The sequence below is a fragment of the Magnetospirillum fulvum genome, assembly GCF_900108475.1.
Lineage (GTDB): Bacteria > Pseudomonadota > Alphaproteobacteria > Rhodospirillales > Magnetospirillaceae > Phaeospirillum > Phaeospirillum fulvum_A.
In genome coordinates, this window is record NZ_FNWO01000006.1 from 1 (window position 1) to 57671 (window position 57671).

The following is a 57671-nucleotide window of genomic DNA, read 5'->3' on the forward strand; positions in this document are numbered from 1 at the left end:
TTCGGCGCACACCGGGTCGCGCAAATCGACTTGCGCGACCCGGTGGATTAGGATGCCCTAACTGTCACCCATGTCCCCGAACACCTGTTACCCATCTCTCCGGTCTAAACACCCGTGAGGAGAGAGCGGGGCTTTTGTCTCGTAACGATCGGTCGATCAGACCTGAGGCAGTTCGCTCGATCCCATCAGATAGGCGTCGACGGCACGCGCCGCCTGACGGCCTTCGCGGATCGCCCACACCACCAGGCTCTGGCCGCGGCGGATGTCACCGGCGGCGAACACCTTGGGGTTCGAGGTGCGATAGGCGACGGTGTCGGCCTTGACGTTGCCGCGCTGGTCCTTGTCCAGCCCCAGACCGTCGATCAGGCCTTGATGGATCGGATGGACGAAACCCATCGCCAGCAGGACCAGATCGGCTTCGAGGTGGAACTCGGTGCCGGGGATCGGCTGGAACTTCGCATCGACCTCGGTGCAATCCAGCCCGGAGAGACGGCCATCGGTCCCGGTGAAGCGGACGGTGGCAACCGACCAGCGACGGTCGCAGCCCTCGTCATGCGACGACGAGGTCCGCAGCTTGTTCGGCCATTTCGGCCAGGTCACCGCCTTGTTTTCCTTCTCGGGCGGACGGGGCATGATCTCGATCTGGGTGACCGAGGCCGCGCCCTGGCGGTTCGAGGTGCCGACGCAATCGGCACCGGTATCGCCGCCGCCGATCACCACCACCTTCTTGCCGGTGGCGAGGATATCGGCCACACCGACCGGTTCGCCGCTGTTGCGGCGGTTCTGCTGGGTCAGGAATTCCATCGCGAAATGGACCCCGCCCAGGTCGCGGCCGGGCACCGGCAGATTGCGCGGGCTTTCCGAGCCGCCGGTCAGCACGACGGCGTCGAAGCCATCGAGCAGGGCCTGGGGCGAGACGTCGCGGCCGACCTGAGTGTTGGCGCGGATTTCGACGCCCTCGGCCTGCATCTGCTGGACGCGACGGTCGATCACCGCCTTGTCGAGCTTGAAGTCGGGGATGCCATAACGGAGCAGACCGCCGACCTTGGCGTTCTTTTCAAACAGAACGACGTCGTGACCGGCCCGGGCCAACTGCTGCGCCGCTGCCAGACCGGCGGGACCGGCACCGACCACGGCGACTTTCTTGCCCGAGCGCTTCTGCGCGACCTCGGGAACGATCCAGCCCTCGGCCCAGCCGCGCTCGACGATCGCATGCTCGATCGTCTTGATCGCCACCGGCTCGTCGGTGAGGTTCAAGGTGCACGACGCCTCGCACGGCGCCGGGCAGATCCGGCCGGTGAATTCCGGGAAGTTGTTGGTGGAGTGGAGAACCTCCAACGCGTCCTTCCAGCGGTTGCGGTAAACCAGATCGTTCCAGTCCGGAATGATATTGTTGACCGGGCAGCCCTGATGGCAGAACGGCACGCCGCAATCCATGCAGCGGGCGCCCTGCCGGGTCAGTTCGTCCTGATCCAGCGGCACGGTGAATTCGTGGTAGTTCCGCACGCGCTCGGCCACCGGCTGATAGCTGGGGGTCTTGCGCTCGAATTCCTTAAATCCCGTCGGCTTTCCCATCTCAGCGTCCCCCCGCCACGGCCAATTTCTTCTCCTGGACCTTTTGCATTTCGAGCAAGGCGTTCCGGTAATCGACCGGCATCACCTTGACGAACTTGGGCATGAAAGCCTCCCAATTCTGCAAAATGTCCTGGGCGCGGGCGCTGCCGGTCGCCGTCACATGGTTCTGCAACAAAGCCTGGATACGGGCGGCATCGTCACGGGTCATGTCGCGCATCAGATCGACCAGCCCATGGCCTTCGAGATCGCCGCACTGGCCCTCGATCCGGCAATTGACGTCTTCCTCGGCGGTGACCGGCTCAAGCTCGACCATCGCCAGATTGCACCGCTTGGCGAAATCGCCGGTCTCGTCCAGCACATAGGCGACACCGCCCGACATGCCGGCGGCGAAGTTGCGGCCGGTGGCTCCGATCACGACGACGCAGCCGCCGGTCATGTATTCGCAGCCATGGTCGCCGACGCCTTCGACCACCGCGATCGCGCCGGAATTGCGAACGGCAAAGCGTTCGCCCGCGACGCCGCGCAGATAGGCCTCACCCTCGATCGCACCGTACAGGACGGTGTTGCCGACGATGATGTTGTCCTCGGCGACGATCGTCGAGACCTTGGGCGGGAAGATCGCGATCTTGCCGCCCGACAGGCCCTTGCCGACGTAATCGTTGGCCTCGCCTTCCAGCCGCAGCGACACGCCCTTGGCCAGGAACGCGCCGAAGCTCTGACCGGCGGTGCCGGACAGGTTGATGCTGAGCGGAGCGGCGGCGGGCAGACCGGCATGGCCAAAGCGCTTGGCCACCTCGCCCGACAGCATCGCGCCGACGCTGCGGTTGTAATTGTGCACCGGCTTTTCGATCGTGACCGGGCCCTGGCCCGCCAGAGCCGGTTCGGCCGCCGCGATCAGCTCGCGGTCGAGCACGGTGACGATGTCGTGCTCCTGGGTCTCGACATGGCGGGTGGCGATGCCGGGACCAGCCTGAACCTGATGGAACAGCTTGGCGAAATCGAGGCCCTTGGCCTTCCAATGGTCGATCGCGGCGCGGGTGTCGAGCAGATCGGAGCGACCGGTCAGCTCTTCCAGCTTGCGAACGCCCAGGCTGGCCATCAACTCGCGCACTTCCTCGGCAACGAAGAAGAAGTAATTGATGACGTGCTCGGGCTGGCCAACGAACCGCTTGCGCAGTTCGGGGTCCTGGGTGGCGACGCCGACCGGACAGGTGTTGAGATGGCACTTGCGCATCATGATGCAGCCCGCCGCGATCAGCGGGGCGGTGGCGAAGCCGAATTCGTCGGCGCCCAGCAGGGCGGCGATGACGACGTCGCGACCGGTCCGCAGGCCGCCGTCGCACTGGACCGAGACGCGGCCGCGCAGGCGGTTGAGCACCAGGGTCTGATGGGTCTCGGCCAAACCGATTTCCCACGGGCTGCCCGCATGCTTGATCGAGGTCAGCGGCGACGCGCCGGTGCCGCCGTCGAAGCCGGAAATGGTGATGTGGTCGGCCTTGGCCTTGGCCACACCGGCGGCGACGGTGCCGACGCCGATTTCCGAAACCAGCTTGACCGAAATCCGCGCGCCGGGATTGACGTTCTTCAGGTCGAAGATCAGCTGGGCCAGATCCTCGATCGAATAGATGTCATGGTGCGGCGGCGGGCTGATCAGGCCGACGCCGGGAGTCGAGTGACGCACCTTGGCGATGATCTTGTTGACCTTGTGGCCGGGCAACTGCCCGCCCTCGCCGGGCTTGGCGCCCTGGGCCATCTTGATCTGGATGTCGTCGGCGTTGGCGAGATATTCGGCGGAGACGCCGAACCGGCCCGAGGCGACCTGCTTGATCGACGAGCGCATCGAATCGCCGTTGGCGAGCGGCAGGAAGCGTTCCGGCTCCTCACCGCCCTCGCCGGTGTTCGACTTGCCGCCGATCCGGTTCATCGCGATCGCCAGCGTGGTGTGCGCCTCGTAAGAGATCGAGCCGAACGACATCGCCCCGGTGGCGAAGCGCTTGACGATCTCCTTGGCGGACTCGACCTCGTCGAGCGGCACCGGAGCGCCCGCGGGCTTCAGGTCGAACAGGCCGCGCAGATGGAGCAGGCGACGGCTCTGGTCATTGACGATATCGCTGAACTGGCGGAAGCTCTCGGCCGAATTCGCCCGCACCGCGTGCTGCATCGCCCCGATCGTCTCGCTGGTCCAGACGTGGTCTTCACCGCGCAAGCGCACGGCATATTCGCCGCCGACATCAAGCGCGTTGCGATAGATCGGCGCGTCGGAATAGGCCTCGCGGTGACGATGGATCGTCTCCTCGGCGACCTCGGCCAGACCGATGCCGCCGATGCGGCTGGCGGTACCGGCGAAGTACTTCGCGACGAATTCATCGGACAGGCCGATCGCGTCGAAGATCTGACCGCCGCAATAGGATTGATAGGTCGAGATGCCCATCTTCGCCATCACCTTGAGGATGGCCTTGTCGAGCGCCTTGATATAGCGCTTCTGCACCTCATAGGCGCTGACCGGCTCGGCCAGGGTCGGGCGCATCGCCTCCAGCGTCTCGAACGCCAGATAGGGATTGATCGCCTCGGCACCATACCCGGCCAGCACGCACATGTGATGGATTTCGCGGGCTTCGCCGGTTTCCAGCACCAGACCGGCGCGGGTGCGCAGACCCTCGCGGATCAGGAAGTGGTGCACCGCCGAGACCGACAGCAGCGACGGCATCGCCACCCGGTCGGGGCCGATGGCGCGGTCGGACAGCACCAGGATGTTATAGCCTTCCTCGACCAGGGCCTTGGCCTTGGCGCACAGCGCGTCAAGCGCGGGCTCCAGTCCGGCAGCACCGGTTTCGGCGGCCCAGGTGGTGTCGAGGGTCACGCTGCGGAAGCCCGAACCGGGCAACGCCTCGATCCGGCGGATCTTGTCCATGTCCTCGTTGCTGAGGATCGGCTGACGCACCTCAAGCCGCTTGCCCTGCGCGCCGGCATCGCCGAGACCGAGCAGGTTCGGACGGGGGCCGATCAGCGACACCAGGCTCATCACCGATTCCTCGCGGATCGAATCGATCGGCGGATTGGTGACCTGGGCGAAACATTGCTTGAAGTAGTTGAACAGCAGCTTCGACTTCGACGACAGCACCGCGATCGGGGTGTCGGTGCCCATCGAGCCGACCGCTTCCTGGCCGGTGGTGGCCATCGGCTGCAACAGGAACTTGGTGTCTTCCTGGGTGTAGCCGAACGCCTGCTGGCGATCGAGCAGGGTCTCGGGCGACGCGGGGATCGGCTCGACCGGAATGTCGAGGTCTTCCAGCACGATCTGCGACCGCTCCAGCCACTCGGCATAGGGCTTCTCGGAAGCAAGCTGGGCCTTGATCTCGGAATCGTCGATGATCCGGCCCTGTTCGAGGTCGATCAGCAGCATCTTGCCGGGCTGGAGACGCCATTTGCGGCTGATCGATTCCTCGGGGATCGGCAGAACGCCCATCTCCGACGCCATCAGCAGCTTGTCGTCCTTGGTCACGATATAGCGGGCCGGACGCAGGCCGTTGCGGTCGAGCGTCGCGCCGATCTGGCGTCCGTCGGTGAAGCACACCGCCGCCGGACCGTCCCACGGCTCCATCAGCGCGGCATGGTATTCGTAGAAAGCGCGGCGCTTCTCGTCCATCAGCGGGTTGCCCGACCACGCCTCGGGAACCAGCATCATCATCGCGTGGGCGAGCGGATAGCCGCCCATCACCAGCAATTCCAACGCATTGTCGAAGCAGGCGGAATCCGACTGGCCCTCGGGGATCAGCGGCCACAGCTTGGCCAGATCGTCGCCCAGGATGGTTGACGACATCGTCTGACGCCGCGCGTTCATCCAGTTGAGATTGCCGCGCAGGGTGTTGATTTCGCCGTTATGGCTGATCATCCGGAACGGATGGGCCAGACGCCAGCTGGGGAAGGTGTTGGTCGAGAAGCGCTGATGGACCATCGCCAGGGCGCTGACCATCCGCTCGTCGAGCAGGTCCTTGTAGAAGGCGCCGACCTGATCGGCCAGCAGCATTCCCTTATAGATCAGGGTGCGGGTCGATAGCGACGGGATATAGAAGTCGCGCTCGGAGCCGTGGGGGGCGTTGTTGAACACCAGCTTGCGGATCACGAACAGCTTGCGTTCCAGCGCGGTCTGGTCGGCGATGCCCGGACCCATGCCGATGAACACCATCCGGACCACCGGAACGGTCGGCAGCACGGATTCGCCCAGCAGCGAGGAATCGGTCGGCACGTCGCGCCAGCCAAGCAGAACCTGGCCCTCTTCCTTGATCTTGCTCTCGAAATGAGCTTCGCAGGCATGACGCAGCGCTTCGTCCTGGGGCAGGAAGACGCAGCCGGCGCCATAGGCACCTTCGGGCGGGAGAGTGATTCCCAGCGTGGCCGCCTCGGCGCGCAAAAAGGCGTCGGGCAACTGGATCAGGATGCCGGCACCGTCGCCGGCCTTGGGGTCGGCGCCAACCGCGCCGCGATGAGTGAGATTCACCAGAATCTCAAGCCCGTCGCGGATAATATCGTGCGACTTGCGGTTTTTGATGTCGGCAATGAAGCCGACGCCGCAGGCGTCGTGTTCGTGGCGCGGGTCGTACAGCCCCTGGGCCTCAGGCAATCCGCTCATCTTTACTTCACTTCCTTATTCCCCACCGCACGAACCTAAGGGGTGCGTCGGCGTTATCCACCACAGCGTCGGCCGCGCGGGCACGACCGTTCCTTACCCCGCGCGCGTCCTCGCGACCGGGCAAAGTGGACTACATAAGCCATTCCGTCGGCTTCGCCAAGTGTCGGCTGTGGGGGGGGACTTTTTCCCGTCGTGACGGGGAGCGCCGGAACAAAAAACGGCCGGGCAGAACGCCCGGCCGCCGGTCGGGGGGACCTCGCTCGAAACGGTTCAGATCACCTGACGCAACTCGGTCATAAACGCGCCGACGGCACTGCCCAACGTCTCGGACTGGCGCGACAATTGTCCGGCGGCGACCAGGACATTGGCGGCGGCATGACCGGTTTCCTCGGCTCCTTGCGACAATCGGTGGACATTGGCGCTGACCTCGGTGGTCCCCTGCGCGGCCCGTTCGACGTTAAGCGCGATCTCGCGGGTCGAGGCCCCCTGCTGCTCGACGGCGGCGGCGATGATCGCGGCATATTCGCCGACTTTGCCGATAGTCGCGGCAATCGAGCGGATCGCTTCGGCGGAATTGACCGTCGCCGCCTGCACCGCGGCGATTTGCGAGCCGATCTCGCTGGTGGCGCGAGAAGTTTGGGTCGCCAGTACCTTGACCTCGCCCGCGACGACGGCAAAGCCCTTGCCCGCCTCGCCCGCCCGGGCCGCCTCGATCGTCGCGTTCAGGGCCAGCAGGTTGGTCTGCGCCGCAATATCGGTGATCAGACTGACCACCTCGCCGATCCGGGTCGAGGCCTCCGACAGCCCCATCACCAGATCGTTGGTCCGCCCGGCCTGAGCCACGGCGTCGGACGAGATCGTCGAGGATTGGGTCACCTGGGTGTTGATTTCCCGGACCGCAGTCGCCAGTTCGTCGGCGGCGGCGGCGACGGTCTGGACGTTGCTCGACGCCTCTTCAGCGGCGGCGGCGACAGCGGCGGCGGTCGAACAGGTGGAGGCGGCGGTCTGCTCCATCCCCTCGGCGGTGGCGTGCAGTTCGGCGGCGGCGGCGGCGGTCAACCGCACCACCTCGCCCACCGTGTCTTCGAACTTGCGGGTCACCGCCCCGAAATTGTGGACTTTCTGCTCGATCGCGGCGGTGGCGGAATTGATCATCCGCGCCCCCACCAGAAAATTTCCCAGCATGCCGCGTTCGATGATGCGGCGGTAATAGCTGCCCCGGCTGACCGATCCCATCGACGCGGTCGCCTCGCGGACGAAGGAATCGGTGCGGTCGATCAGTTCGTTGATCGAATCCTTCAACTCGCCGACGATTCCGGCTTCGTCGATTCCGACCAGACGGGCCTCGAAATCGCCCCGCGCAACCGCCTTGACCGTCATCGCCGAGGCCAGCAGCACCAGCCGGACCCGCCGCAGCATCAACAGGGTCGCCACCGACAATCCGAAGGTCAGAATCGAGATCGACAGCGTCACCCCGGACAAGTCGTCCATCAGCCATCCCTCGATCACGATCGCGAAGGCAGCCGCCATTGTCGCCATCGCGGCGGCGCGGGCCTTGTAGAGAGAGGACCGGCGACTAGAGAGAGAAGATAAACTGGTCATAGCCGACCCCCTTTTTCTGAAGCATCTCGCGGAGATAATCTTCGGCGGCTTTGATTCCGCTTTCGGGATCGGGAGCTTGCCGCTCCAACTCGTTCAGCGTTTGGTAAAGCGGCATGATCGCCCCGGTCAGCACACTCCGCTCGGGAACGCGGCGGTTAGAGTGGAAGCCGACGATCCGCTGATCGGTATCGAAGCTGGGCGTGACATGGGCAAAAACCCAGTAATGATTGCCTAATCTTGTTCGGTTGATGACATAGGCAAACATTTCTTTGCCGGACGTCAGCCTGTTCCACATCTTCCGGAACATACTGTGGGGCATATCGGGATGGCGGATCATGTTATGGGGCTTGCCCAACACGTCCTTTTCCCGAAATTCGCTCACTTCAAGGAATGTCTTGTTGGCATAAGTGATCACACCAAGCGGGTTCGTCTTGGTAACGATCACCTGCCCCTCGTCAAAAAAATTCTCTTTTCCCGTAAGGCGGATCGTATTGGGCATGGGAAGATCCTTCCTCGGCTGCTCAGTCGCGGGATCGGATTGCCACGTATCTGTTCGCTCCGGCATCCACCGACATTCCCGTTTCCCCCGAAACCGTCGGCGAGACAAGACCAAAGGCACAAGCCGATAGTGCACCATAACGCAGCCTTTCGGCCATAGGGCGAACACCCTACTAGTCATCGTTTTTTTGTATCTTGTGTTAACATCCATTTACACGACGCGAATCACGTCTCTGAATTATAATTTAATATTAAAGAATACAGTCTTAATTTTGCTCCAGAGACAGAATTCGCCCAGTTAATCTGCGACAAAGACTAGCATTCGCAAGAGCAGCGCCGCGCCATAGAAATAATATCTTTAAGGGTGGATTGGCGGAGCCCTGGCCACACCGATCGCGCATTATTGAAGGAACGCTACGGTTCGCCACTATTCCGCCAGGGCGGCTTCCCACCCCAGGCCGGGCGAGGGATCGAACTGGGCCGGACAGTGCAAGGCGTCGGACAGGCGGCGACGATAATCCTGGCGAGGAATCTCGATCGCACCGAACTGGCTCAGATGAGCGGTGACAAACTGGGTGTCGAGCAGACGGAACCCGCCCGCTTTCAGCCGCGCCACCAGATGAACCAGAGCCACTTTCGAAGCGTCGGTGCGGCGCGAGAACATGCTTTCGCCAAAGAATGCCCCTCCCAACGCCAGCCCGTACAGCCCGCCGACCAGCGCCTCGCCCTGCCACGCCTCGACCGAATGGGCCAGCCCGCGTTCGTGCAGATCGACGAACAGGCGGATGATCGAATCGTTGATCCAGGTTTCGGGCCGGTCGGAAGTGGCCTCGCCGCACGCGCGCATCACCGCCTCGAACGCGCTGTCGCAGCGGATCTCGACCTCCCCGCGCCGCAGCGTCCGGCGCAGGCGGTGGGAGACGCGAAACCCGTCCAACGGCAAGATACCGCGCAATTCGGGATCGACCCAGTACAACCGGGGGTCGGTGCGGCTGCGCGCCATCGGGAAGATACCGGCGGCATAGGCGTGCAGCAGCAGGTCGGCGGTCAACGCCCGCATCGCCCCTCCCCCGGCCCGGCGGCATTGCAAGCAGTTGCCCACCCCCGCCGCATCGTCCATATTTCAGGCATCCATCCCTCCTGCACAAACAATGATCGGAACTGCACGCCATGGGGGCCGAGTACAACCCGATTTTGGCCGTCGATAGCTATAAAGCCAGCCATAAATGGCAATATCCCGACGGCACCGCGCATGTGTCTTCCTATATCGAGGCCCGCACCGACAAAAGCGGGCTGGAGGTTCCGGGAACGCTGGTCTTCGGGTTGCTGCCCCATTTACGGCGACTGGCCGACACTCCGGTCACCGAGGCGGCGATCGCCCAGGCCAAGACGCTGTTCTCCGCCCATGGCGTCCCGTTCTTCGAAGAGGGCTGGCGGCGCATCCTCGACCGTCATCACGGCCGCCTGCCGATTGAAATCCGCGCCGTCGCCGAAGGCAGTGTGGTGCCGTTCTCGAATGCGCTGGTCCAGGTCGTCAACACCGACCCCGAAGCGTTCTGGCTGACATCCTATCTCGAAACCGGGCTGCAACGGGCCTTGTGGTATCCCTCGACGGTGGCGACGGTCTCTTGGGCGGTCAAGCGGATCTTGCTCGAATTCTGGCGCACCACCTCGGACGCGCCGGTCGAAAGCCTTGATTTCAAGCTGCACGATTTCGGCGCGCGCGGGGCGTCGTCGGCCGAATCCGCCGCGCTGGGGGGCATGGCCCATCTGGTCAATTTCAAGGGCACCGACACCGTCGAGGCGCTGCTGGCCGCCGCCGAATATTACGGCGAGCCGATGGCCGGGTTCTCGATTCCCGCCGCCGAACACTCGACCATCACCTGTTGGGGCCGCGACGGCGAGGCCGACGCCTATGCCAACATGCTGCGCCAGTTCGGCGGGCCGGGCCGTCTTGTCGCGGTGGTGTCGGATTCCTATGACGTCTTCCACGCGGTCGAAGCCCTGTGGGGCGGCAAGCTGCGCCAGCAGGTGCTCGACATGGGCGGAACCCTGGTGATCCGCCCGGATTCCGGCGACCCGGTCGAAGTCGTCGCGCTGGTGCTGAAGCTGGCGGCCAAAGCCTTCGGCACCGAACGCAATGCCAAGGGCTATGAGGTGTTGAACCCGGCGGTGCGGGTGATCCAGGGCGACGGCATCACCCCCCGCACCATCCGCGCCATTCTGGAGCGGATGAAGGCCGACCGCTTCGCCATCGACAATATCGCGTTCGGAATGGGCGGCGCCCTGCTGCAAAAGGTCGATCGCGACACCTTTTCCTGGGCGATGAAGGCGTCGGCGGTCGAGGGCGGCGGACTCTGGCGCGACGTCTACAAAGACCCGGTCACCGACCAGAGCAAGGGATCGAAGCGCGGACGCCTTGCCCTCACCCGCGACGCAAGCGGGGTCTGGCGCACCGTCCCGGTTGAAACCTGCCCCGAGGCCGACAATCTGCTGCGGCCGGTGTTCCGCGACGGGGAGATTCTGTCCACCCCCCGCTTCGGTGAAATCCGCGCCCGCGCCGAGGCCGCCTTGCGAGAGCCGTAACTAGTCTCCCGTGAAAAAGTCCCTCGCTGTCGCTCGGTGTACTTTTTCCCGTTGGATTAAAAGGAGAAAAATGGGCTAGGGGCGGCCCAGCGCCCATTTTTCGTGTTGTCTGTTTCACCAGCCTCCGAAGCCGTGGGCGTCGCCCATCGGCCTCGGAGGGAACCAAATCCATCCCCGCGCGGAAAGCTTGATTGAGCACGGGGATTCTTTTTGAACCGGGGAAAAGTACACTGAGGCCAAAGGCCGAAGGACTTTTTCACGACCGACTAACTACCCCGCCAGCGGACGAGTCGCGGCCGCCAGCCACGCGGCGGCGGGGCCGTCAAGCAGCGGCCCGATCTCGTCTTGGACCCGGGCGTGATAGGCGTTAAGCCACGCCGTCTCGACCGGATCGAGCAAAGCGGCCTCGATCAGGGCGCGGTCGATCGGCACCAGGGTCAGCGTCTCGAAGCCGAGCAGCGGACGCTCGGTCTCGGGCGCGACCGGCAGGGCGACGACCTGAAGCAGAGTCTCGATCCGGATACCATAGGCCCCGGCCTTGTAATAGCCCGGCTCGTTCGACAGGATCATTCCCGGCTGGAGGGCAACGCTGTTGCCAGCCTTGGAAATCCGCTGCGGCCCCTCATGCACCGACAGATAGCTGCCGACGCCGTGACCGGTGCCGTGATCGTAATCGAGCCCCTCGCTCCACAGCGGCAGCCGCGCCAGCACGTCGAGTTGGCTGCCAGAGGTGCCGACGGGAAAACGGGCGCGGGCAATGGCGATATGGCCCTTCAGCACCAGGGTAAAGCGCCGCCGCTCCTCGGCCCCGACCGGACCGATCGCGACGGTGCGGGTGATGTCGGTGGTGCCGTCGAGATATTGCCCGCCGGAATCGACCAGATAGAGGTCGCCCGCCGCCAGCACCCGGTTGGTCGCAGGCGACGAGCGGTAATGGACGATCGCCCCGTTCGGCCCCGCGCCGGAGATGGTATCGAACGACAATCCGCGATAAAGCGCTCCTTCGGCGCGGAAGCGCTCCAATTGCGCGGCGGCGCTCAGTTCATCGACGCGGCCAGAGGGCGCTTCCGCGTCCAGCCAGCAGAGGAAGCGGACCATCGCCACCGCGTCGCGGCGGTGCGCCGCCCGCGCCCCCTCGCTTTCCGCCGCGTTCTTACAGGCTTTGGGCAATTGACAGAGGTCGGGGCCGCGCTCGATCTGCGCCCCGGCCAGACTGAGCCGCTCGACGACATAAAACGACGCGGCGGCGGCATCGATCCGCACCCGCCGCGCCTCGGCCCCCAATTGGTGCAACGCCGCGTCCAGCGCCTCGGGCGGGGCGGGTCTGACCGCCGGACCAAGATGCTCGGCCAGACCGGGAATGGTCAGCTTGGCCGGGTCGATGAACAGATCGACCGTCGCATCGGCATGCAGGATCGCGAAAGACAGCGGCACCGGACAATAGGCGACGTCGCCGCCGCGGATATTGAGCAACCAGGCGATCGAATCCGGCGCGGTCAGAACCAAGGCGTCGCCGCCCTCGGCGCGCAGGGTGGCGGCGATTTCGGCCCGCTTGTCCTCGGAACTGCGCCCGGCCAGCGCCAGCGGATGAGTCTCGACCGGCACCCGAGGCGGTGCGGGCCGGTCCGTCACCCACACCGCGTCGAGCGGATTGTCGGCACAGGCGACCAGTTCGGCGCCGACACGGGCGCAGGCGCGCCGCAACGGCTCGACCTGATCGGCGGTGTGAAGGCGGGGATCGAAGCCCAGCCGGTCGTCTTCGGCCAGCACCCGGACCAGCCAGCGCGGCGGCGGCATATCGAGCAGATGCAGCGGCTCGAACAGGGTCTGGTCGATCTCGGCGCGGACCTGGAGGGTATAACGCCCGTCGCAAAACACCGCCGCCTTGTCGCGCAGCACCACGGCCAGACCGGCCGAGCCGGTAAAGCCGGTCAGCCAGGCCAGACGCTGCGCCGACGGCGGCACATATTCGCCGAGATATTCGTCGGCGCGCGGCACGATAAAGCCGGTCAGGCCGCGCCGAGCCAGTTCGGCCCGCAACATTGCCAGCCGCTCGCTCCGCGCCGCCGCCGCAACGGCGGGCATGTCCACGACGGCGGCGGTCACACCAGGATGTCGAGATAGGTGCCGCGCGCGGCGTTGTTGTCGAGGCTGTCGAGCGGGGTGTCGGCCGACAGCATCCGTCGCCCGCGCGGTCCGTCGGGAGTTGCACCGCCCGGATTGCCGCCCAGCATCGTAGTAGATGTCTGAGACGTGGTGCGGGGGCGACGGTTGACGACCTCGCGCACCCCTGCGACCGAGCCGCCCAGGCCGGAAAAAATGTCGCTCGGAGTTTTCTCGACCATTGACCGCCCGACTCTAGAAAGACGCTTAACGGTTTACGGTAGCACAAAACCCCGGCCGGACAAAGCCGACCGGGGCAGCGTCTGCGGGCGTCGAGTCAGTTCCGACCGGGCAGCATCCGCCGCAAGGTGGCGTCTTTCTGAACGAAATGATGCTTCAACGCCGCGCCGACATGGGCCAGCAGCACCAGCGCCAGAATCCAGCCGAACGATTGGTGGGTGAACTCGAACAATTCATGCAGGGCCGGATCCTTCCCGATCAACATGGGCAGTTCGAAGCCGAGGACGGTGACGGCATGGCCGCCGCTTTGCGACATCAAGATCCCGCCCAGCGGAATCGCCAGGATCAGGGCGTACAGGGCGGCGTGAACCAGCGACGAGACCAGCCGCTCGGCCGCTCGCGTGCCGGGCAGCGACCGGGGCGGCTGGTGGGTGAAGCGCCAGGCGAGACGGCCGACCGCCAGCACCAGAATCAGCACGCCCAGAACCTTGTGCAGCCCGATCAGTTCGCTGCGCGGCGGTCCGTCCAGCATCGCCGCGATGACGTGACCGGCCCCCCACAGCGCGACGATGACCAGGGCCATCCCCCAATGGAACAGGGTCGTGACCGTATCGTAACGGTCGGTCGATTGTCTGGACATGTTCCTCAACTCTCCGGCTGCGCAGATTGTCGGATCAGCCTATCAGCGGTCCCGGTCGAGGGCAATCGCCCGGCGGCCTGAGGCGCACAGCATCGCCGCCGCCGTCTGCGGCTCTTCGTTCGCGTTGACTTTGCCGTCCCAACGCCTAACCTCTGGAACAGGATATGGCTGATGGGGAGGACAGCGAGGCGATGCGATGCGTTCGGACAAGCGTCCTCGTCTCGGCGGCCGCGCTGCTGGCCTTGTCCGCCTGCGTCGATTCGTTTCGCAACCAGCCGCCGCCGCCCGGATCGTGGCCCGCCCCGCCCGCCGCCGCCGCCGTCACGCCACCGCCCCCCGCCCCGCCCGCCTTCACCCTCGACATTCCGGTCGGGATCGCGGGCGATACCGAGGCAGAGCGGTTCCAGGCCCTGCGCGGACTGGTCGATGCCGGGATCGTCGCCCCGGCCGAAGCCGACCCCCGCCGCGCCGCCAATCTTGGCGCACTGCTGCCGTTCGACCAGCCGCCTCCCGCCGCCGGGCTCGACCAACCGTTGCCGCTGGCCGACCTGACCAACCGGGTGGCACAACTGAGCGGGCCGACGGCCCCACCGAACCAGGCGGCGGAGCGCGATCTGCTGCTCGACCGGCTGTTGCCGCTTGCCCCCCGCCAGCGCGCCGCCCCCGCTCGCCGCGATGCCGAAGCGGCGCGACTGGGCCGGGCCAGGATCGAGACCCTGGCTGCGGCCGGACTGGTCAGTCCTGACGAAAAAGAGCGCGAAATCAAGGCGATCGACCAAGTCGATCAGGCCTTGGCGATGGCCCCGCCCCCCGCGCCGCCGCCGCCCGCCTCCACCCGCAAGAAAAAGTCGCCCCGGGCCAAACCGGCTGCGGTCGAAACCGGCCAGAAGGTAGGGGATATCCCCGGCGGCGCCATTCCCGCTAGCGGCAAAGGGCCGGTCGGAGTACACCTTTTGTCAATGGCCTCGCCCACCACCACCGACAAGGCGGTCGAGGCCCTGAAGAAAGAGAATCCGGAACTGGCGTCACTGTCCTTCAAGGCGGTGAAGACCGTGATTCCCGATCTCGGAACGACCTACCGGCTGCTGGCCGGGCCGCTTGCGCCCGCCGAGGCCGAAACTTTGTGCCGCACCCTCAGGACCAGGGGACAGTCCTGCGCGGTCAGCGGATTCGAGGATCGTTAATGCGCTGTTCCCGGCAGGGGCCGGGAATATCAGGGAGAGGAACCATGACGGACTACAAGGCTCAGGTGCGTGAAGATTACGAAGCGGTCAATGGAACCGTCGACCGTCTCTATGCCGACGTCTTCCATATCAAGACCGCCGACGGCCGCTCGGTCGTCTATCACGCCAGCAAGAATATCGACCGTCTGCGCCTGGGCCAGTCGGTTTGCGTGATTTCCCACAAGGGCTCGGAAAACGCCGCCCTGGTGTTGAACCGCAACACCCGCAAGACCCTGCGGATCGAGTGCGCGATGACCGGAACCGCGATGTCGAAATACGTCGCCGGTCTGATCCTCTATGCGCTGGGCGCGGTGGTGTTCTTCTCCGGCCTGCTCGAACCGGCGCTGGCGACCAAGCTTGGTCTTGGCCTGTTCGCGATCGGCCTGGGCGTGATCGTGTTCACCCCGATCCGCGACGACAACGCCTATGCCGACGCGTTCAACGCCTTCGTCGATGAGCAGTGGAAAGCCGCTCCGACCGGCGCGGGTGCCGGCTTCCTGACCGGTTCGGCGTTCCGCTAATCCGGTTAAGCACCGCCCTTTGCGGCCCCTGGGTCCGAATGTCGCCGCGACCACGGCGACATCCGGGCTTAGGGGGCCGGACGGACGAAGACCGGGCTGACCGGCCCGGTGACGTCGAGAAACAATCGAACCGACGCTCCGACCCGCACTCCGTCCGGCAGGAATTCCCGCCGGGCACGGACGGTCAGCGATAGTTTCTCGCTGTCGTACCCCGTCTCCCGTGAAAAAGTCCCTCGCTGTCGCTCGGTGTACTTTTTCCCGTTGGATTAAAAGGAGAAAAATGGGCTAGGGGCGGCCCAGCGCCCATTTTTCGTGTTGTCTGTTTCACCAGCCTCCGAAGCCGTGGGCGTCGCCCATCGGCCTCGGAGGGAACCAAATCCATCCCCGCGCGGAAAGCTTGATTGAGCACGGGGATTCGTTTTGAACCGGGGAAAAGTACACTGAGGCCAAAGGCCGAAGGACTTTTTCACGACCGACTACCCCGATTTACACATCTCCCTCTGTTTTTTGTCGCGGTCGTCTCATATCTTTCGTATGAGCAAATCCTCTCTGGCGCAGGAACTCCCCCATGACCGAGACGACCCAGCAGCACCCCCTATCCGCCAATGATCTGGTTCTGATCGCCGACGACGAGGCGTTTTCCCGCTTCATAACGATCGAGTTGTTCGATCTGCTGGGAAAGCCCAAGATCATGACCGCCCGCGACGGAACCGAGGCTCTGGCCGCGCTGAACGGCGAGCGGGCCGCCGCGATCCGGATCGTGGTGCTCGATTTCAACATGCCCGGTGCCAACGGCATCGAGGTGTTGAAGGAGATTCGCAGCGGCAGGCTGGCCGTCCCTTACGACACAATCGTGATGATGATCACCAGCATCGAGAATCTGGTTCTGGTGACGGCGGCGGTCGCGCTCGACGTCGATGTGTTCCTGACCAAGCCGACTTCGCTCGCCACCCTGCGCGGCCATCTGATCGACGTGCTGGGCGGTGAGCGCGACTGCGCCGCGCCCGAGCATTACGCCGCGCTCGACATGAACTGGCTGTCGGCGAAGGGAATGGCCGAAACCGATTTCACTGGGGCAGAGGGAATCACCCTCGACGATCTGGCCGAGGGGATGGTGATCGCGGGCGACCTGCTCGACCCCTTTGGCGGGTTGCTGGTCGCGGCCGGAACCCGGGTGACGGCCCGCTTGCTGCGTCTACTCCACGGGCTGGAGGCGGCCGGGCTAAAGCTCAACGGGCTGAAGGCGGTCCGTTCCCCCGCCTGATCTCAGCGCGACCGCGACCGCTCGTCCGCCCCGACGATCGACGGCGCGGCCGGAACCATCTCGACGCCGAGTTCTTCCAGCCGCTCGATCAGATGCCGGGTCAATTGAGTGCCTTCCCGCAACAATGTCGCGCCGTCCGCCGCGATCAGGTCGGCGGCGAGGACGGTTCCGGGCAGAACCCGGCGCAGCTTTGTCATCGGGATCTGGCGGACGGGCGGGGCATGGGCCGGAGCCGCCGGATCAAGCCGTTCGGCCGCCGCCAGCATTCCGGCAACGTCAATCGCGGCGTAATGCTCGACCGGCTTGATCGCGCGGGTGGCATCCTTCGACAGGAACTGGAACAGACGGGTGGCCAGCTTTTCCTTGCCGAACGGCTTGGACATAAAGGAATCCGCATCCAACGCCAGCGCCACCGCCGTCAGGGCGAAACTGGTCGAGACGGTGGCGACGACGAAATAGGTGTCGTGCGGCAACGGCAACCGTCCCTGGCGCAAATCCCCCAGCAGGCGGAGCCCGTTTTCGTCGGGCATGTAATGATCGGAGATCACCAGACTGAGGGCGGGATCGGCCTCCATCGCCGCCCGCGCCTCGGCGCCCGAACCGGCGAAGACGACATGAAGCGCGCCCAGCGATTCGAACAGCCTGGCAATCACCTTGCGCGAAAAGGGTTCGTCATCGACGACCAGGATACGGAACGAGGGGGAGGCTCCTCCGGTCATCGGTGGGGGTCATCCTTGCGGCCCAGACATCGCGACGGCGCTCTCGGTTCCGAGGCGACCGCCTCGCAGAACGAAGCGGCCAAGCACCGGCTTTGTTCCGATTGTTACACTGAATGCGGGCGGGAGTCCCGTCAAAATCGAGACACGCCCTCGCCCCGGCGGCCTCGTTTGTCTCCGGCGTCTCCCGGCGCGGTGACGCAGCACTTTTGACGCATTACAAAAATATCATCCCCCCGCCACCCTGCGGTAATCCGTCGGCTGTCATGGTTGTTCTCGACCAGACAGGTATGACCACCGATTAAAAGGCGAGCTTGAACTCCCCGCCCCGAGATCGGACCGATCGAAGTCACAAGCCCCGCACGCCACACCCTCGTGCGGGGCTTTTACTTGTCCCGCCCCTCTGGCGGCCCACCCCCGGACATGCCCCCTAAAGACACAAAGCGTCCGGGTCGGCCCGCATCAACCGCTTGTTCATCTTGCCGATGCTGGTCTTGGCCAAGGTCTTGACGAAGCGGACATGCAGCAGCAGGCCATAGCGCGAGACCCCGGCCGCCTCGATGGCATGGGCCGAAAAATTGCGCAGGGCGTGCTCGGTGATCCTCCCGACATGCTCGGGCTTCAAGATCACCAGCGCGACCGGGCGCTCGCCCCATTTCTCGTCGGGAACGCCGATCACCGCCACCTCGTGCACCGCTTCGTGTTTCGCGATGATGTCTTCCAATTGCAAGGACGAGGTCCACTCGCCCCCGGTCTTGATGACGTCCTTGATCCGGTCGGTGACCTTCAGATAGCCCTGGGGATTGATATTCCCGATATCGGCCGTATGCAGATAGCCCCCGGCCCACAGATCCTCGGACGCACTCTGCGACCCGACATATCCCTGGGTCAGCCACGGCGAGCGCACCACGATTTCCCCGGTCGATCGCCCGTTATGCTCGACGTCGCGCATTGCGTCATCGACGATCCGCAGATCGACCAGCGGCAGCGGACGCCCGGTCTTGGCGCGGATCACCGACTGTTCCTCCTGGGGCCGCTCGAGCATCGGGCTCTCAAGGTGGGCAATGGACAAGACAGGACAGGTTTCCGACATCCCGTAACCGGTAAAGATATCGATCCCCCGCTTTTGCGCCGCGGTCGCCATCGCCTCGGGCAGGGCCGAGCCGCCGATCAGCACTTTCCAACCGGAAAAGTCGGTCCGGCTGGCCAGCGGATGGGTCAGGATCATGTGCAGGATGGTCGGCACGCAATGGGAGAAGCTGACCTTCTCCTCGGCGATCAGGCGACAGATCACCTCGGGCTGGTAACGGCCGGGATACACCTGCTTCAACCCCATCATCGTCGCCAGATAGGGAAATCCCCAGGCGTGGACATGGAACATCGGGGTGATCGGCATATAGACATCTTCGCGGTGGACGTGTCCCTGCCGCGTCGCCCCGCCCAAAGCCGCCGCACAGCCCAGCGTGTGGAGGACGAGTTGACGGTGGCTGAAATAAACCCCCTTGGGGTCGCCCGTCGTTCCGGTGGTGTAGAAGGTCGTCGCCTGGGCGTTCTCGTCGAAATCGGGAAAGTTGTAATCCGGCGACGATGCCGCCATCAGCGCCTCGTACTCGCCGACCGTGGAAATCGGCGCGACGGGAGACGCACCGTCGTCGGCGATCATCACCACCGCTTTAACCGTTTTAAGACGAGAGCCGATTTCCGCCAGAATTGGGAAAAACTCGCTGTTGACGATCAGAATATCGGCGCGGGCGTGGTTCAGGGTATAGAGGATCTGATCCGGACTGAGGCGGACATTGACGGTCTGGAGAATGGCTCCCATCATCGGGACCGCGAAGAAGGCTTCGAGATAGCGATGGCTGTCCCAATCCATCATCGCCACGGTCTGTCCCGCCTGTACATCAAGACCCGCGAGCAGATTGGCCAACTGGCCAATGCGGTCCTTCAAGGTTCGGTAGGTGTAGCGAATCCGCCCCTGATAGGTGATCTCCTGCTCCGGTGCCGTCAGCAGCGGGGTGAGCAGAAGTTGCTTGATCAACAACGGATACTGGTACGCGGAAGGCGTCGAACTGACAACCCGGACGGACATGAAACACTCCCTAGCCCGGAAAATTCACACGAAGGCCGGGGATTGTAGCTCAAGCCGACGGACCGACATAGGACAGGCTTGCCGGGACAATCTCCCGCCGTCAGGGGGCCAGCCGCCCCCGGTCAAGCCGCACCCGCCGGGTGGCGATCCGGTCCAGAAACGCGGTGTCGTGGGAAATGACGACCATCGCTTGCGGCAGTCCCGCCAGGATGTCGGTCAGCAGACTCTCGGTCGCCTCGTCGAGCGCGTTGGTCGGCTCGTCCAGCAGCAGAACGTCGGGGCGCATCGCCAGCACCGTCGCCAGCGCCACCAGACGCTTTTGCCCTCCCGACAGCGTGTGGGTGATCCGCGTCTCGAAGCCGGTCAGCCCCAGCATCGCCAGCGTTTCGGCAACGATGGCGCGGGCTTCGGCCGGGCGTTTGCCGAGATTGAGCGGGCCGAAAGCGACATCCTCCGCCACTGTCGGGCAGAATAATTGGTCGTCGCTGTCCTGGAACAGAATCCCGGCCCGCGCCCGCACCTCCTTGAAATCCTTTTCGCCGCGCCGGATCGCGCCAAAGGCTTCGATCGTGCCGCCGGTCGGCGTCAACAGCCCGACCATCAGGTGAAACAAGGTGGTCTTGCCCGCCCCGTTCGGCCCGGCCAGGGCGACTTTCTCGCCGGGATCGAGCCGGAAGCACAGTTCGTCCAGCACCGGACAGCCCGGATTATAGGAAAAGCTGAGGCCCTCCAGCCGAAACAGCGGCCCCATCAACTGACCTCGACCATCACCAACAGGGACATCCCGACCAGGGCCAGCCCGGCGAACACTCCGTCGGGCCGCCGGAACCGGGAGGGCTCATCCAGGACGGGAAAAGAGCCGTCGAAGCCCCGGCAGCGCATCGCGGCGACGATTCGTTCCGACCGTTCGACGCTGCGGACCATCAGCATCCCGACCAGATAGCCGAGGCTGCGCCAGGTGTGGCGATCACTGCGCAGGGTAAAGGCGCGCGCCCGCATCGCCGTGCGCAAGCGGCGGAACTCGTGGTGGAGAACGTCGAGATAGCGCAGGGTGAACAGATAAATCTGCACCAGTTTCTCCGGCACCCCCAATCGCCGCAGCGCCTGACCGAAAGCGACGGGGTCCATCGAACCGAGCAGCGCCAGCATCATCAGCACCACGGCGTTGGCCTTGAGCAGGATCGCCAGCGACAGCCGGAGGCCCGCCTGCGAGGCCTCGATCCCGAACAGGGCGAAGGCGGTCTCGCCCGGCACGGTGAACGGCAACGAGGCCAGCGCCAGCACCATGAACCCATCAAGCGCCAGCAAACGGCGCAGGGTGGCGATGGGGTCAAGCCGGGCCAGCACGGCGGTCAGCAGCGCCAGCGTCACGGCCATCCCCAGGGTGGGCAGGCTGTCCTGTCCCACCACCACCAGGGCGAACAGAGCGGCGGCAATCGTCCGGCTGCGCGGATCGAGCGTGGCGAGCAGACCACCACCGGGAGAGCGGCCAGGGATCACCGCGCCACCCCGGTCCGGCGCTGGGTCAGGCCATAGGCCAGTCCGCCCAATCCGACGATATAGCCGATCCCGCCCAGGACATCGTGCCACCAGATCTTGTCCTGATAGGACTCGATCTGTTCACGCAAGGGGCGGATCTGACGGGCCACGCCCTGCTCGATCATCGCGCGCAAATCGTCGGGATCGACGGCAGCGGGCCGCGACAGCGAGCCGACCGGCGGCGGAGAAGCCGGGAGGGCCGCAGACCCGGCCTCCGCCCCGGGCAGGCGTTCAGGCAACTCGGCGGCGGTGACGACAAAGGTGGCGGCGTGGCCGTCGTCTCCGGCAACCGAGATCACATGATCGGTCCGCCGCGTCGCCTCGAACCGAAACGCGCCGCCCTCGTCGGTCGTCCCGGAAAATACCGGGGTTCCGGCCGGGTCGGCGACCGCGACCCGAACCCCCGCCGCCCGGTTGCCGCCATTGAAATAGGCATAGCCGGAAATCGTCGTTCCCTCCGCCGTGGCGAACACCTTCATCTTGTGCGCCAGCGCCGGAACCGTCCCCAACGTCAACGCCAGGGCGGCCAGGATGAGAATAGACCCGAACCGTCGCCTCATTTCACCGCTCCCGCCGCGACAAGACCGTCGGAACGGTCAAGGATGCCCGGTTTAACCCGCAAGACCAGACCGATCGCGGCGGCGGTGAACACCGCCTCGACGATCATCACCGGAAGGTGGCTGACGACGATCAGCGTCGCGGCGGGACGGAACTCCGCCCCGCTGAAGGCCAGCGACAGCGCCACCGCCAGCGCGGTCAACAGAACCCCCAACGCGCCGCACACCCCGGCGGCAAGCGCCGGAATGCGGGGATGGTGGCCCCAGCGCCGCCGCACCGTCTCGAACAGCAGACCGCACAGCACCGCCGGTACCGCCATCGTCATCACGTTGACCCCCAGCACCACCACCCCGCCAAAGCCGAACAGGACCGCCTGAAGCAGCAGGGCGACGAGAATGGCCGGAAACGCGGCCCACCCCAGCGCCACCCCGGTCAAGCCGTTCAGGATCAGATGGACGCTGGACGGCCCCACCGGGACATGAACCAGCGAGGCGACGAAAAACACGGCGGACAGGATCGACACCTGGGGAATACGCTCGGGCTCCAGACGTTTGAGCGCATAGGCGCAGCCCGCGAGTGTCACCGCCGCGCCGACGGCGAGAACGGGACCGGAAAGCACACCGTCCGGAATATGGGCCATCGAACCGCACCTCCAGAAATCCGCAAGGGAACGGCCCTTACTTCATATCGACAGCCTTCACCCAGATCAGACCGCCGACCTCGACCTTGGCCGGTTTGCCGTCCGGTCCCTTGATCGGCTTGTCGCCCTCGGTCAGGGCGGCGAAGCCCCACCACCCGGCGCGCGGCATCGCATAGCTGAACTCGCCCTGCGCGTTGGCCTTGACGATTTGAGTGACGAAAGGATCGGACGGAGCCTTGACCGAGCCGTCATTGACCCATTCCACTTCGATTTCGGCGAAGGGAACCGGCTTGCCGTTCTTGCGCACGATGCCGCGGAACTGGTTGCCGGTCCACAGACCGTAGGGCCGCACCAGGGGTTCGATTTCGACCGGCAGGCCGACCAGCCGGTCCCATCCCTCGCCCGACCCGAAATCGACCACCACCTTGGACAGGTGGACGATGTATTTCTGTTCCGCCGGTTCCCAATACGGAGCGGGCTCGACATAGAAGATGTAATCGCCCGGCGCCTTGATCTGGTAGGAGGCTTCGAACGCCGTCTTACCCTCGATCGGCTTCTTGACCAGGGCCGCCTTCAGATCGGTCTTCTTGCCGTCCGCCAGCACCCCGAACTGAACCGGCTGCCCCATCTCCATCACCGGGCCGCCCTCGAAGGGGTGGGTGAAGACCAGTCCGACCGTCACGGTGCGGTCGCCCTGCTCCGGCACGATATCGACCGAGGGAATGATTTCCTGAAAATGCGCCCGCGCCAGGGAGGGGGCGACGACCAGGGACGCCAGAAGGGCGACGGAAGCCGCGATGGATCGTGAATAACAAGACATCGGTGACGTCTCCTTCAATCGGAGGGCGAGGCCTGTAATACGAATTTTAGAAATTTCATACGAAGTCTCGCGCGCCGTCAAGCGACAAGCCGATATCCGACCTCAGCGCGGGCATTGGGCGATGATCGCCGCCACCAGGACATCGGGCGTGATCGGCTTGACCACCCGATCGACCATCCCGGCGGCGAGGCAGCGGACCCGTTCCTCGTCCATCGCATGGGCGGTCAGCCCGATCACCGGCAAACCCGGCGCGAAGCGGGAGATTTCCCGGGCCAGACCGTACCCGTCGAGGTCCGGCATCTGGACGTCGGTCAGCACCAGATCGAACGCTCCGGCCCCCACTTGGCGGAGATGGTCGAGGGCAAGGCGGCCGTTCTCGAAGCAGGTCAGCTCCGCCCCCTCGGTGTGCAGCATGTCGTCGAGGACAAGACGGTTGACCTCGTTATCCTCGGCCCCCAACACCCGCAGCCCGGACAGGCGGGACCGCGGCTCGGCCGCCGCGCGATACCGCTGGGACGGTTCGGCCAACAGCCGCCGCAGATGGCGCGGGCGGAACGGCCGCTCGATCACCGATGCCCCCGGCGGGATCGCCGCCACGCCCTCGCTGTCTCCGGGCTGGACCAGCACCGCCACCCGCTCGCCCTGGTCGATCCGGGTCACCACCGCGCGGGCCACAGCGGGATCGGCAAGCACCGCCCGGTCGAGCAGCACCAGATCGGCGGTTTGGTCGGACCAGGACAGATCCACCGCGACCGGACGGCAGCGCGGCAAGGCGCGCCGGGCCAACGCCACCTCGGCGATATCAAGGCCGATCAGGGCGATTTCGCCCACCGGCCAGGGCGGGGCCGGTTCGGCCCCGACCAGCGGCAGGGAGACGGTGAAGGTGCTGCCCCGTCCCAACGTGCTCGCGACGGCGATCTCGCCGCCCATCATGGCGGCAAGATTGCGCGAGATCGACAGGCCGAGCCCGGTACCGCCAAAGCGGCGGGTGGTCGAGCCGTCGGCCTGTTCGAACGGCTGGAACAGACGCTCCGCCACCTCGGGAGCGATGCCGATCCCGGTGTCGCTGACGCGGAGGACCAGCCGGTTTGACTGGCGGGAGACGCCCACCGTCACCATCCCCCCGGCATGGGTGAATTTGATCGCATTGCTGAGCAGGTTGATCAGAACCTGACGCAACCGGTTGGGATCGCCCAGACAGCGCAGGGGAAGGTCCGGGTCTTCGCGGACCTCGACCCGCAGCCCCTTGTCCCATGCCCGCAACGCCAGCATGTCGAGAGCGCGATCGACGATTTCGCCGATCTCCATCGGAATGGTCTCGATCACCATCTTGCCGGATTCGATCTTGGAGAAATCGAGGATGTCGTCGATCACCTCCTGGAGGCCGTGACCGGCATCGATGATGCGGGTGAACTTCTCCCGCCCGCCCGCTTCGCCGCAATCGCGCGCGCCGATCTGGGCAAGGCCGAGAATGGCACTTAAGGGAGTGCGGATTTCGTGGCTCATATTGGCGAGAAACTCGCGGCGCAGGCTGGCCAGACGCTCGGCCTCGGCCAACGCCCTTTCGCGCGCCGCGTCGGCCGCCTTGCGCACGGATATGTCGTTGAAGCTGACCACCGCGCCGACGATACGGCCGTCGCGCACCATCGGATGGGTCGAGAAGCTGACCGGAAGCGGCTGCCCGTTGGCGGCCCAGAAATATTCGTCGTCGAAACGGTGCACGATTCCGGCGCGCAAGGTCTCGAACAGCGGGCAGGCCTCACGAGGGAAGGGCCGCCCGTCGGGATAACTGTGATGCAGCATCTCAAGGCTGGTCCGGCCGATCAGTTGCTCGGGGCGCCAGCCGAGGATGGTGCCGACCCCCGGATTGACGAAGGTGATCCGCCCCTCGACATCGACGCCGTAAATCCCGTCGGCGGTCGATTCGAGAATCAGGCGCAAGCGCGCCTCGGCGCTTTCCAGATCGGCGGTGCGTTCGGCGACCAGCGCCTCCAGCCCCTTGCGGTACCGCTCCAACTCGTCCTCGATCGCCCTCCGCGCCGTGATGTCCAGGCAGAAAGCGACAAAGCGGTTCGAGGCAATCCGCACCGCCGACAGCGACACCCACACCACCGCCGCCGATGCGGCGACAAGACGGTACTCGCCACTGATCCGCCCCGCCTCGCCGGACAGGATCACGAAATCGTCGGTTAAGCGCTCGCGGTCCTCGGGCGAGACGACGGCCGAGACATGGCGGGCGCAGATTTCAGCCCGGCTCCATCCCAACATCGCCTCGGCGGCGGGATTGACGTCGATAAAGCGCCCGTCGCAATCCGCGACGAAAATCCCCAGGGGAGATTCCTCGACATAGGTGCGGAAATGTTCCTCGCTTTTGCGCAGCGCGATCTCGGTCCGGTAGCGCTGGGTGATGTCGCGGCCGATCCCCAGCACCCCGATCACCATGCCGTCGGAGCCGAACATCGGGGTCTTGATCGTCTCCAGCAGGATGGAGCGGCCGGAATCGGCCATCGCGATCCATTCCTCGTTGACGGTCGGCTCGCCCGCCTCGATCGCCATGCGGTCGTGGGCACGGAAGAAATCGGCCCGGTCGGCGGCGACAAGATCGTGGTCGCCATGGCCGACGATCTCGGCCTCGGGGCGGCCGGTAAAGCGCTGGAACGCCCGATTGCAACTGAGATAGATGCCGTTGACGTCCTTGAGCCAGACCAGATCGGGAATCGTATTGATCAGGGTGAACAGCAGCCCGCGCTCGCTCTCCAGTTCGCCGCTGACCCGCTTCTGCTCGCTGATATCGAGATAGCTGGCGACGAACCCGGTCAGACGACCGTCAAGGTCGTGAATCCCCGCCACGGTGACGAACACCGGAATCTCGATCCCGCCCCGGGCGACGCAAAGCCCTTCGCCCGACCATTGCCCTTCGGCGAAAACCGTGCCGACGATGGCGCGGTGCCGAGACAGGCTTTGTTCGTCGTCACGGTCGAACTGGCGAACCGACAGACCGATGACGTCGGCCAGATCGTATCCGGTCAGCTTCAGGAAGGCGGGATTGGCAAAGACGATGCGGTCCTCGGTGTCGGTCATCACCACCGCCTGCGCCGCCTGACGCAGCGCCTCGGCCATCCGGTGGCGCTGTTCCTCGGCCGCCTTGCGCCGCGAGATATCCTCGACGACGGAAACGAAATAATCGGGTCCGCCCTCGGGTTTCGACACCAACGCCACGGTCAGGTTGATCCAGATCGTGTGGCCCTGCTTGTGGATGTAGCGCTTCTCCAGCGAATAGGACTGAATCTCCCCCGACAGCATCCGACGGACACCATCGACATCGGCGTCAAGGTCGTCGGGATGGGTGATGTCCTGGAAACTGCGTCGCATCAGTTCGTCGGCATCATAGCCGACGATCTCGCACAGCTTTCGATTGACGCGCAGCCATCGTCCGTCCGGTGACACCAGGGCGATCCCCATCGCCGCCTGCTCGAAGGTCGCCTCGAACCGTTTTTCTCCTTCCTCCAATCGTTCGGCGCTGCGGAGATTTTCCTGTGTCCGCAACCGCGCCAACCGGAGATAGAGAGTGTTGTTCTCCAACAGCAGGACAAACAGGGCGAACCCTTCCCCCAACAGCCCGAACAGGCGGCCCAGATACCACCCCAGGTCGAAGCGGGCGTGGTTGAGCACGGCGGACAGGGCGCTGTCGAAAATCCACACGCACAACAGCACCATCAGCCACAGATCGAGATGGGTGTGCGGACGCAGGTACCACAGCAGGCCCAGGGCCAGCAGGCTTATCGCCCAACTCAGCACCGCGACGACGAGTTTCGCCGGAGCGTCGCGATGTCCCGTCATGATCCCTGGCAAAAGCTCGTGGCCCGCCGTGGTCAGCAGGGTCAGCACCCCCACCAGAGCCAGGATGACGGCCACCATCGAGGCCAAGGCCATCCCCAGCGGCCACCGGCAGGGACGGTCCCGCGACAGGGCATAGCCGACGACAAACAAAGCGAAGCCGCCATGCCACAGGAAGTAGACCCAGGCGGTGGTTTGCGGCCCGGCTCCCAACAAACCGGTGGGGGTGAACAGGCCGGGAAAGCTGATGGCGTGGACCGAGGCCATCGCCGCGCTGAACAGGAAGCCGCCAGCGAGAACCAGCAGGCCCCAACTCCGCAACATCCGGTATTGGAACAGAAGAAGAAAAACGATAATCAGACTGAGGGTGATGAACGCCGATTCGTAGATCGGCAGGAACGCCCACATCTCGGCGAGTTGAACCTGGGCGAACGGCGCGGCCAGCAGGAACACCCCGAAGGCCAGGACCGCCACGACGTGGGCGAAGCGCCGCTGCCCCGCTGTCGGGGCGACCGTCGAAACGAGAGGGAGCGGCGGAAAGACCGCAAAGTCCGGCATGCGGGGATCCCTCGTCAGATGATTACCGCCAGTTCCCCCAATTTTCCACCCCGTGGCGCAGGAAGAAAATGTTGCACCGTTGCTGTCGTCTGTGCCGGAGAGGTTGCGGACAAAAAGAGTCGGCCCGTCACCACCATTCCGGGCCTAACCAAGACACACCGAACTCTCTCGACGTGCGCCCATACCGTAATGGTCGAATGATATAGGATGAAACAATTTTTCGAAAGCCATAAGTCTTTTGGTTATGATGGATCTCGGGGTATCCTGCCTTAAGGCAGACATGACACCCCTCGGATCGGGCACCCCAGCCGTCGCAATCCCGGGCGGTCGCCGTCCCTTCCCGCCACGCGACAATATCGCTATCGTGAAAACAATCGGATGAGATGGAAAGGATACCTTGGCCCTGCCCGGATGCATCGGCTCTACCCAGATGGCGGAGGGTGTCTTGCTGATCCATTCCCGCGACGAAGCTTGGCGATTGATTGGCGACAGCGAAGGCCCGGCGCGATGATGCCACGTCGGACCCTGTTGGGACTGGCGGCGCTCTGTCTCGGGGCGGCGGCGGTCTTTGCCCTGGTCCGCACGGACTCGCCCCTCTCCCGCTTCCGCGCGGGCGAGCCGTTCCGCATCGGCTACGCCGTCGAGCCGCCCTATGCCTTCCTGCTGGCCGACGGCACGGTCACCGGCGAGGCCCCGGAAATCGCCCTTCGCATCGCCCGCCAGATCGGCATCCCGACCATCGAATGGCGTCAGATGGAGTTCGGCGAACTGCTCGACGCCCTGGAAGCGCGGCAGATCGACGTGATCGCCGCCGGAATGTTCGTCACCCCCGAACGACAGCGCCGCGCCTTGTTCTCGCTGCCGACCATTCATGTCCGTCCCGGCCTGCTGGTGGCGCGCGGCAATCCGAAGGACATCGCCTCCTACCATCAAGTGGCGGAGCGGAACGATTTGCGGGTCGCCGTGCTGTCGGATGCGGTCGAGGAACAGATCATGCGCCGCCTCGGCGTGCCCGAAATCCGGTTGCTGCGGGTGCCCGACGCCCTGTCGGGACGCCGGGTGGTCGAAACCGGCTTGGCCGATGCGCTGTTGCTGTCCGAGCCGACGGTCCGCTGGATGGCGCGGACCGAACAGCTTGGCCACACCGACATGTTGGTCGCCCTGACCGATTCGTCCGATATTTACGGCGCCACCGCCTTCGCTTTTCATCTTGACGCCGGATCGGTGCGGGAAGCGTGGAACGCGGCGCTGCGGCTTTATCTCGGCAGCCCGGACCACCGCGCCCTGCTCGCCGGGCTGGGATTGTCCAACGAGCGTCCGCCAGATCCGGATTCGCCGCGATGAGCCAGTCCTCGCCTCCCGCGCCGCCGCCACCACCGTTTCCCCCGCCGCAATTCCATCGTTGGATCGGGATGGTGGTGCTGCTGGGAGCGGTGGTGATCGGGCTGTTGTCCTGGCTGCATTTCGAGCAGACCAGCTCGCGGAACGAAGCGGCGCGGCGGGTCGGTGAGTTGCGTCAGGCCCGGCTCGACCTCGCTCGCGGCTTCGTCCAGGCCACCCTCGATTCCGGCGGCGACGCCCCCTACAGCCGCGAAGCCGGAATTGCCCTGCTGCTCCAGGCGGTGACCTCGTTCGAGCGGGCGTTGCGGGTCCAAGGAGACGCCGACCCGACCGATGTCGAGGCGTTCCGCGCCAGCGTCGAGGATTTTCGCGAGCAACTGGAAATCTGGCGACGACGGCCAACCACCGGCGGTCGCGACGTGGTGTCGCTTCGGGTCGCCTTTGCCGATCTGGAGCGTCGGGCGGCTCGGGTCGATGTAAAAGGGCAACACGATATCGAGGTGCTGGGAACCACTGCCGACCGGGTCTTTGCCTGGAGTCTTGCCGGGTCGCTGCTGGCGCTCGGGCTGATCGTCGCGATCGTGCAATCGCTGGCCCGCCGCGATGCCCGCGCCTTTGCCGAGCGGGCCCGGCTTGACGAAAGCCGCCGCGCCAGCGAGCGGCGCTATCTGCGCCTGTTCGATCAGGCTCCGGTGGCTCTCGCCTACGTCACCGCCGAAGGGGTGATCCGCGACCGCAACGCCCGCTTCACCGCCACCTTCGGCTATGGCGAGGACGAGGTCCGCACTCTGGAGGAATGGTGGCCGCGCGCCTATCCCGACCCCGAGTTGCGTCGGCAGGTGATCGAGACCTGGACGTCTGCCCTCGCCCGGACGGCCCGCACCGGCGAAGACATCGAGCCGCGCGAATACCGCACCACCTGCCAGGACGGCACGGTACGAACGATGCTGGGCTCGGGGATCACCCTCGACGACGGCTATCTCGCCGTCTTCCTCGATATCAGCGAGCGGGTCGCGGCCGAAATCGCCCTGCGCGAAAGCGAGGCCCGCTTCCGCTCGATCAGTTCCGCCGCCCAGGACGCGGTGATCATTCTCAACGAAAAGGATGAGATCGAATTCTGGAACGCTGCGGCCGAGCGGACTTTCGGCCACCCTGCCGCAGAGGTCGTCGGCCGCAACCTGCATGAAACCCTGGCCCCACCCCGCTTCCAGGACAGTTTCCGCACCGGCTTCGCCGCCTTCCGCCGGACCGGCGACGGAACCATGGTCGGCCAGACCATCGAACTCGTCGCCCTGCGCAAGGACGGAACCGAATTCCCGGTCGAACTATCACTGTCGGCGGTGCGCCAGAACGGCCAGTGGATGGGGATCGGCATCCTGCGCGACATATCCGAGCGCAATCGAGTGCTCGAGGAACTCGACCGCCACCGCCACCACCTTGAAGAGGTGGTCCAGGAGCGGACCCGCGAACTGGCCCTGGCCAAAGAGCTGGCCGAGCGGGCGACGGCGGCAAAAAGCATCTTCCTCGCCAACATGAGCCACGAAATCCGCACCCCGCTCAACGCCATCCTCGGCTTCGCCCAAATCGGCGAACGCGACAGCGCCCGACGCGCCGAGTACGAGCGTTTCGCCCGCATCGTCGAGGCCGGACAGGGCTTGCAGCAGGTGATCGACGACATCCTCGACGCCTCGAAGATCGAAGCGGGCAAGATGACGATCGAGACGATTGCGATGGACCTGGGCGACGTCATCGACCAGGCCGTCGATATGCTGGCCCTGCGCGCCCAGACCCGCGGCGTGCATTTCGAGGTCGCGGAAGCCCCCGACCTTCCGGGGCGCTGCCTGGGCGATCCCCTCCGGCTGCGCCAGGTTCTGGTCAACCTGCTCGGCAACGCCGTCAAATTCACCCCGGCTGGCGGCACAGTGACCCTAAGTGTCGCGACCAGCCGCGATTCCCTGGTTTTCCGCATTGCCGACACCGGAATCGGCATCACCCCGGATGCGGCCCGCTCGCTGTTCAATCCCTTTGAACAGAGCGACAGTTCGATCACCCGGCTGTTCGGCGGAACCGGATTGGGGCTGTCGATCTCGCGCGATCTGGTGACCCTGATGGGCGGGACCATCACCCTGGCCAGTGTTCCAGGCGAGGGCTGCACCTTCACGGTCAGCCTGCCGCTGCACGAGGCCGAAGCGGCGCCGTCCTGGCCGCCGATCGAGATCGCCCTGCTTGCCGTGCCGGAGGAGGAGGCGGCAAAGCTGTCCGTCGCCGCCCCGGCAACGCGCCGGGTGACGACGGCGGAAGCAATCGCACCCGGCTCTCTGCTGGTGGTCGAGGCAACCGCTCTTCACGACGAGTCCGTGCTTGCCGCAGCAGGGACCCACCTTGCCCGGCGGGGGCGGATGGCCATCCTGACCGCGGCCGGGTTTGGCGAGTCTCTGCCGTCGGGGCTGGAGGCGGCCAGTCTGGTCCAGCGGCCGCTGCGCCCGCGCCATCTGAAGCGGTTGATGAGCGGATCGGTCCAGCCCCCGCCCGTCGGAATGGCCGGAGCCCGCCTCGCCGGTTTGCGGGTTCTCTGCGCCGAGGACAATCCGGTCAACCGTCTGGTGCTCGAAGACATGCTGATCGGCGAAGGGGCAAGCGTCACCTGCTTTGAAAACGGCAGACTCGCGTTGGACCACCTGCGCAGCGTGGGGGCGGCGGCGGTCGATCTGGTGCTGACCGACGTCCAGATGCCCGAGATGGACGGCTATGACCTCGCCCAGGCGGTGGCCGAGCTTGCCCCCGACCTGCCGGTGATCGGGCTGACCGCCTACACTTCGGACGAAGAACGCCAACGCTGCCTCGCCGCCAGGATGGTCGAGCGCGTGATGAAGCCGGTCGCGCTCGACACCCTGCTTGCCGCGATTCGCCGCCACATCCCCGGCTAAAACCTCGGCTACGGCTCGGTGCGCAGGGTGACGTTGAAGGTGGTGCCGACGCCCACGACGGAGTCCAGCCCGATCGTCCCACCCAGGCGGTGGACGATCCGACGACACAAAGCAAGACCGATCCCGGTGCCGTCCAAAGCCGACGCCGGGACCAGACGCTGGAAGATCTCGAATATCTTCTCGTGATAAGCGGGGTCGATCCCGATGCCGGTGTCGGCCACCGAAATGCGGACATGGCCCGGCTCGGCCGCCTCGGCCCCGACCGACACGACCAGGGGCCGGGCGGGATCGCGATATTTGACGGCGTTGCCGATCAGGTTCTGGAACAGGCTGACCAGCAGCGAGAATTCGGCGATGACGTCGGGCAGCGCGGCGACGCGGACATCGGCTCCGGCGGCGGCGATCTCGGTGCCAAGGTTTTGCAGCGCCTTGGCGACCGCCTCGCCCGCCGGGATCGGCCCCAGCACCCTTGGCTGACTGGCGACGCGGGAATATTCCAGGATGTCGGAGATCAGGCGGCTCATCTGGGTGCCGCTGTCGATAATGAAACGGATGAACTCGTCGGCATCGGCATCGAGGCGCCCGTCATAACGACGTTTCAGCAATTGGGAAAAATGGATCACGTTGCGCAGCGGCGTTTGCAGATCGTGCGACGACACATAGGCGAACTGTTCCAGGTCCGAGTTCGACCGCTGCAATTCGGTGTTCTTCTCCATCAGCATCTGCTCGGCCAGCTTATGCTGGGTGATATCCTCGAAGATGCCGAGAACGCCGATGGTCTCCCCCGTCTCGTCGCGCAGAGGAATCTTCGAGGTCCGGCACCAGATCACCCCGCCGTCGCGGGTCCGAATCTGCTCGTCGAAAAACAGCTTGGGGATTCCCGATTCCATCACCACGCGGTCGTCCTCGCGATACAGCTCGGCGCGGTCGGCCCAGACCAGTTGGAAATCGTCCCGGCCGATGATCTCTTCGGGCATGGCAAAACCGGCATCTTGGGCAAATTGCGGATTGCAGCCGAGATAGCGCAAGTCGGTGTCCTTCCAGAAAACCCGGATCGGCACGCTGTCGATAATGGTCTGGAGCAAATGGCGCGATTCGCGCAAATCGCGGTTGGTGATCTCCTGGCGGGCCTTCGTCAGTCCCATCTGGCAGATCAGATGGGTAAGGTTGGTAAAGAACCCCATCATCGCCCGCACCTGGGCCTCGCTGAAGATCGGCACCCGCGACAGCGCGTCGAGATAGGCGTCGCTCGGGAAGCCGAACGCGCGGGCCTGATCCTGGAAATAGCCGATGTCCGGTGCCTCGAAGAAGAACTGGCCGGTGAAGAAATTGCCGATATGCTCGCCCATCACCACGATCGGGACGGCGACATCGACCAGACCGTTACCGCATTTATAGACGGTGTAGGATTCACCGCTGTGCAACCGGGCGGCCAGGATGGTGTCGCTTTCGCGACAGCGGATCGCGGTCTCGGAATTGACCCGATGGAAACGGGTGCAGATATCCTGCCACCCGGTGGCGATCAGGATATTGCCCTCAAGGTCGAGCACCGCCGTCACCGCACCGGTCAGCGCGGTGAAATCCTCGCAAAGACGGCGCAGATCGTCGAGCGGCAACAGGTCGCGAAGATTCACGGCGTGCCTCTCCTCTCCATCACCGATAAACCCAATTGCGGGCCATGCCGGATAGGCCAAAACTATCTCTTTGGCATAGGTATCGTATGCCGACGCCAACCGATTGGAGAAGACAAATCGCCCGCCCAGTCCCATCTCGTCGGCCTGACGTCCCACTTTTTAATTATTACAGAAATATCATCCGCCCGCCATCCTGCCGTAACCCTGTCTGGGGCATGATCCTCTTGTCCAGACAGGTATGACCACCCGATCGACCGGCGGACTTGAACTCCCCGCCTTAAGATCGGATCGATCCAAAGTCCAAAGCCCCGCACGCCACACCCTCGTGCGGGGCTTTTACGTTTCCGCCCCATCGCGGCCCCCGGCTCGGTCAGGGAATGACAAGGCGTTTGGCCTCAGGCTATAATCAATCCAGACGAGAGGCGCTGCGAATGGGGGGGCGCGGAGCCGCATACTCGTCCCAACCAAAACCAGCGAGACCGCCGCGCCCCGACCATATCTCCGGCCGTTTTCCACAGCCGGAGATCGGAGGTGGATGTGTCGAAGGTAACGGCCCCCTTATCGTCTCGACACAAGGAGCCGTCTCAGGCGGTCGATGAGGCCCGCTTTAGAACCCTGTTCGAAGAGACCACCGCGATGGCGATCCAGGGCTATCTGCCCGATGGAACCGTGGTCTATTGGAACCGAGCCTCGGAATTGCTCTACGGCTACAGCGCGGACGAGGCTTTGGGCGGTAATTTGATCGACCTGATCATCCCCGAGGCGATGCGTCAGGAGGTCGAGGCGGCGGTGCGCTCGATGTTCGAGACCGGGCAAGCCATCCCGCCGGGACGGCTCGACCTCAGGCACAAGAGCGGACGCCGAGTCCCGGTCTATTCCAGCCACACCATCGTCGATCTGCCCGGCCAACTCCCGGTGATGTTCTGCATGGACGCCGACATGAGCGCCCTCGACCTGTGCGAGAGCAAGATCTGGGCGGCCAAGCTGGAAGCCGACCGCGCCAATCTCGCCAAATCAAAGTTCCTCGCCGCCGCCAGCCACGATCTGCGCCAGCCGGTCCAGACCCTGCTGCTGTTGCTCGCCTCTCTCCACCACCAGTTCGACGACCGGCCAAAGGCGAGCAAGGCACTGGAAATGATGAGGGTGGCGGTCGATGGGCTGAACGGCCTGCTCACCGGTATCCTCGATATCTCCCGCCTGGATGCCGGGGTGGTGGCCCCGACGATGGATAGCATCGACCTCGGCATCCTGATTGGACGGCTGGCCGACGAGTACGCGGTCGCGGCGGCGGACAAAGGGCTTAGGCTGCGCGCGATGCCGCGACCGTTGCGGGCGCGGACGGATGCGACCCTGCTGGAGCGGGCCTTGCGCAACCTGATCGAGAACGCGCTGCGCTATACCCCGTCAGGCGGCATCTTGATCGGGCTGCGTCGGCACGGCGAGCGCGTCTCCATCGACGTCGTCGATACCGGCATCGGCATCCCCGAGGACACGCAATCCGCGATTTTCGAGGAATTCTATCAGGTCAACAATCCCGGCCGCGATCGCGGCCAGGGGCTGGGCCTGGGGCTGGCCATCGTCACCCGCCTCGTCGGTCTGCTGGGGGCCGAGGTCCGGGTGACATCGAGACTCGGCCATGGCTCCCGCTTCTCGCTGCTGCTGCCGCTCGACCACCGCGACCACGCCACCCAATCGGCCCCCACCGTCGCCGATACCGGCTCTGGCGGGCGGGTTCTCCTGATCGAGGATGACACCCCCTTGCGCGATAGTATCGCAATCTTGCTCGAGGATTGGGGGTACGCCTCGCTAACCGCCGCCAGCGGCGAAGAGGCCCTCGACCTTGCCAGCCAAGAGGGCTGGCAATTCGATGCCGTCATCGCCGATCATCGGCTGGGAGCCGGGCTCACCGGCACCGCCACCGCCACCGAAATCGGGCGCCGGGCCGGGCGGCCCTTCCCGACCCTGGTGCTGACCGGCGACACCGCCAAGGAGCGCATCGCCGAGGTCCATGCCAGCGGCTTCGTCATGCTGCACAAGCCGGTCGGAGCCGAGGATTTGCGGAGCAGACTGGCCCAATTGATCCGCGGCACGCCGGGACCGGCTTGACCCTCTTTTCCGCCCCCGGCAATTCAGGCTATCTTCCACTCCAAAAGATGTAGAAAATAGCGCCAGGGTGGCTGCCCAATAGAATGGGTCTCCCCGTCCGGTCGGATAAGGGCTAGGACAAGAGGTGGCGTTGCCGATACGGATCCCGTCGATTCGGAGCACGGTCCATGACGCGTTTCAGGCCCGTCTCATCTCTGTGGAAAGCTCAAGGCTCCACCGATCGTGGCGTCCGGGTGGTGGTCGCCCGCAAATCCGCGATTCTGGTTATTCTGGTCATCGCCGCAATGATCGGATGGCAACGATTTGTCTCGTGGCAGACGGCGGAACATAATGCCGAACGTCTGGTCTCGGCCCTGACCCGAGCGATGGAATTTCAGATGGACTCGAACTTCCGGGCCATCGAAAGTTTGCTCACCGATGCGGCCCGGCGCATCGATCCCGACGAATGGCCTCGAAGCGATCTGGTCGATTGGTACGCCGACCGGCTCAAGAGCTTCCCGGAAGCCAGCAGCCTGCTGGTGTTCGACCGGCGCGGCAGGCTGGCCAATGGCGTGGTGACCTCGTCCGGCTTTATCGAGATCGCCTTTGATTCGTCGGCGCTGGATTACGTCCAGAAACATCTCGCCGCGCCCCGCCGGGGAGTGATCGTGATCGGTCGGCCGCTGGTCGGCCGGTTTTCCAAGCGCCCGCTGGTTCCGTTTTCGATGCCGATCCTCGACGGCAGCGGTCGCCTGAAGGGCGTGGTGACGATCGGTCTCGATTCGGAAAACCTGCTGAAAATGCTGTCGAGCATGATGATTGAAGACGCGGGCGGAATATCCCTGATGAGTACGGAGGGGGTCTTTCTCGTCAGGCTCCCCAATCCGGACGGGATGATCGGGCAGTCGGCGGCCAAGGGCGCGCTGTTTCGCGACCACCTCTCCCGCTCGGACCACGGCGTCGCCCACGTCCGCTCGATTGCCGATGGCAACGAGAAAATCATCGACTATGGCCGTCTCGAACATTTCCCGGTGTTCGCCACGGTCGGAATGACCAAGCGCACCGCCTTCGCCGAATTCTGGCAGGACACGATCTGGATTGTCGGGTCGTCCCTGGGTCTGTCGATCCTTCTGTTCATCTTCGCCGCCCGCTCCGACCGACACGAGGCGGAGGTCGAGGCGGCGCTGGCGGAAAGCCGCACCAGCGAACTTCGCCTGTCCGCGGCCAATGAAACCCTGTCCACCCAGGCCGAGGAATTGCGGACCCAGACCGAGGATCTGTCGCTCCAATCGACCGAACTGGTCAACGCCAACGCCGAACTGGCCCGGTCCAACGCCGAACTGGAACAGTTCGCCTATGTCGCGAGCCATGACCTGCGCGAACCGCTCAGGATGATCTCAAGCTATGTCGATCTGGTGTCGCGGCGCTATGGCGCCAGTCTGGACAAAGATGCTGTTGAGTTCCTGGGCTTTGCCCGCGACGGCGCCCAGCGCATGGATACGCTGATCGTCGATCTGCTCGATTATTCCCGGATCGACCGTAAAGGCGAACCGATTGTGCCGATGGCCCTTCGCGACGGGCTGGAGCCCGCCCTGCGCTACCTGTCGGTCGCGATCGAGACGTGCGGCGCGACGGTCACAATCGACGACATCCCCGCCGATCTTATGATCCTCGGCGACCGCTCGCAGATCATAAGGCTGTTCCAGAATCTGATCGGAAACGCGGTCAAATACCACGATCCCGAGCGGCCGCCGCGGGTTGAGATCGGTTGGAAACCGGCCGGGGAGGAGATCGAGTTTTGGGTCTCCGACAATGGCATCGGGATTGAGGAACAGTATTTCGAGCGGATCTTCGGCATCTTTCAGCGCCTGCATAGCCGGGAGAAATACGAGGGCACGGGGATTGGGCTTGCCGTCTGCAAAAAAATCGTCGAGCGGCACGGCGGGAGAATCTGGCTCGAGTCCACGCCCGACATCGGCACGATTTTCCACTTCACCCTGATGGCCGCCGAGCCGCCCCAGCCCGTTATGCCCGCAGCCGGAAAGGATTGAAATTGGTGGTGCGATCGTACCAATCCTCATGCTCCGCCCGCTTGAGGAGTCCGACGACCCAATAGGTCAACGGGGTCGCCACCACCTCCCAACTGGTTTTCAGAACATATTGGGTCAGCGCGACCTTGACGACGTCGCTGCTCTGCCAAATGCCCCAGAACGCGATGGCATAGAACAGCGACGAATCGACCAATTCCCCCACCGCGGTCGAGCCGATGGTTCTCGCCCACAGCCAGCGCCCCTGCGTCAGCACCTTCATCCGGGCCAGCACATAGCTGTTGGAGAAGCTGCCGCACCAGAACGCGATCATCGAGCCCAGCGCGATCCGCCAGGAATTGCCGAACACGCCTTCAAGCTGGCCCTGGAAAACCCGCATATAGGCGCTGTCGGCGGCGGGAACCGCGATCACCACCGCCGCCATCAGCGAGGCGAAGGCCAGGGCGGCAAAACCCGCCCAGACCACCCGGCGATCGCGGGCATAGCCATAGACCTCGGTCAGGATATCGCCGAAGAAATAGGAGATCGGGAAGAACATGATCCCGGCGCTGAACGTCACCGTCCCGATCAGGGGAAGCTCGACCACCGCCTGTTTGGATGCGCCGATCAGATTCGAACAGAGCAGGACGCAGACGAACGCGGCCATGATCAGGTCGTAATATTTGTACGATCGCGTCTCGGCCTTCATCTCGATCCTGGCCTCGCTTAATCGAGGGAGCGTGTACCGCACTCGGAGCGGCGGGCGTAGCGGCGGGCCAGGGCCGAGCAGGCCATCAGCTGAATCTGGTGAAACAGCATGATCGGCAACACGATCACGCCCACCTGCGCCGCCGGAAACAGCACATTGGCAATCGGCACCCCGCTCGCCAGACTCTTTTTCGAGCCGCAGAACACGATCGCGATCTCGTCGGCCTTGTTGAACCCGAACCAGCGACTGAGCAGCGTCGTCAGCCCCAGCACCAGGACAAGCAGGACACACGCGATCGCGATCATCCCGGCCAACCCGTTCAGCGGCATCTGCTGCCACAGGCCGTTGACCACCGCCTCGCTGAAGGCAATGTAGACCACCGACAGAATCGAGCCACGATCGACCAGCCCGACCAGCAGCTTGTGCCGCGCCACCCAGCCGCCGATCCAGCGCCGCAGCACTTGCCCGGCGAGGAACGGCACCAGCAATTGCAGCATGATCGCCTCGACCGCGTCGAATGACATCGCTCCGTCGCCCTGAGTCCGCAGCAGCAGCGCGACCAGCAACGGGGTGAGGAACACCCCGATCAGGTTCGAAGCCGAGGCGCTGCAAATCGCCGCCGGGACGTTGCCCCCGGCGATCGAGGTGAAGGCGATCGAGGATTGCACCGTCGAGGGCAGACAGGCGAGATACAGCACGCCCAGCGCCAGTTGCTCGGGCAACAGCCAGTCGGGCGCGACCTGGACGATCGCGACCCCGAGCAGCGGGAACAGCGCGAAGGTGCAGGTGAGCACCAGCAGATGCAGCCGCCAGTGGGTCGCCCCGGCGAACACCGCCTCGCGCGACAGGCGGGCCCCGTGGAGAAAGAACAGCAGCGCGATCGCGACGTTCGAGAAATCGTGGAAATAAACCGCGAACGCCCCCCGGCCGGGCAGCAGGGCGGCCAGAACGACGGTCCCGATCAAAGCGATGGTGAAAGAATCGGGACGGAAGCGGGACAACACGATCGGGGCAACTCCGACGGAAAAGAGAGCAGACGGTGGCTTGCTTCGACCCTACACGACCCATCCCGCCCGAAGCCAGACGAGAGGTTGTCGTTGCTTTACTTCCCCGAGGCAGACTCCGCCGCCGCCAGGGCGCGAAAGCGCCGGGTCAAGCCGTTGACCTGAGCGAGATAGGCGGCCGGGTCGTGATCGCCGCAGCGGTCGCCTGGGGCGAGGCGAAAGCCCGCCTGGGCAAAGCGTTTCGCCACCGTCGGGCCGCACAGATGGACCAGGGCGGCGGTCTCCTGCTTCTGCTGGGGCGAGGCGCTGCGGCCCAGGCGCTCGCCCAGCACACGGGCAACGGCGCGGTCGAGATAGATCGCGGTCAGTTCGACGGCATGGGCGGGCAGCACGCGGGAATAGCTCCCGCCGGGGCCGCAGGGCGAGTCCGCGCCGGTTGCCGCGACGACGCGGTGATCGCGGATACAGAACCGCTCGGCCTCGGCATAGGCCGGTTCGGTCATCTGGTACATCCCGACCGAGCTGGAGGCGGGGCGGTAGATGCCGAACAGATCGGGGGCCTCGGGGTTCCAGCGCCAATAGGTATGCGCCGCCGGATTGCCCGCGCTTTCGACCTGGGCCAGCGCCGCCAGCACTTCGGGCGAGACCATCGCGGTGGAATAGCGGCGAAACAGCGCGCCATAGCTTTCCCACGTCTCCTCGGGTTTTTTGACGAAATGATCGCTGACCGGCAGCAACAGCTCGGTCGGTTTGCGGATCACCCAATGAACGATGTTGGTCCCGATGATCGCGGCGGTCAGCAGAGTCAGCAGAATCGCGGTCAGAATCAGCGGGGGCACCCGATTGACCCAGTGCCACGCCCAGGCGGCACGCTCGCGCCAGATCGTCAGGCGGCCGGGCCGTTTCTTGCGGCGGGAGCGGCGCGGACGGGGCTTGGCCGCCGCCCCGGCGCGGGGCGGGCGGGGAATCGGCCGGTCCGGCGAAAGCGGCGGCGGGGAAGCGGCAGGACGTCGCGGCGGGTTCGGCATCAATGCTATGGTCGCACATATCGCTCAATCGGGGGAGGCTTCGCGGGTGCAAAGGATGGGGGTATGTCGTTAACGCTCCATCCCGGGCCATGGTGGCGACGCAACCGCTTGCGCCTTGTCGTGGGCGGTCTCGGCCTGCTGATCGGCCTGCCGCTCGTCCTGACCCTGCTGTTCCGGATCGTGCCACCGCCGGTAACGCCGCTGATGCTGCTGCGCGTTGCCGAGGGCTATGGCCTCGACAAGGACTGGCGCTCGCTCGACCAGATTTCGCCCCATCTGCGCCGGGCCGTGATCGCCTCGGAAGACGCCAAATTCTGCACCCATTGGGGCTTTGACTGGGACGCGATCGACAATGCGATCGACCGCTACGAAGACGGCGGCAAGGTGCTGGGGGCCAGCACGATCTCGATGCAGACGGCGAAGAACGTCTTTTTGTGGCCGGGCCGCACCTTCGTCCGCAAAGGGATCGAGGCCTATCTGACGCTGTATCTGGAAGGGCTGTGGCCGAAGCGGCGAATTCTCGAGGTTTATCTCAACATCGCCGAGTTCGGGCCGGGTCTGTACGGAGCCGAGGCGGCGGCGATGCGCTATTTCGCCAAATCCGCCGCCGTGCTGTCCCCGCGCGAGGCGGCGTTGCTCGCCGCCGTGCTGCCCGCCCCGCTCGACCGCTCAGCGGCCCGCCCTTCTGCCGCAGTCAGCCGCCGGGCCGGACTGATCGCCGCCCGTGCCGCACAAGTCCGGTTGGGCCGCGACGGGGCCTGCGACTAAGCCCCCAGCCGCCGCAGCAAATCCTCGGCAAAACTCGACAAGGTATCGTCGCGCGCTCCCATCACGACGATGCGGTCGCCGGGACGGGCCAGCGCCAGCAGCGCCTCGCCACAGGCGGCCCGTTCGGGGAAAAAGCGAGCGTCGCGGCCCCGCGCCACGATATCGGCAACGATATCGGCGCTGGTGACGGCGCGGTCGGCGGTGCCGCCGAAATAGACCGGATCAGGCATCGTCAGCACGTCGTCGGGGCGAAGATGATCGGCGAAGCAGGCGGCAAAGCCCTCTCGCATCAGCTTTAACGGCCCAAAGCCATGGGGCTGGAACAGGATCAGCAGCCGTCCGGGGAAATCGTGCAGGGTGGCGAGGGTGGCGGCGATCTTGTCGGGATTGTGGGCGAAATCGTCGATGACCGTGACGCCGCCCGTGCTCCCCACCACCTCCAGCCTGCGGCGAATTCCGGCAAAGCCGGACAGGGCCGCCGCCGCCCGGTCAAGAGCGATGCCGCAGGCCCGCGCCGCCGCCAGCGCCGCCAGGGCATTGGCGACATTGTGGCGTCCGGGCACCAGCAGACGGACCGGCCAGGACCCCCCGGCCGCGTCGCGGACGCGAAAGCCAATCCCGTCGGGGGCGGGAACGATATCGGTGGCGAGCAGATCGGCGGCGGGATCGGACAGCGAATAGGTCAGACGCCGTGCGGGCGGAATCGTCGCGGCCAGAGCAGCGGTCTCGTCATTGTCGAGATTCAGCACCGCGATCCGCGCCTTGGCGACGAAATCGCCGAACAGACGGCGCAACTCCTCGATTGATTTATGGTCGAGCGCGACATTGTTCAGCACCGCGACGTCGGGGGTATAGCGGGCGATCGAGCCGTCGCTTTCGTCGATCTCGGCGACGAACAGATCGCCGCCGCCGACCAGCGAACTGGCGAACGGAGTCTCGGGCGCGACGAAATTCCGCATCACCGCGCCATTGACGATGGTGGGGTCCAGCCCGGCCTGCCGCAACAGCCAGCCGACCATCCCGGTGGTGGTCGATTTGCCGCTGGTCCCGGCGATCCCGACCGAGCGGGGAACGGCGTTGAACAGATCGGACAGCAGTTCGGCCCGCGTCGTCAGGGTCGCGCCCACCCTTCGCGCGGCCTGGACGTCGGGAACGGTCTCCTCGACCGCCGCCGAGGTGACCAGCACAGTTTCGGCATCACCGATCCCGCTGCCGTCCTGGGGAAACAGAGCGATGCCGCGCGCGCGCAGAAAGTCGAACTTGGCGGGGCTGCGGCCCTGGTCGAGCGACCGGTCCGACCCGGCGACGATCGCCCCCCGCTGCAAGACGATCAGGGCCAGCGGCAGCATCCCGCTGCCGCCGATGCCGCAGAAAAAATAGCGTCTTTCTCGGTCCATCGTCGGAAGCTACAATCTGGAAGCCGCTTTTTGCAAGCCGTAACAAGGACATCTTCGGTGACTGCGCTCGGACGGATCAGAATCGGAATCGCTGCCCCCAGCAACCGTATCGCCCCCTCTTTGCCGGAAAATCTGGCGGCGGCGGCGGCCCGTCTGTGCCCGGACCGGCCGCCCGATATCTGGTTCCATCCGCTTTGCTTCGCCTCGTGCGGCCATTTCGCCGGAACCGATGCCGACCGGGCCAAGGCTTTTCTCGACATCGCCAATGACGACCGCTTCGACGCGCTGTGGTTCGGGCGCGGCGGCTATGGCGCGTTCCGGCTGATCGAATCGGTGGTGCCACGCCTGAACGCGGCGGCGGGGCGCAAGCTCTATCTCGGCTATAGCGACGCGGGCGCGATGCTGGGCGCGCTGTACGGGGCCGGAATCGGACAGGTCGCCCATGGCCCGATGCCAGCCGACCTCAACCGCCAGGGCGGCGAGGCGGCGATCGGCCGCGCCCTTGCCTTCCTGACCGGGCGGGATTCTTCCGCGCTGGAATCCTCGATCCGTCCCGACGTGCCGCAGGTGGCGTTCAACATCACCATTCTGGCGCACCTGATCGGCACCCCCTTCCTGCCCGACCTGACCGGCCACGTCCTGATGCTGGAAGAGGTGGCCGAACCGATGTACCGGATCGACCGGGCGCTGGGCCAGATCGTCAGCACCCCCGCGCTGCGCCGGGTGGCGGGAATCCGGTTGGGCCGCTGCGGCGACATCCCGGTCAACGACCCCGAGTTCGGCCAGGGCGAGGAAGACGTCGTCCGCTATTGGTGCGACCGCTCCGGCATTCCCTATCTCGGCCGCGCCGATATCGGCCACGACATCGACAACAAGGTGGTGCCGTTCGGACTCTGGAGCCGCTGAGGTCGACGCTCCGTCAGTGCCGGGGCTGGAGCTTGGCGGATTGTCTCGCCGGGAAGAAGCGCATCCGGATCAGACCGAACGATTGGCTGACCAGAACGAACGACGACAGCAAAAGAAATATCACGGCAACAACCGTCAGCGGCCAATCGGCTCCGTCGGTGTTGATGATATTGTTCGGAGCGGTGATGACTTCCTTGATGATCTCGACGAGAAGGCCGAGAACAAGATAGATCAACCCCGGCCCATGGCAGGCGGCATCGAGTTCGCCTTCGAACTCGTTATAATACTTCGGGTAAATCCGATAGAACTCCATCAACTCACGGCGCGATTCGAGCACGACGCCATATCCGACCAGAATCGTCGATATGCCGCCGGTCGCCGCCTCGATCTCATGAGAAATAATATCAAATCCACCCACAAGAATTCCATAACAGGCAACAAGAGATGACGCGACAATATACAATATAAATATATTATATAGCGATATCGCGACCGGTCCATGAGCAATATGCAAAGCCTGTCTTAGCGGGGCTAAAAAATCATTTCCATCCGAATTCATATCGTCATGCAAACCATGGCCCATAGCGACTAATCCTCTTTTCGAATGCGTCATCCGCAAACGATGACCGACTGAATGCATCGTTATTGAAGCATGGACGACCTCATCGCGATACCGGGAAATCCGGATCGACCCGCCCTGTCTCGCTCGGTTATTGTTGTCCGCTGCTTTGCCGCGACGCGGCCGGAAGGGGGGAAGCATGCGTCTGTTCGCCGCCGGTCTCGCCGTTTTCCTGTCGATCGCGCCGGTTTCGGCCGGGGCCGGGGATTTGCCCGAGGATTTCGTCCGTCTGCGCGACATCGATTCCACCATCTCCCAGGACATCCGTTATGCCGGGCCGCACAATTTCATCGGCGTCCCGGTCGATGGCTATCTCCGCGCCGAATGCTGGCTGACCCGGCCCGCCGCGCTGGCATTGAAGGGAGTGCAGGACGATTTGCGCGCCCAAGGCGGGGGCCACAGCCTGATCGTGTTCGATTGCTATCGCCCGCAACGGGCGGTCGATCATTTCGTCCGCTGGGCCGCCGACCCTGCCGACACGCTGACCCGGGCCGAATTCTATCCCGACCTCGACAAGCGCGACCTGTTCCGCCTGGGCTACATCGCCGAGCGCTCGGGCCATTCGCGCGGATCGACCGTCGATGTCGGCCTGACCGGACCGGGAGCCCGCCCGGCGCAGCCCTATCGGGCGGGACAGGCCCTGACCGCCTGCACCGCGCCCTATCGCGAGCGCTTTGCCGATGGCGGGCTCGATCTCGGCACCGGCTATGATTGCTTCGACTCCCGCTCGCATCCCGCCTCGACCGAGGTCGGGGCCGAGGCGCGGGAAAACCGCCGCATTCTCGCCGAGGCGATGGAGGCGCGCCGCTTCGTCGGCATCGCCGAGGAATACTGGCACTTCACCTTGCGCGACGAACCCTATCCCGACCGCCGCTTCGACGTTCCGGTCGAGTAGGAGGCCGGGTCCACTTGCTCCTGGAAGTCTTGCCCCCCGCACGATAGCATTGCCCGCATTGCGCTTTGTCAGGGGTCCAGACATGTCGTCCAGCGATTACGATGCCGTTCCCTATCTGGGCGAAGCCCATCGTCTGACCCATATCTCGCATCTGTTCATCACCGCGACGATCCTGGGCGCGGGGCCGCCCCCGCCCCGGACCGCCCGCGTGCTCGAACTGGGCTGCGCCCGGGGCGACAATCTGGCGGCGATGGCCGCCACCTTGCCCGACGCCCACTTCTACGGCATCGATTATTCCCCGGTCGAGATCGAGCAGGGACAGGCGATGGTCCGCGCGCTCGGCCTCTCCAACGTCGAACTGTCCTGTCAGTCGGCGGCCGAGTTCGACGGCACCGGCGGGCCGTTCGATTACATCATCGCCCACGGCCTGTTTTCCTGGGTGTCCGACGAGGTGCAATCGGCGATCCTCGACCTGATCGCCCGCCACCTGTCGCCGCGCGGGATCGCCTATGTCAGCTACAACACCCTGCCCGGCTGGAACGCCCGCACCACAATCCGCGACCTGATGCGCTTTCACACCGCCGGGATCGACGATCCGATCGAAAAGGTCCGCGCCGCCCGCACCGCGCTCGAATTCGTCGGCGCCAACGCGACCAACCCGGCCCTGCTCGCGGTGCTGGAGGATGTCGTCGCGGAAAGCCGGGACCAGGAAGATTGGTACATTTTTCACGAATGGCTGGCGCGCGACAACACCGCCTTCTATTTCGTCGATTTCGTCGCGATGTGCGCCGAATCCGGCCTCGATTATCTGGGCGATTCCTCGATCTCGATCATGCTGGTTGCCAATTACGGCCCGGCGATCCGCGACGGCCTCGGCCAGGATGGCGACCAGATCCGGACCGAGCAATATCTCGACTTCCTGGCCAACCGCACCTTCCGCCAATCGCTGCTGCGCCGCCGCGACGTCGTCGCCGCACCCAAGCCGGATCTCGCCGCGCTGGTGCAAGCCTGCTCCCTGCAATCGCGACTGACCCGGCAGGAAGACGAAGACGGCATGTTCCGCTTCGCTTTCCCCAACGGCGACGTCGCCCTCCAGACCAACGACCAGTCCCTGGTCGCGGTGATGAGCGTGCTGTGCGGATGCTCGCAATTCCTGCTGCCGTTCGAGCGGCTGGTCGAACTGACCGTCCATCTCCACGCTTTGCCCGCCGACATTGTCCGCGCCCTGCTGGCCGAGCATGCGATCCGGCTGTTCCTGGCCGGCGCCTTGTGGATCAGCGCCGAGCCGCCCGCCGTCGCCCCCCAGCCATCCGAGCGCCCGGTCGCCCTCCCCCTCGCCCGCTATCAGGCGCGCGGCTCGGCCTTCGTCACCAATGCCAATGTCGAGAAAATCCCGCTGACCCCGCCGTTGCGCGCCTTGCTCGGGCTGCTGGACGGCAGCCGCACCGCGCAAGACATGCTGGAGACGCTGGACGGAGGCCCCCACGCCGCCGACTTCCCCACCACCGCCGCAATCGAGGAAAGCTTGCGGATTCTGGGACGGATGGCCCTGCTGGTGCGCTAAAGCGCCTCGGCCGCTACCGCCGCTGCGACGACACCGCCTGTTCGAAGGCGTCGAACGCCTGTTCCAGCTCCCACTGACGGCGGGCTTTTTCGTTGGCGGCCAGGAAGGAGCCACAGGCCGGAGCCTCGGCCTCGGCGCAGGGAGCGACGGGTTCCCACGCGACCGGGTCGGCCCACAGGCTGGCACCGGGCAGGAAGGCGTATTCGAGCCCGCGCCGCGACAGCGCCTTGAGGTCGGCGTAGTCCAGCCCGTGTTCCAGCACCGCACGGAGATATTCCTGGGTGAGGTCGATCCGCGACACCCCTTCGTCGTCGGTCGATAGGGTGGTCGGCACCCCCTCTTCGAGATAGATCGCGAAGGGATGGTCGGCCCCGCGCACCCCTAAGATCAGATCGTTGCTGGTCAGGTTGATCTCGACCGCGACCCCCTGCCGGGCCAGCAGGTCGAGCAGGCCATAGGGATCGTCTTCGTACATCACATCGACGCCATGGCCGATCCGCTGCGCCCGCCCGATCAGGACGGCGTCGCGGATGTGCGAGCGCAATTGCTCGGGAGCCACCAGACCGAAGGCCAGTTCACCGGCATGGAGCGACACCCCGACCTGGGGAAAGCGGTCGGCCATCGTCCCGATCAGGCTCATATGCTGGCCGTAATCGCGCAGGGCGACGAAATTGTCCTCGGGCGAGACGATGTTGATCCCGCCGACGCGGGGATCGGCCGCCGCCAGTTGGAAACCGAACCAAGTCTGCGCCGCCACGGTGGGGAGGGCGCTGGTCCGGGTGATCTGTTGCAGGAAGCGCAGCGACACCGCGCAGCCGGGCTGGGGCTGCGAGCCGTCGCAGCCCATCTGCGCCCGGGCCATGGCCAGTGTCTGGTCGAGTTCGGATTGGGCCGCGGCAAGGAAAGCGGCGGGGTCGGTCTGGTCGAGCCGGGCCAGCAATGCCTCGGGGCCGTCGGTCGCGGGCAACGTCGCCGCCACCTTGGCAATCTCCTGGCTGCCGAACGTCGCCATCACCTCGATATGACGAACCTGCTGGCGACCGGCGCGGTTCAGTTCCTCGGCCAGCATCAGGCCGGGTTGGCGGGAATCGCCGAATTTGGCGAAAGAATTGAAGAACTGGTCGTGGGCGTTGACCCCCGGCGCGGCGACGAAGTTCCGCAGCGACTGGGCGTCGATGGCGCGATCAACCAGGCATTGTTCCGCCATCACCGCCTCAAGCGGCGGCTTGTCGCCCAGCTTCTGAAGCGAACAGGGCGTCTTTGGCGGCGAATCGGGGATCTTGGCGCAGGGCGGCGCGACGATCCGCATCGTCGCGATATCAAGGCAGTATCCCGCCGCCACCCCGGCGGCAAGATTGGATTCGGCATAGGCCGCGCCCGACAAATGGATGTGCAGGTCGGCGCCCTTCGGCATCATCGCCAGGAAGGCGCGCAGGCGGGGCGGGCTATCCTTGACGCGATCAAAGGTCAGGGCGGCATCCTCTTCGGGGATGGCCCCGACACAGCCGGACAGAACCAGTCCCAGACCGATGATCGCAGCGATTCGCATGGCTTCCCCCCTTCTGATCGGCACAATAAAGGTAGACGAGCCGACAGGATTTTCCCGCGTCGAAATAATACGCACTCTCACGCCGTACCGAAAGATCGTTCGCACGCGGGCGAAGGAGCGGACGAACAGAGTCCGGCCTACCGCCCCTTGCCCTTGCGCCGCGACCGGCCCGGGGCCTGGGGGGCACGCGGCGCGGTGGGGCCTCCGCCCGGCACGGGGAGTTCCAGTTCGGCGGCGGCAAGGCGGCGCAATTCGTCGCGCAGCCGGGCGGCGGTTTCGAATTCGAGATCGGCCGCCGCCGCCTTCATCCGCTTTTCCAGATCGGCGCGGATTTGCGCCAGCGACTTGCCGACGGCGTGGCCCAGCCCGGATTCGCCGGTCGAGACGGTGACGTAATCCTGTTCCGGCACACTGTGAATCACGTCGGAAATCGACTTGCGGATGCTTTCCGGGGTGATGCCGTGGGCGACGTTATAGGCCTGCTGCTTCTCGCGCCGCCGGTTGGTTTCCGAGATCGCGTAATCGAGGCTGGCGGTGATCTTGTCGGCATAGAGGATCACCCGGCCTTCGACATTGCGGGCGGCGCGGCCGATCGTCTGGACCAGCGAGGTCTTCGAGCGGAGGAACCCTTCCTTGTCGGCGTCGAGAATCGCGACCAGGGCGCATTCGGGAATATCCAGTCCTTCCCGCAGCAGATTGATCCCGACCAGCACGTCGAACGCCCCCAGCCGCAAATCGCGGATGATCTCGATCCGCTCCAGCGTGTCGATATCGGAATGGAGGTAGCGCACCCGCACCCCGTTATCGTGGAGATACTCGGTCAGATCCTCGGACATCTTCTTGGTCAGGGTGGTAACCAGGATGCGGAAGCCCTTGGCCGCGACCTCGCGGCATTCGCCCAACAGATCATCGACCTGATGCTCGACCGGACGGACGATGCAGACCGGGTCGATCAGGCCGGTGGGACGGATCACCTGTTCGACGAACACGCCCTGGGTCCGCGCCATCTCCCACGGGCCGGGGGTGGCCGAGACATGGACCGTCTGCGGCCGCATCTCCTCCCATTCCTCGAATTTCAGCGGCCGGTTGTCGATGCAGGACGGCAGGCGGAAGCCGAATTCGGCCAGCACGCTCTTGCGCTGAAAGTCGCCCCGGTACATGCCGCCGATCTGCGGCACGGTGACGTGACTTTCATCGACGATCAGCAGCGCGTCGGTCGGCAGATATTCGAACAGGGTCGGCGGCGGCTCGCCCGGATTGCGCCCAGTCAGATAACGGGAATAATTCTCGATGCTTTTGCAATGTCCGGTGGCTTCCATCATCTCGATGTCGAAGGTCGTGCGCTGCTCCAGCCGCTGCGCCTCGAGCAGCTTGCCCTCTTCGTTGAAGCGGTCGAGCGTCTGCTTCAGTTCGACCTTGATCCCCTTGATCGCCTGAGTGATCGTCGGACGCGGCGTGACATAGTGGCTGGAGGGGTAGATCGTCACCTCGGACAGGCCGCAGGTCCGTTCGCCGGTCAGCGGATCGAATTCGTGGATCGTCTCGATCTCGTCGCCGAACATCGACAGCCGCCAGGCGCGATCCTCGTAATGGACCGGGAAGATTTCGACCGCGTCGCCGCGCACCCGGAAGGTGCCGCGCTCGAAGGCGGCGTCGTTGCGGGTGTATTGCAGTTCGACCAGACGGCGCAGCAATTCGGTGCGGTCGATCGACTCGCCCGCTTTCAGCGCGATCGTCATCCGCGCATAGGATTCGACCGCGCCGATGCCATAGATGCACGACACCGAGGCGACCAGGATCACGTCGCGCCGCTCCAGCAAGGCGCGGGTGGCGGAATGGCGCATCCGGTCGATCTCTTCGTTGATCGCCGAATCCTTCTCGATATAGGTGTCGGTGCGGGGGATATAGGCTTCGGGCTGGTAATAATCGTAATAGGAGACGAAATACTCGACCGCGTTGTTGGGAAAGAATCCCTTCATCTCGGCGTAAAGCTGGGCGGCCAGCGTCTTGTTGGGGGCCAGCACCAGGGTCGGGCGACGGGTCGCCGCGATCACCTGGGCCATCGTGAAGGTCTTGCCCGAGCCGGTGACGCCGAGCAGAACCTGATCGCGCTCGCCCTCGATCACCCCCTTACTCAGTGCCTCGATCGCCTGGGGCTGATCGCCAGCGGGCTGGTAATCGGAAACGATTTCGAACATCGCCTCGCCCTCGGGCAGGGGCGGACGCTCGATGATATCGATAAGGGGACGGATCATGACGCGACGATAACTCCGTGGGGCTTTACCGAATCTTAAACGCAGCGGAGCGAAAGTGCATGACACGGGTCGGACCGGGGAACGGACTCCCCTGACCGACGGTCGAAAGGTCGGACGATGTACGATAAGCTCGACATTTTCAAGGTAACCAAGGCCCAGATGGACTGGCTGGCCCAGCGTCAGGAAGTGTTGGCGGAAAATATCGCCAACGCCAATACGCCGCGCTATCTGCCCAAGGATCTGAAGCCGGTGTCGTTCAAGGAGGTTCTGTCCGACAGCCAGACCCCGACTGTCACCGCAATCGCCACCAACCCGGCCCATATCGTGCCGGAAATGGGGCTTGATCCGTTCAAGTCGGTGACCCAGCGCAAGACCTATGAATCGACCCCCGACGGCAACGCCGTGATCTTGGAAGAGCAGATGGCCAAGATCGGCGAAGCGGGCAGTTCCTATAACGCCGCCGCCTCGTTGTTCCAGAAGTACCAGAAAATGATCTTGAGCGCGCTGGGACAGCGCTAGGCCCTAACCCGAGTTGAACGCCATGGACGAACTGAGCAAAAGCACCCAGATCGCCATCTCCGGCATGAAAGTGCAGTCGCAGCGGCTACGCGTGATCTCGGAGAACATGGCGAACGCGGATTCGACCGCCCAATCGCCCGAGGGGCTGCCTTATCGCCGCAAGGTCGTTACCTTCAAGAACGAACTCGACCGCTCGACCGGGATCAACAAGGTCAAGGTCGATAAGGTGCGGGGCGACACCTCGGATTTTCAGCGCCGGTACGACCCCAAGCACCCCGCCGCCGACCGCGAGGGCTATGTGTTGACCCCCAACGTCAACCCGCTGATCGAAATGATGGACATGCGCGAGGCCCAGCGCAGCTATGAGGCCAACATGAACGTCATCAACACCTCGCGCACATTGCTGTCGCGCACGGTCGAGATGCTCCGCTAACTGACGTCACGCCCTAGGATATCCCGGCCATGACCTCTTCGATCACCAACGCCATTTCCGCCTACCGCACCGCCGCCGATCCGTTGGCGGCTCTGGGCGGTGGCAGCAGCGAGTCCAGTTCGACCGATACCGGGACCGGCACCGATTTCGCCAGCGTCCTCAAAGACGCCGCCAAGGTGGCGATCGGCGGGGCGAGAGAGGCCGAGCGCGCCTCGCTGTCGGCGGTCGCGGGCAAGGCCGACATCCGCGAAGTGGTCGCCGCCGTCAGCAATACCGAGTTGACCTTGAACACCGTGGTCAACGTCCGCGACAAGATGATCAACGCCTATACCGAAATCCTGCGCATGTCGATCTAAAGGCCTCTCGTCATGACCGAGGCCGAACTGATCGACGTTGCCCGCGAAGCGGTGGTGGTGACCCTGGTGGTCTCCGCACCCAGCCTGCTGACCGCCCTGGCGGTCGGTCTGGTCGTTTCGATCTTCCAGACCCTGACCCAGATTCAGGAACAGACCCTGACCTTCGTGCCCAAGCTGATGCTGGTCTTCGCCTCTCTGGTGCTGTTCCTTCCCTTCATCCTGGGGCAGTTGACCGAATTCTGGAAGCACACGATGGACAGGGTGATCGTCGGCGGCGGATGATCCCGCCGTGCTGACCGAACTGCTCCAACTCGACGTCTATCGCTTCTTTCTGATCTTCGCCCGCATCGGCGCGGCGATTATGCTGCTGCCCGGCCTGGGCAGCCAGTTGGTCACCACCCGCATCCGCCTGCTGTTCGCCCTATCGATCTCGTTCCTGATGATGCCGACGCTGGGGCCGACCCTGCCGGCAACCCCGCCGACACCGGGGTCGATGCTGGCACTATTGGGCGGCGAGGTGATGATCGGGGTGTTCCTGGGCAGCGTGGTGACCTTCGTGATGGGCACCCTCAATCTGGCCGGATCGATGATCGGCTACATGACCGGACTGACCAACGCCTTTTCATTCGATCCGATCGCCCAGCAGCAAAGCCAGTTGCTGACCGGCTTTCTGGCCAATATCGGGATGCTGGCGATCTTCGCGACCGACCTGCACCATTTGATGTTCCGGGCGGTGATCGAATCCTACGACCTGTTCCAGCCGGGACGGACGCTGCCGCTCGGCGACTTTTCCGAAACCCTGGCCCGGCTGCTCGGCGAATCCTTTCGCCTCGGCCTGCAATTCTCGGCCCCGCTGATGGTATTCGGGCTGGTGTTCTATACCGGTCTCGGCCTGCTGTCGCGGCTGGTGCCGCAGATGCAGGTGTTCTTCGTCGCGATGCCGATTCAGTTGCTGATCGGAATGGCGGTGTTCATGGCCAGCCTATCGACGGTCATCGCGCTGTTCCTGCGGATGTTCGAGAACACCCTGATCCCCTATTTGCCGCCGGGGTGACGCGATGGCCGAAGAGTCAGAAGACAAATCAGAGCAACCGACAGACCGAAAACTCGACAATGCCCGCAAGGAAGGGCAGGTCGCGACCTCGATCGAAGTTCGGACCTGGGCCGGGCTGATGGGGACTCTGGTGGTGGTGGCGCTGATGGCGGGGCCGCTGGCGCACGATCTCAACGCCCTTCTGCTGCCGTTCATCGAACGCCCCCATGCCTTCGACATGACCCCGTCCGGGCTTGGCCGGACCCTGACCGACGTCACATTCGAAACTCTGTTGCTGTTGCTGGTGCCGCTGTCGCTGCTGCTGGTCTTAGGCGTCGTTTCGGTGGTGGCGCAAAACGGGCTGCTATTGGTGCCCAAGCGGATCATGCCCGACTTCAACAAGATCAATCCGATGAAGGGACTGACCCGGTTGTTGTCGATGAACAATCTGGTCGAATTCCTGAAATCTCTGTTCAAGGTCACCACGGCCGGAATCGTGGTGTTCGTGGTGTTGAGCGGACGGATCAACGAATATGTCGGTCTGGCCGCGCTCGACCTGCCGACGATCCTCGATTACCTGCGTCGCCAGATCCTGCACATGATGATTATCGCGATGCTGCTGGTGACCGCGCTGGCCGCCGCCGATTGGGCCTATCAGCGCATGTCCTTCACCAAGAAGATGAAAATGTCCAAGCAGGAGGTCAAGGACGAGCACAAGCAGACCGAAGGCGACCCGATGATCAAGGGCCGCCTGCGCAATCTTCGGATGCAGCGAGCGCGGTCGCGGATGATGTCGGCGGTTCCCACCGCCGACGTCGTGGTGACCAACCCGACCCACTATGCCGTCGCGCTGAAATACGACATGGAAACGATGGGCGCGCCCCGGCTGGTGGCGAAAGGGGCCGACCTGATCGCCAAGCGCATCCGCGAACTGGCCGAGGAGCACGAAATCCCGGTGGTCGAGAATCCGCCGCTGGCGCGCGCCTTGTTCGCCACCGTCGATATTGACGCGGAAATCCCGCCCGAGCATTACAAGGCAGTGGCCGAAGTGATCGGCTATGTCATGAAGCTGAAGGGCCGCCTTGCCCACTGACGCCGCCCCCGTGCCCGTGCCGCCATCGCCCGCCGCCCCCGGACGGCTGGCGCGCTGGTGGTCGCGGCTGGTCCGCCGCCCGGCCCCGGCCCGGCTGGCCGCGGCCCTGGCCGCCGCGCTGGAGGACGACCCCCGCGCCTTGCTGGTGGTGGGGGCCGATGGGCGCGACCTGTTCCGCAACCGCGCCGCCCGCCGTCTGCTGGGGCCTGCGTCCGATCCGCTGGCGACGCTCAGGGCACGGACCGAAGGCGACGAGCGGGCCTGCGCCGGAATCGAGCGGATCGAGATCGCCGCCCGCCTGGGCGCGCCGCGTCGGGCCGAGATCGGGCTGGCCCAGCCCGGCGGCGGGCGGGAATGGCTGGCGCTGGAGGTGCGGCCGGGCGACCGCCCCGGCGTGCTGATGTGGAGCGCCGAGGATGTCAGCGGACGGCGGGCGATCGTCGAGACGCTGCGGCGCGAGAACGAATTGCTGTCCGATTTCGTCGATTACCTTCCGGTGGGGTGCTATTCGGCCGATGCCAACGGCACGGTCCGTTATGTCAATCAGCGGCTGGCCGACTGGCTGGGACGCAGCGGCGAGGATCTGGTCGGCCGCACCCTCGAGGATCTGCTCGGCACCGTCCCCAACCCCGAGGAAGAGCGGGCCGAACTGCGCTTCAAGGGCCGCAGCGGCGAAGTGTTCCAGGGGCTGGTCGCCCATTCGGTGTTCGACGAGGGTGGCGAGATGTTCACCCGCTCGGTGGTGGTGCGCGACCCGCTGCCGGAACAGCATCTGGAGCGGGCGGTCCGTGCCGCCGAACGCCGCTTCCGCTGGCTGTTCGACGACGCCCCGGTCGGAATCGCCCTGGTCGATCCCGACGGCATCCTGTCGGGCTGCAATCTGGCGCTTCAGGCGATGCTGGGGATCGAGCAGGGCGATATCGTCGGCCGCCCGATCGCCGGCTTCATCGCCGAGGACAGCCGCGCCGGAGCGGTCGAGCAATTGAGCCGGGTGATGCAGGGATCGCTGCCCGGCACCCATCTCGACGTCCGGCTGACGGGAAAGCGCGCGCCCATCGCCCAATTGTTCGTCAGCCCCTCGCACGAAGACGGCGACATCACCGGTCTGGTGATCCATTTCATCGACGCCACCGAGCAACGCAATCTCGAACTGCAATTCGCGCAAAGCCAGAAGATGCAGGCGATGGGCCAGCTTGCCGGGGGCGTCGCCCACGATTTCAACAATCTGTTGACGGCGATGATCGGCTTTTGCGATCTGCTGCTGCAACGCCACGGCGTCGGCGATCCCAGCTTCGCCGACATCATGCAGGTCAAGCAGAACGCCAACCGCGCCGCCGCGCTGGTGCGTCAGTTGCTGGCCTTCTCGCGGCGTCAGGCGTTGCAGCCCCGGCGGCTGGCGGTCACCGACGCCCTGGCCGATCTGTCGACGCTGCTGCGCCGCCTGCTGGGCGAGACGATCGAGCTGAAGATGGTCCATGGCCGCGCCCTGGGGCTGGTGCGGGTCGATCCCGGCCAGTTCGATCAGGTCATCATCAATCTGGCGGTCAATGCCCGCGACGCGATGCCGGGCGGCGGCACCCTGACCATCCGCACCAACGCGGTCCATGTCGACCAGGCGGTCCAGCGCGGGCCGGAACTGATGCCGCCCGGCGATTACGTGCTGATCGAGATCGCCGACACCGGCACCGGGATCGGCCGCGACACCCTGCCCCGCATCTTCGAGCCGTTCTTTTCGACCAAGGAGATCGGGGCGGGCACCGGACTCGGGCTATCGACGGTCTATGGCATTGTGCGCCAGACCGACGGGTTCGTCTTCGTCGATAGCGAGCCGGGCCAGGGCGCGACCTTCTCGATCTACCTGCCGCGGATCGATGGCGGCGACGCCAGCGACGGCGCGGCCCAACCCCGCCGCGCCGTCGCCGTCGAGGACAGCCCGGCGGCAACCGACCTGACCGGCAGCGGCACCATCTTGCTGGTCGAGGACGAAGACGCGGTCCGCTTGTTCGGGGCGCGGGCTCTGCGCAACAAAGGTTATACCGTGATCGAGGCCCGCTCGGGCGAGCAGGCGACCGAGTTACTGCGCGGACCCCAGCCGATCGACCTGCTGATCTCGGACGTGGTGATGCCGGGAATGGACGGCGTCACCCTAGCCGGGCTGGTGCGGACCGAGCGGCCGCAGGTGCGGGTGATCCTGATTTCCGGCTATTCCGAGGATGTCGCCCGCGACGGCATCGGTCCCGACGCCGGATTCGCCTTCCTGCCCAAACCGTTCTCGCTGGCCCAATTGGCGGGGGCGGTCAAACGCGCTTTGACCGGCCACGACACCGAAAGGTAATAAATTCATCCTCCGACAGGTTGACGAACCGAGATGGCGACCACATCATGAGTATGTTGCCCCGCCTCGTCCGTCGGGGAACCGCGGGCTGTCGACAGAGGCACCCTCGTCCCCTCTGGCGAGCGTAAGTGGATGAACCGATGACGAATGACCGCAAGTTGTTCACCGCCGAGATCAAAAAGCTCCAGCAGCGCGGCGAACCGTCCGCTTCGCCCCTCTCCAGCGAGGTCATGAAGGCGATCCGCGATCTGAAGGACGATTTGAAGGGGCTGGAGATTCTGATCCGCCACGGCGAGCTTCCGCCCCCGGTGGCGGTGGTCGCGCCGCACGAGGACGGGGTGCCGCACAAGGCCGCCGAAGTCTCGATGCTCAAGACCGAGTTGCGCGCGCTCGCCGTCTGCATCGAACATACCAAGGCCGAGATCGCCGCCCTAAAGCCCAAGGACGCCGACGAAGACCGGCTGATTTCGGTTACCTTCGAACTCGACGCGATCGTTTCCTCGACCGAACGCGCCACCGAACAGATCCTCGAGGCCTCGGAACGGATTGAATCAATCGGCCGCGAGATTCAGGCCCACGCCACCGACGCCTATGTCAGCCGTCTGGTCGAGGATATCAGCGAGACGATCGGCACAATTTTTGAAGCCTGCAACTTCCAGGATATTACCGGCCAGCGGATCACCAAGGTCGTCAAGACCCTCAAATATGTCGAAGCCCGCATCAACGCGATGATCGACATCTGGGGACCGGACAATATCGCCGATGTCTCTCCCAAGATCTTCGAAGAACATCGCGACGAGGATTCCAAGTTGCTGAACGGTCCGCAGCTTGAAAACAAGGGCATTTCCCAGGACGAAATCGACAAACTCTTCGGATAACGGAGCAGCCCACCGCCCCGGATGGGGGCAGTGGGGCCGACCGTCGCGGCACCTTTGAAAAGAACCCCCCACCCCCCGATCGCCCCGTGACAGCGGCGTCCGCCCGGTTTATGGTGCGCGCCGCGCCAGACGGCTGGACGGCCGCTCTTCGGGCTTTGCCCGGAGGGAGGAAAGTCCGGGCTCCACGGAAACACGGTGCCGGATAACGTCCGGCGGGGGCGACCCCAGGGAAAGTGCCACAGAAAGTAAACCGCCTGTCCCCCGATCTTTCGGGCGTCAGGTAAGGGTGAAAGGGTGCGGTAAGAGCGCACCGCGCCCCCGGTAACGGGGGTGGCAGGGCAAACCCCACCGGGAGCAAGACCAAATAGGGGCGGCACCCGTTCTTCCTCGGAAGGACGAAGCGCGTTTCCGCGCCGCCGCCCGGGTCGGTCGCGAGAGGCGTCCGGCAACGGGCGTCCCAGAGGAATGGCCGTCCACCCCCGGCACCATGGGAAACCATGGGATGGGGCGGACAGAACCCGGCTTACAGGCCGTCTGGCGCGCACTTTTTTCCATCCTCCCGCCCCGATGCGAACCCCGGATTCGGGGCGGATTCGCGCCGTCTATATCCGGCATTCCCCCTACTTTTTCCCGATCCGACACCCCTCCCGAATCGGCTATCCACAGGGCTGGGAAGG

The 57671-nt window shown here is 64.9% G+C and carries 44 protein-coding genes and 1 other RNA gene; 21 read left to right on the plus strand and 24 right to left on the minus strand.

What is annotated here, in order from left to right; all coding sequences use genetic code 11:
- Positions 1–156: 156 nt before the first annotated feature.
- The 5 genes from BLW40_RS08285 to aat all read right to left on the minus strand — a co-directional run bounded on the left by BLW40_RS08285 (position 157) and on the right by aat (position 9365).
- Positions 157–1575 (minus strand): glutamate synthase subunit beta, encoded by a 1419-nt coding sequence (locus tag BLW40_RS08285; protein WP_074767490.1) that lies wholly within the window; start codon positions 1573–1575, stop codon positions 157–159.
- 1 nt (position 1576) lies between these two features.
- Positions 1577–6205, minus strand: coding sequence for a glutamate synthase large subunit (gene gltB, locus BLW40_RS08290; RefSeq protein ID WP_074767492.1), 4629 nt, complete (start codon positions 6203–6205; stop codon positions 1577–1579).
- Between the two features lie 270 nt (positions 6206–6475).
- Positions 6476–7807 (minus strand): methyl-accepting chemotaxis protein, encoded by a 1332-nt coding sequence (locus tag BLW40_RS08295; protein ID WP_074767494.1) that lies wholly within the window; start codon positions 7805–7807, stop codon positions 6476–6478.
- Entirely contained in the window at positions 7782–8306 is a 525-nt protein-coding gene (locus BLW40_RS08300; RefSeq protein ID WP_074767496.1) for a PAS domain-containing protein, read from the minus strand. The genes BLW40_RS08295 and BLW40_RS08300 overlap by 26 nt, the downstream gene beginning before the upstream one ends.
- 426 nt (positions 8307–8732) lie before the next feature.
- Positions 8733–9365 carry a leucyl/phenylalanyl-tRNA--protein transferase gene (gene aat / locus BLW40_RS08305; protein WP_074767922.1) on the minus strand — a complete coding sequence of 211 codons (633 nt, stop codon included), beginning with the start codon at positions 9363–9365 and terminating at the stop codon, positions 8733–8735.
- Between the two features lie 110 nt (positions 9366–9475).
- Between aat and BLW40_RS08310 the strand changes: the two genes are divergently transcribed.
- Positions 9476–10891, plus strand: a complete 1416-nt coding sequence (locus tag BLW40_RS08310) for a nicotinate phosphoribosyltransferase (RefSeq protein ID WP_074767498.1) — start codon at positions 9476–9478, stop codon at positions 10889–10891.
- 270 nt (positions 10892–11161) lie between these two features.
- Here BLW40_RS08310 and BLW40_RS08315 read toward each other — a convergent pair whose 3' ends face one another.
- The 3 genes from BLW40_RS08315 to BLW40_RS08325 form a co-directional block, all read right to left on the minus strand.
- Complete coding sequence (locus BLW40_RS08315; RefSeq protein WP_074767924.1) at positions 11162–12976, minus strand: aminopeptidase P family protein; 1815 nt, start codon at positions 12974–12976, stop codon at positions 11162–11164.
- A gap of 17 nt (positions 12977–12993) precedes the next feature.
- The gene (locus tag BLW40_RS08320) at positions 12994–13236 is read right to left on the minus strand and encodes a hypothetical protein (protein ID WP_074767500.1); all 243 of its coding nucleotides are present in this window, start codon (positions 13234–13236) and stop codon (positions 12994–12996) included.
- A gap of 95 nt (positions 13237–13331) precedes the next feature.
- Positions 13332–13874 carry a cytochrome b gene (locus BLW40_RS08325; protein ID WP_074767502.1) on the minus strand — a complete coding sequence of 181 codons (543 nt, stop codon included), beginning with the start codon at positions 13872–13874 and terminating at the stop codon, positions 13332–13334.
- A 164-nt stretch (positions 13875–14038) separates the two neighbouring features.
- On the opposite strand from BLW40_RS08325, the gene BLW40_RS08330 reads away from it, so the two are divergent.
- From BLW40_RS08330 to BLW40_RS08340, 3 genes are all read left to right on the plus strand, one after another.
- On the plus strand, positions 14039–15058 hold the full coding sequence (locus tag BLW40_RS08330; protein ID WP_244511106.1) for an SPOR domain-containing protein: 1020 nt from the start codon (positions 14039–14041) through the stop codon (positions 15056–15058).
- 44 nt (positions 15059–15102) lie between these two features.
- Entirely contained in the window at positions 15103–15618 is a 516-nt protein-coding gene (locus BLW40_RS08335) for a hypothetical protein (protein WP_074767504.1), read from the plus strand.
- Between the two features lie 568 nt (positions 15619–16186).
- The gene (locus tag BLW40_RS08340) at positions 16187–16882 is read left to right on the plus strand and encodes a response regulator transcription factor (protein ID WP_074767506.1); all 696 of its coding nucleotides are present in this window, start codon (positions 16187–16189) and stop codon (positions 16880–16882) included.
- Between the two features lie 2 nt (positions 16883–16884).
- Here BLW40_RS08340 and BLW40_RS08345 read toward each other — a convergent pair whose 3' ends face one another.
- From BLW40_RS08345 to BLW40_RS08380, 8 genes are all read right to left on the minus strand, one after another.
- On the minus strand, positions 16885–17601 hold the full coding sequence (locus BLW40_RS08345) for a response regulator (protein ID WP_074767508.1): 717 nt from the start codon (positions 17599–17601) through the stop codon (positions 16885–16887).
- Between the two features lie 427 nt (positions 17602–18028).
- Positions 18029–19687 carry a fatty acid--CoA ligase gene (locus tag BLW40_RS08350; RefSeq protein WP_074767510.1) on the minus strand — a complete coding sequence of 553 codons (1659 nt, stop codon included), beginning with the start codon at positions 19685–19687 and terminating at the stop codon, positions 18029–18031.
- 100 nt (positions 19688–19787) lie between these two features.
- Positions 19788–20438: an energy-coupling factor ABC transporter ATP-binding protein gene (locus BLW40_RS08355; protein WP_074767512.1), complete on the minus strand. Its 651-nt coding sequence runs from the start codon at positions 20436–20438 to the stop codon at positions 19788–19790.
- Positions 20438–21187, minus strand: a complete 750-nt coding sequence (gene cbiQ / locus BLW40_RS08360) for a cobalt ECF transporter T component CbiQ (RefSeq protein WP_074767514.1) — start codon at positions 21185–21187, stop codon at positions 20438–20440. The genes BLW40_RS08355 and cbiQ overlap by 1 nt, the downstream gene beginning before the upstream one ends.
- Entirely contained in the window at positions 21184–21786 is a 603-nt protein-coding gene (locus BLW40_RS08365; protein ID WP_074767516.1) for a carboxypeptidase regulatory-like domain-containing protein, read from the minus strand. The genes cbiQ and BLW40_RS08365 overlap by 4 nt, the downstream gene beginning before the upstream one ends.
- Positions 21783–22424 carry a cobalt transporter CbiM gene (gene cbiM / locus BLW40_RS08370; protein WP_074767518.1) on the minus strand — a complete coding sequence of 214 codons (642 nt, stop codon included), beginning with the start codon at positions 22422–22424 and terminating at the stop codon, positions 21783–21785. Before cbiM ends, BLW40_RS08365 begins: the two co-directional genes overlap by 4 nt.
- 37 nt (positions 22425–22461) lie before the next feature.
- A complete protein-coding gene (locus BLW40_RS08375) occupies positions 22462–23244 on the minus strand; it encodes a DUF4198 domain-containing protein (RefSeq protein ID WP_074767520.1) in 783 nt (260 codons plus the stop codon).
- A 102-nt stretch (positions 23245–23346) separates the two neighbouring features.
- Positions 23347–27639 carry a PAS domain S-box protein gene (locus BLW40_RS08380; protein ID WP_074767522.1) on the minus strand — a complete coding sequence of 1431 codons (4293 nt, stop codon included), beginning with the start codon at positions 27637–27639 and terminating at the stop codon, positions 23347–23349.
- Between the two features lie 507 nt (positions 27640–28146).
- On the opposite strand from BLW40_RS08380, the gene BLW40_RS08385 reads away from it, so the two are divergent.
- A complete protein-coding gene (locus BLW40_RS08385) occupies positions 28147–28983 on the plus strand; it encodes a transporter substrate-binding domain-containing protein (protein ID WP_170834548.1) in 837 nt (278 codons plus the stop codon).
- Entirely contained in the window at positions 28980–31907 is a 2928-nt protein-coding gene (locus BLW40_RS08390) for a PAS domain-containing sensor histidine kinase (RefSeq protein WP_083386700.1), read from the plus strand. Before BLW40_RS08385 ends, BLW40_RS08390 begins: the two co-directional genes overlap by 4 nt.
- 8 nt (positions 31908–31915) lie before the next feature.
- On the opposite strand, the gene BLW40_RS08395 is transcribed toward BLW40_RS08390, so the two are convergent.
- Positions 31916–33541, minus strand: coding sequence for a sensor histidine kinase (locus BLW40_RS08395; protein WP_074767526.1), 1626 nt, complete (start codon positions 33539–33541; stop codon positions 31916–31918).
- Positions 33542–34078: 537 nt separating this feature from the next.
- On the opposite strand from BLW40_RS08395, the gene BLW40_RS08400 reads away from it, so the two are divergent.
- Entirely contained in the window at positions 34079–35647 is a 1569-nt protein-coding gene (locus BLW40_RS08400) for an ATP-binding protein (RefSeq protein ID WP_211656745.1), read from the plus strand.
- Positions 35648–35814: 167 nt separating this feature from the next.
- Positions 35815–37677, plus strand: coding sequence for a sensor histidine kinase (locus BLW40_RS17000; protein WP_244511108.1), 1863 nt, complete (start codon positions 35815–35817; stop codon positions 37675–37677).
- On the opposite strand, the gene BLW40_RS08410 is transcribed toward BLW40_RS17000, so the two are convergent.
- The 3 genes from BLW40_RS08410 to BLW40_RS08420 form a co-directional block, all read right to left on the minus strand.
- On the minus strand, positions 37652–38362 hold the full coding sequence (locus BLW40_RS08410; protein ID WP_074767530.1) for a queuosine precursor transporter: 711 nt from the start codon (positions 38360–38362) through the stop codon (positions 37652–37654). The genes BLW40_RS17000 and BLW40_RS08410 overlap by 26 nt on opposite strands.
- A gap of 17 nt (positions 38363–38379) precedes the next feature.
- Entirely contained in the window at positions 38380–39366 is a 987-nt protein-coding gene (locus BLW40_RS08415; protein ID WP_083386702.1) for a bile acid:sodium symporter family protein, read from the minus strand.
- A 98-nt stretch (positions 39367–39464) separates the two neighbouring features.
- Entirely contained in the window at positions 39465–40394 is a 930-nt protein-coding gene (locus BLW40_RS08420) for a hypothetical protein (protein WP_211656746.1), read from the minus strand.
- A 63-nt stretch (positions 40395–40457) separates the two neighbouring features.
- Between BLW40_RS08420 and mtgA the strand changes: the two genes are divergently transcribed.
- On the plus strand, positions 40458–41162 hold the full coding sequence (gene mtgA / locus BLW40_RS08425; RefSeq protein ID WP_074767534.1) for a monofunctional biosynthetic peptidoglycan transglycosylase: 705 nt from the start codon (positions 40458–40460) through the stop codon (positions 41160–41162).
- Here mtgA and BLW40_RS08430 read toward each other — a convergent pair.
- Positions 41159–42559 carry a UDP-N-acetylmuramate--L-alanine ligase gene (locus BLW40_RS08430; RefSeq protein ID WP_074767536.1) on the minus strand — a complete coding sequence of 467 codons (1401 nt, stop codon included), beginning with the start codon at positions 42557–42559 and terminating at the stop codon, positions 41159–41161. The two genes, mtgA and BLW40_RS08430, sit on opposite strands and share 4 nt — an antisense overlap.
- 57 nt (positions 42560–42616) lie before the next feature.
- Here BLW40_RS08430 and BLW40_RS08435 point away from each other — a divergent pair, with 57 nt between their 5' ends.
- Complete coding sequence (locus BLW40_RS08435; RefSeq protein WP_074767538.1) at positions 42617–43465, plus strand: LD-carboxypeptidase; 849 nt, start codon at positions 42617–42619, stop codon at positions 43463–43465.
- Positions 43466–43478: 13 nt separating this feature from the next.
- On the opposite strand, the gene BLW40_RS17375 is transcribed toward BLW40_RS08435, so the two are convergent.
- Entirely contained in the window at positions 43479–44225 is a 747-nt protein-coding gene (locus BLW40_RS17375) for a hypothetical protein (RefSeq protein WP_139305539.1), read from the minus strand.
- Here BLW40_RS17375 and BLW40_RS08445 point away from each other — a divergent pair.
- Complete coding sequence (locus BLW40_RS08445; RefSeq protein ID WP_074767542.1) at positions 44224–44979, plus strand: M15 family metallopeptidase; 756 nt, start codon at positions 44224–44226, stop codon at positions 44977–44979. The genes BLW40_RS17375 and BLW40_RS08445 overlap by 2 nt on opposite strands.
- Positions 44980–45061: 82 nt before the next feature.
- A complete protein-coding gene (locus BLW40_RS08450; protein WP_074767544.1) occupies positions 45062–46543 on the plus strand; it encodes a methyltransferase regulatory domain-containing protein in 1482 nt (493 codons plus the stop codon).
- A gap of 13 nt (positions 46544–46556) precedes the next feature.
- On the opposite strand, the gene BLW40_RS08455 is transcribed toward BLW40_RS08450, so the two are convergent.
- On the minus strand, positions 46557–48092 hold the full coding sequence (locus BLW40_RS08455; protein WP_074767546.1) for an amidohydrolase family protein: 1536 nt from the start codon (positions 48090–48092) through the stop codon (positions 46557–46559).
- Between the two features lie 137 nt (positions 48093–48229).
- Positions 48230–50347: an excinuclease ABC subunit UvrB gene (gene uvrB, locus BLW40_RS08460; protein ID WP_074767548.1), complete on the minus strand. Its 2118-nt coding sequence runs from the start codon at positions 50345–50347 to the stop codon at positions 48230–48232.
- A gap of 117 nt (positions 50348–50464) precedes the next feature.
- Between uvrB and flgB the strand changes: the two genes are divergently transcribed.
- The 9 genes from flgB (at position 50465) to rnpB (ending at position 57536) form a co-directional block, all read left to right on the plus strand.
- Complete coding sequence (flgB, locus tag BLW40_RS08465) at positions 50465–50866, plus strand: flagellar basal body rod protein FlgB (RefSeq protein WP_074767550.1); 402 nt, start codon at positions 50465–50467, stop codon at positions 50864–50866.
- Between the two features lie 22 nt (positions 50867–50888).
- Entirely contained in the window at positions 50889–51299 is a 411-nt protein-coding gene (gene flgC, locus BLW40_RS08470) for a flagellar basal body rod protein FlgC (protein ID WP_074767552.1), read from the plus strand.
- Between the two features lie 29 nt (positions 51300–51328).
- On the plus strand, positions 51329–51655 hold the full coding sequence (gene fliE / locus BLW40_RS08475) for a flagellar hook-basal body complex protein FliE (protein ID WP_074767554.1): 327 nt from the start codon (positions 51329–51331) through the stop codon (positions 51653–51655).
- A gap of 12 nt (positions 51656–51667) precedes the next feature.
- Positions 51668–51937: a flagellar biosynthesis protein FliQ gene (fliQ, locus tag BLW40_RS08480; RefSeq protein ID WP_074767556.1), complete on the plus strand. Its 270-nt coding sequence runs from the start codon at positions 51668–51670 to the stop codon at positions 51935–51937.
- 7 nt (positions 51938–51944) lie between these two features.
- Entirely contained in the window at positions 51945–52709 is a 765-nt protein-coding gene (gene fliR / locus BLW40_RS08485; RefSeq protein ID WP_074767558.1) for a flagellar biosynthetic protein FliR, read from the plus strand.
- A 4-nt stretch (positions 52710–52713) separates the two neighbouring features.
- Positions 52714–53781, plus strand: coding sequence for a flagellar biosynthesis protein FlhB (gene flhB / locus BLW40_RS08490; RefSeq protein WP_074767560.1), 1068 nt, complete (start codon positions 52714–52716; stop codon positions 53779–53781).
- Positions 53771–56116, plus strand: coding sequence for a hybrid sensor histidine kinase/response regulator (locus BLW40_RS08495; protein ID WP_074767562.1), 2346 nt, complete (start codon positions 53771–53773; stop codon positions 56114–56116). The genes flhB and BLW40_RS08495 overlap by 11 nt, the downstream gene beginning before the upstream one ends.
- Before the next feature lie 140 nt (positions 56117–56256).
- A complete protein-coding gene (locus tag BLW40_RS08500; protein ID WP_074767564.1) occupies positions 56257–56994 on the plus strand; it encodes a protein phosphatase CheZ in 738 nt (245 codons plus the stop codon).
- 125 nt (positions 56995–57119) lie between these two features.
- An RNA gene (gene rnpB, locus BLW40_RS08505) (RNase P RNA component class A) lies at positions 57120–57536 on the plus strand.
- Positions 57537–57671 lie beyond the last annotated feature (135 nt).

Excerpts from the sequence above, each read along its gene's own strand:
- BLW40_RS08340 (WP_074767506.1), top strand. The coding sequence starts at position 16,187 with ATGACCGAGACGACCCAGCAGCACCCCCTATCCGCCAATGATCTGGTT.
- BLW40_RS08285 (WP_074767490.1), bottom strand. The coding sequence starts at position 1,575 with ATGGGAAAGCCGACGGGATTTAAGGAATTCGAGCGCAAGACCCCCAGC.
- BLW40_RS08295 (WP_074767494.1), bottom strand. The coding sequence starts at position 7,807 with ATGACCAGTTTATCTTCTCTCTCTAGTCGCCGGTCCTCTCTCTACAAG.
- BLW40_RS08390 (WP_083386700.1), top strand. The coding sequence starts at position 28,980 with ATGAGCCAGTCCTCGCCTCCCGCGCCGCCGCCACCACCGTTTCCCCCG.
- BLW40_RS08375 (WP_074767520.1), bottom strand. The coding sequence starts at position 23,244 with ATGTCTTGTTATTCACGATCCATCGCGGCTTCCGTCGCCCTTCTGGCG.
- BLW40_RS08445 (WP_074767542.1), top strand. The coding sequence starts at position 44,224 with ATGCGTCTGTTCGCCGCCGGTCTCGCCGTTTTCCTGTCGATCGCGCCG.
- BLW40_RS08450 (WP_074767544.1), top strand. The coding sequence starts at position 45,062 with ATGTCGTCCAGCGATTACGATGCCGTTCCCTATCTGGGCGAAGCCCAT.
- BLW40_RS08350 (WP_074767510.1), bottom strand. The coding sequence starts at position 19,687 with ATGTCCGTCCGGGTTGTCAGTTCGACGCCTTCCGCGTACCAGTATCCG.
- aat (WP_074767922.1), bottom strand. The coding sequence starts at position 9,365 with ATGCGGGCGTTGACCGCCGACCTGCTGCTGCACGCCTATGCCGCCGGT.
- BLW40_RS08500 (WP_074767564.1), top strand. The coding sequence starts at position 56,257 with ATGACGAATGACCGCAAGTTGTTCACCGCCGAGATCAAAAAGCTCCAG.
- flhB (WP_074767560.1), top strand. The coding sequence starts at position 52,714 with ATGGCCGAAGAGTCAGAAGACAAATCAGAGCAACCGACAGACCGAAAA.
- BLW40_RS17375 (WP_139305539.1), bottom strand. The coding sequence starts at position 44,225 with ATGCTTCCCCCCTTCCGGCCGCGTCGCGGCAAAGCAGCGGACAACAAT.
- BLW40_RS08320 (WP_074767500.1), bottom strand. The coding sequence starts at position 13,236 with ATGGTCGAGAAAACTCCGAGCGACATTTTTTCCGGCCTGGGCGGCTCG.
- BLW40_RS08300 (WP_074767496.1), bottom strand. The coding sequence starts at position 8,306 with ATGCCCAATACGATCCGCCTTACGGGAAAAGAGAATTTTTTTGACGAG.
- flgB (WP_074767550.1), top strand. The coding sequence starts at position 50,465 with ATGTACGATAAGCTCGACATTTTCAAGGTAACCAAGGCCCAGATGGAC.
- gltB (WP_074767492.1), bottom strand. The coding sequence starts at position 6,205 with ATGAGCGGATTGCCTGAGGCCCAGGGGCTGTACGACCCGCGCCACGAA.
- BLW40_RS08330 (WP_244511106.1), top strand. The coding sequence starts at position 14,039 with ATGGCTGATGGGGAGGACAGCGAGGCGATGCGATGCGTTCGGACAAGC.
- uvrB (WP_074767548.1), bottom strand. The coding sequence starts at position 50,347 with ATGATCCGTCCCCTTATCGATATCATCGAGCGTCCGCCCCTGCCCGAG.
- fliE (WP_074767554.1), top strand. The coding sequence starts at position 51,329 with ATGACCTCTTCGATCACCAACGCCATTTCCGCCTACCGCACCGCCGCC.
- BLW40_RS08325 (WP_074767502.1), bottom strand. The coding sequence starts at position 13,874 with ATGTCCAGACAATCGACCGACCGTTACGATACGGTCACGACCCTGTTC.
- flgC (WP_074767552.1), top strand. The coding sequence starts at position 50,889 with ATGGACGAACTGAGCAAAAGCACCCAGATCGCCATCTCCGGCATGAAA.
- mtgA (WP_074767534.1), top strand. The coding sequence starts at position 40,458 with ATGTCGTTAACGCTCCATCCCGGGCCATGGTGGCGACGCAACCGCTTG.
- BLW40_RS08430 (WP_074767536.1), bottom strand. The coding sequence starts at position 42,559 with ATGGACCGAGAAAGACGCTATTTTTTCTGCGGCATCGGCGGCAGCGGG.
- BLW40_RS08310 (WP_074767498.1), top strand. The coding sequence starts at position 9,476 with ATGGGGGCCGAGTACAACCCGATTTTGGCCGTCGATAGCTATAAAGCC.
- BLW40_RS08345 (WP_074767508.1), bottom strand. The coding sequence starts at position 17,601 with ATGACCGGAGGAGCCTCCCCCTCGTTCCGTATCCTGGTCGTCGATGAC.
- BLW40_RS08385 (WP_170834548.1), top strand. The coding sequence starts at position 28,147 with ATGATGCCACGTCGGACCCTGTTGGGACTGGCGGCGCTCTGTCTCGGG.
- BLW40_RS08420 (WP_211656746.1), bottom strand. The coding sequence starts at position 40,394 with ATGCCGAACCCGCCGCGACGTCCTGCCGCTTCCCCGCCGCCGCTTTCG.
- BLW40_RS08455 (WP_074767546.1), bottom strand. The coding sequence starts at position 48,092 with ATGCGAATCGCTGCGATCATCGGTCTGGGACTGGTTCTGTCCGGCTGT.
- BLW40_RS17000 (WP_244511108.1), top strand. The coding sequence starts at position 35,815 with ATGACGCGTTTCAGGCCCGTCTCATCTCTGTGGAAAGCTCAAGGCTCC.
- cbiM (WP_074767518.1), bottom strand. The coding sequence starts at position 22,424 with ATGGCCCATATTCCGGACGGTGTGCTTTCCGGTCCCGTTCTCGCCGTC.
- BLW40_RS08315 (WP_074767924.1), bottom strand. The coding sequence starts at position 12,976 with ATGCCCGCCGTTGCGGCGGCGGCGCGGAGCGAGCGGCTGGCAATGTTG.
- BLW40_RS08410 (WP_074767530.1), bottom strand. The coding sequence starts at position 38,362 with ATGAAGGCCGAGACGCGATCGTACAAATATTACGACCTGATCATGGCC.
- fliQ (WP_074767556.1), top strand. The coding sequence starts at position 51,668 with ATGACCGAGGCCGAACTGATCGACGTTGCCCGCGAAGCGGTGGTGGTG.
- BLW40_RS08365 (WP_074767516.1), bottom strand. The coding sequence starts at position 21,786 with ATGAGGCGACGGTTCGGGTCTATTCTCATCCTGGCCGCCCTGGCGTTG.
- BLW40_RS08380 (WP_074767522.1), bottom strand. The coding sequence starts at position 27,639 with ATGCCGGACTTTGCGGTCTTTCCGCCGCTCCCTCTCGTTTCGACGGTC.
- BLW40_RS08335 (WP_074767504.1), top strand. The coding sequence starts at position 15,103 with ATGACGGACTACAAGGCTCAGGTGCGTGAAGATTACGAAGCGGTCAAT.
- BLW40_RS08355 (WP_074767512.1), bottom strand. The coding sequence starts at position 20,438 with ATGGGGCCGCTGTTTCGGCTGGAGGGCCTCAGCTTTTCCTATAATCCG.